At 62.9% G+C, this 57245-nt stretch carries 48 protein-coding genes and 5 pseudogenes (1 of these 53 running past the window's edge); 29 read left to right on the top strand and 24 right to left on the bottom strand.

All coding sequences use genetic code 11. The features are described from left to right. On the top strand, positions 1–983 hold the 3' portion of the coding sequence (locus tag AC1Q7Q_RS22300; protein WP_492371105.1) for a 2,5-dihydroxypyridine 5,6-dioxygenase NicX family protein. 61 nt of this gene lie to the left of the window's left edge; only the last 983 of its 1044 coding nucleotides appear in the window; its start codon lies off the left edge, out of view; the stop codon is at positions 981–983. A gap of 101 nt (positions 984–1084) precedes the next feature. Then, the gene (locus AC1Q7Q_RS22295; protein ID WP_492371104.1) at positions 1085–2083 is read left to right on the top strand and encodes a Bug family tripartite tricarboxylate transporter substrate binding protein; all 999 of its coding nucleotides are present in this window, start codon (positions 1085–1087) and stop codon (positions 2081–2083) included. Between the two features lie 126 nt (positions 2084–2209). On the opposite strand, the gene AC1Q7Q_RS22290 is transcribed toward AC1Q7Q_RS22295, so the two are convergent. Both AC1Q7Q_RS22290 and AC1Q7Q_RS22285 read right to left on the bottom strand, forming a co-directional pair. Then, a complete protein-coding gene (locus AC1Q7Q_RS22290) occupies positions 2210–3124 on the bottom strand; it encodes an alpha/beta hydrolase (RefSeq protein ID WP_492371103.1) in 915 nt (304 codons plus the stop codon). A 791-nt stretch (positions 3125–3915) separates the two neighbouring features. Next, positions 3916–4788 carry a LysR family transcriptional regulator gene (locus tag AC1Q7Q_RS22285; RefSeq protein WP_492371102.1) on the bottom strand — a complete coding sequence of 291 codons (873 nt, stop codon included), beginning with the start codon at positions 4786–4788 and terminating at the stop codon, positions 3916–3918. A 102-nt stretch (positions 4789–4890) separates the two neighbouring features. Here AC1Q7Q_RS22285 and AC1Q7Q_RS22280 point away from each other — a divergent pair. From AC1Q7Q_RS22280 to AC1Q7Q_RS22265, 4 genes and pseudogenes are all read left to right on the top strand, one after another. Next, positions 4891–5226: pseudogene (locus tag AC1Q7Q_RS22280) on the top strand (SDR family NAD(P)-dependent oxidoreductase); the annotation flags it as partial. A gap of 609 nt (positions 5227–5835) precedes the next feature. Then, the gene (locus AC1Q7Q_RS22275) at positions 5836–6909 is read left to right on the top strand and encodes an alkene reductase (RefSeq protein WP_492371134.1); all 1074 of its coding nucleotides are present in this window, start codon (positions 5836–5838) and stop codon (positions 6907–6909) included. A gap of 10 nt (positions 6910–6919) precedes the next feature. Further along, positions 6920–7657 carry a pirin family protein gene (locus AC1Q7Q_RS22270; RefSeq protein ID WP_492371101.1) on the top strand — a complete coding sequence of 246 codons (738 nt, stop codon included), beginning with the start codon at positions 6920–6922 and terminating at the stop codon, positions 7655–7657. Between the two features lie 18 nt (positions 7658–7675). Next, positions 7676–8263, top strand: a complete 588-nt coding sequence (locus AC1Q7Q_RS22265) for an isochorismatase family protein (protein WP_492371100.1) — start codon at positions 7676–7678, stop codon at positions 8261–8263. 1053 nt (positions 8264–9316) lie between these two features. Here the strand turns inward: AC1Q7Q_RS22265 and AC1Q7Q_RS22260 are convergent. After that, complete coding sequence (locus AC1Q7Q_RS22260; RefSeq protein WP_492371099.1) at positions 9317–9880, bottom strand: TetR/AcrR family transcriptional regulator; 564 nt, start codon at positions 9878–9880, stop codon at positions 9317–9319. Between the two features lie 220 nt (positions 9881–10100). On the opposite strand from AC1Q7Q_RS22260, the gene AC1Q7Q_RS22255 reads away from it, so the two are divergent. Further along, complete coding sequence (locus AC1Q7Q_RS22255; RefSeq protein WP_492371098.1) at positions 10101–10907, top strand: oxidoreductase; 807 nt, start codon at positions 10101–10103, stop codon at positions 10905–10907. 236 nt (positions 10908–11143) lie between these two features. Here AC1Q7Q_RS22255 and AC1Q7Q_RS22250 read toward each other — a convergent pair. Further along, positions 11144–12671: pseudogene (locus tag AC1Q7Q_RS22250) on the bottom strand (IS3 family transposase). A gap of 93 nt (positions 12672–12764) precedes the next feature. Between AC1Q7Q_RS22250 and AC1Q7Q_RS22245 the strand changes: the two are divergent. Further along, a pseudogene (locus AC1Q7Q_RS22245) lies at positions 12765–13101 on the top strand (transposase domain-containing protein); the annotation flags it as partial. 313 nt (positions 13102–13414) lie between these two features. On the opposite strand, the gene AC1Q7Q_RS22240 reads toward AC1Q7Q_RS22245, so the two are convergent. The 5 genes from AC1Q7Q_RS22240 to AC1Q7Q_RS22220 are packed head-to-tail and all read right to left on the bottom strand — an operon-like array spanning position 13415 to position 19850. Continuing rightward, complete coding sequence (locus AC1Q7Q_RS22240; protein ID WP_492371097.1) at positions 13415–13777, bottom strand: DUF1330 domain-containing protein; 363 nt, start codon at positions 13775–13777, stop codon at positions 13415–13417. Further along, entirely contained in the window at positions 13774–14754 is a 981-nt protein-coding gene (locus AC1Q7Q_RS22235; protein WP_492371096.1) for a quinone oxidoreductase family protein, read from the bottom strand. The genes AC1Q7Q_RS22240 and AC1Q7Q_RS22235 overlap by 4 nt, the downstream gene beginning before the upstream one ends. Further along, positions 14751–15053, bottom strand: coding sequence for a DUF1330 domain-containing protein (locus AC1Q7Q_RS22230; RefSeq protein ID WP_492371095.1), 303 nt, complete (start codon positions 15051–15053; stop codon positions 14751–14753). Before AC1Q7Q_RS22230 ends, AC1Q7Q_RS22235 begins: the two co-directional genes overlap by 4 nt. Positions 15054–15065: 12 nt before the next feature. Beyond that, entirely contained in the window at positions 15066–16277 is a 1212-nt protein-coding gene (locus AC1Q7Q_RS22225) for an aminotransferase-like domain-containing protein (RefSeq protein ID WP_492371094.1), read from the bottom strand. 48 nt (positions 16278–16325) lie between these two features. After that, the gene (locus AC1Q7Q_RS22220) at positions 16326–19850 is read right to left on the bottom strand and encodes an indolepyruvate ferredoxin oxidoreductase family protein (RefSeq protein WP_492371093.1); all 3525 of its coding nucleotides are present in this window, start codon (positions 19848–19850) and stop codon (positions 16326–16328) included. 140 nt (positions 19851–19990) lie between these two features. On the opposite strand from AC1Q7Q_RS22220, the gene AC1Q7Q_RS22215 reads away from it, so the two are divergent. Continuing rightward, positions 19991–20461 (top strand): Lrp/AsnC family transcriptional regulator, encoded by a 471-nt coding sequence (locus AC1Q7Q_RS22215; protein WP_492371092.1) that lies wholly within the window; start codon positions 19991–19993, stop codon positions 20459–20461. Between the two features lie 495 nt (positions 20462–20956). Here AC1Q7Q_RS22215 and AC1Q7Q_RS22210 read toward each other — a convergent pair. After that, a pseudogene (locus tag AC1Q7Q_RS22210) lies at positions 20957–21377 on the bottom strand (Lrp/AsnC family transcriptional regulator). Between the two features lie 201 nt (positions 21378–21578). On the opposite strand from AC1Q7Q_RS22210, the gene AC1Q7Q_RS22205 reads away from it, so the two are divergent. The 6 genes from AC1Q7Q_RS22205 to AC1Q7Q_RS22180 all read left to right on the top strand — a co-directional run bounded on the left by AC1Q7Q_RS22205 (position 21579) and on the right by AC1Q7Q_RS22180 (position 27113). Then, positions 21579–22601, top strand: a complete 1023-nt coding sequence (locus AC1Q7Q_RS22205; RefSeq protein WP_492371091.1) for an aldo/keto reductase — start codon at positions 21579–21581, stop codon at positions 22599–22601. A gap of 298 nt (positions 22602–22899) precedes the next feature. Continuing rightward, entirely contained in the window at positions 22900–24258 is a 1359-nt protein-coding gene (locus AC1Q7Q_RS22200; RefSeq protein WP_492371090.1) for an MFS transporter, read from the top strand. Next, on the top strand, positions 24255–24887 hold the full coding sequence (locus tag AC1Q7Q_RS22195) for a hypothetical protein (protein WP_492371089.1): 633 nt from the start codon (positions 24255–24257) through the stop codon (positions 24885–24887). The genes AC1Q7Q_RS22200 and AC1Q7Q_RS22195 overlap by 4 nt, the downstream gene beginning before the upstream one ends. Further along, a complete protein-coding gene (locus tag AC1Q7Q_RS22190; RefSeq protein ID WP_492371088.1) occupies positions 24887–25330 on the top strand; it encodes a type II 3-dehydroquinate dehydratase in 444 nt (147 codons plus the stop codon). Before AC1Q7Q_RS22195 ends, AC1Q7Q_RS22190 begins: the two co-directional genes overlap by 1 nt. Beyond that, on the top strand, positions 25323–26039 hold the full coding sequence (locus AC1Q7Q_RS22185) for an SDR family NAD(P)-dependent oxidoreductase (protein ID WP_492371087.1): 717 nt from the start codon (positions 25323–25325) through the stop codon (positions 26037–26039). The genes AC1Q7Q_RS22190 and AC1Q7Q_RS22185 overlap by 8 nt, the downstream gene beginning before the upstream one ends. Before the next feature lie 15 nt (positions 26040–26054). Further along, complete coding sequence (locus tag AC1Q7Q_RS22180; RefSeq protein ID WP_492371086.1) at positions 26055–27113, top strand: SDR family oxidoreductase; 1059 nt, start codon at positions 26055–26057, stop codon at positions 27111–27113. 38 nt (positions 27114–27151) lie between these two features. Here AC1Q7Q_RS22180 and AC1Q7Q_RS22175 read toward each other — a convergent pair whose 3' ends face one another. Beyond that, positions 27152–28834, bottom strand: coding sequence for a sigma-54 interaction domain-containing protein (locus tag AC1Q7Q_RS22175; RefSeq protein ID WP_492371085.1), 1683 nt, complete (start codon positions 28832–28834; stop codon positions 27152–27154). 267 nt (positions 28835–29101) lie between these two features. Here AC1Q7Q_RS22175 and AC1Q7Q_RS22170 point away from each other — a divergent pair, with 267 nt between their 5' ends. From AC1Q7Q_RS22170 to AC1Q7Q_RS22115, 12 genes are all read left to right on the top strand, one after another. Next, on the top strand, positions 29102–30331 hold the full coding sequence (locus AC1Q7Q_RS22170; protein ID WP_492371084.1) for a CaiB/BaiF CoA transferase family protein: 1230 nt from the start codon (positions 29102–29104) through the stop codon (positions 30329–30331). A 12-nt stretch (positions 30332–30343) separates the two neighbouring features. Next, the gene (locus AC1Q7Q_RS22165) at positions 30344–31123 is read left to right on the top strand and encodes an enoyl-CoA hydratase-related protein (RefSeq protein WP_116293561.1); all 780 of its coding nucleotides are present in this window, start codon (positions 30344–30346) and stop codon (positions 31121–31123) included. A gap of 16 nt (positions 31124–31139) precedes the next feature. After that, positions 31140–32822, top strand: a complete 1683-nt coding sequence (locus AC1Q7Q_RS22160; protein ID WP_492371083.1) for a class I adenylate-forming enzyme family protein — start codon at positions 31140–31142, stop codon at positions 32820–32822. Between the two features lie 2 nt (positions 32823–32824). Then, on the top strand, positions 32825–33595 hold the full coding sequence (locus tag AC1Q7Q_RS22155) for an enoyl-CoA hydratase/isomerase family protein (protein WP_492371082.1): 771 nt from the start codon (positions 32825–32827) through the stop codon (positions 33593–33595). After that, the gene (locus AC1Q7Q_RS22150; RefSeq protein WP_492371081.1) at positions 33588–34343 is read left to right on the top strand and encodes an SDR family NAD(P)-dependent oxidoreductase; all 756 of its coding nucleotides are present in this window, start codon (positions 33588–33590) and stop codon (positions 34341–34343) included. Before AC1Q7Q_RS22155 ends, AC1Q7Q_RS22150 begins: the two co-directional genes overlap by 8 nt. A 42-nt stretch (positions 34344–34385) precedes the next feature. After that, the gene (locus AC1Q7Q_RS22145) at positions 34386–35552 is read left to right on the top strand and encodes an acyl-CoA dehydrogenase family protein (protein WP_492371080.1); all 1167 of its coding nucleotides are present in this window, start codon (positions 34386–34388) and stop codon (positions 35550–35552) included. A gap of 9 nt (positions 35553–35561) precedes the next feature. Beyond that, positions 35562–36437, top strand: coding sequence for a 3-hydroxyacyl-CoA dehydrogenase family protein (locus tag AC1Q7Q_RS22140; protein ID WP_492371079.1), 876 nt, complete (start codon positions 35562–35564; stop codon positions 36435–36437). A 1-nt stretch (position 36438) separates the two neighbouring features. After that, positions 36439–37104, top strand: a complete 666-nt coding sequence (locus AC1Q7Q_RS22135; protein WP_492371078.1) for a 3-hydroxyacyl-CoA dehydrogenase family protein — start codon at positions 36439–36441, stop codon at positions 37102–37104. Continuing rightward, positions 37101–38213 (top strand): CaiB/BaiF CoA transferase family protein, encoded by a 1113-nt coding sequence (locus AC1Q7Q_RS22130; RefSeq protein ID WP_492371077.1) that lies wholly within the window; start codon positions 37101–37103, stop codon positions 38211–38213. The genes AC1Q7Q_RS22135 and AC1Q7Q_RS22130 overlap by 4 nt, the downstream gene beginning before the upstream one ends. Before the next feature lie 11 nt (positions 38214–38224). Then, positions 38225–39214, top strand: coding sequence for an NADPH:quinone oxidoreductase family protein (locus AC1Q7Q_RS22125; RefSeq protein WP_492371076.1), 990 nt, complete (start codon positions 38225–38227; stop codon positions 39212–39214). 110 nt (positions 39215–39324) lie between these two features. Continuing rightward, on the top strand, positions 39325–40863 hold the full coding sequence (locus AC1Q7Q_RS22120) for a 3-hydroxyacyl-CoA dehydrogenase (RefSeq protein WP_492371075.1): 1539 nt from the start codon (positions 39325–39327) through the stop codon (positions 40861–40863). Between the two features lie 27 nt (positions 40864–40890). Beyond that, entirely contained in the window at positions 40891–41520 is a 630-nt protein-coding gene (locus tag AC1Q7Q_RS22115) for a hypothetical protein (protein ID WP_492371074.1), read from the top strand. Positions 41521–41581: 61 nt separating this feature from the next. On the opposite strand, the gene AC1Q7Q_RS22110 is transcribed toward AC1Q7Q_RS22115, so the two are convergent. The 12 genes from AC1Q7Q_RS22110 to AC1Q7Q_RS22055 form a co-directional block, all read right to left on the bottom strand. Then, positions 41582–42616, bottom strand: a complete 1035-nt coding sequence (locus tag AC1Q7Q_RS22110) for a branched-chain amino acid ABC transporter permease (protein ID WP_492371073.1) — start codon at positions 42614–42616, stop codon at positions 41582–41584. Then, the gene (locus AC1Q7Q_RS22105) at positions 42616–43503 is read right to left on the bottom strand and encodes a branched-chain amino acid ABC transporter permease (protein ID WP_492371072.1); all 888 of its coding nucleotides are present in this window, start codon (positions 43501–43503) and stop codon (positions 42616–42618) included. The genes AC1Q7Q_RS22110 and AC1Q7Q_RS22105 overlap by 1 nt, the downstream gene beginning before the upstream one ends. 17 nt (positions 43504–43520) lie before the next feature. Next, positions 43521–44246, bottom strand: a complete 726-nt coding sequence (locus AC1Q7Q_RS22100; RefSeq protein ID WP_492371071.1) for an ABC transporter ATP-binding protein — start codon at positions 44244–44246, stop codon at positions 43521–43523. A gap of 13 nt (positions 44247–44259) precedes the next feature. Further along, positions 44260–45030: an ABC transporter ATP-binding protein gene (locus AC1Q7Q_RS22095; RefSeq protein WP_492371070.1), complete on the bottom strand. Its 771-nt coding sequence runs from the start codon at positions 45028–45030 to the stop codon at positions 44260–44262. 139 nt (positions 45031–45169) lie between these two features. Further along, positions 45170–46369, bottom strand: a complete 1200-nt coding sequence (locus tag AC1Q7Q_RS22090; protein WP_492371069.1) for an ABC transporter substrate-binding protein — start codon at positions 46367–46369, stop codon at positions 45170–45172. Between the two features lie 227 nt (positions 46370–46596). Then, positions 46597–48387, bottom strand: a complete 1791-nt coding sequence (locus AC1Q7Q_RS22085) for an acyl-CoA dehydrogenase (protein WP_492371068.1) — start codon at positions 48385–48387, stop codon at positions 46597–46599. Between the two features lie 139 nt (positions 48388–48526). Continuing rightward, positions 48527–49321 carry an enoyl-CoA hydratase-related protein gene (locus tag AC1Q7Q_RS22080; RefSeq protein WP_492371067.1) on the bottom strand — a complete coding sequence of 265 codons (795 nt, stop codon included), beginning with the start codon at positions 49319–49321 and terminating at the stop codon, positions 48527–48529. A gap of 113 nt (positions 49322–49434) precedes the next feature. Further along, positions 49435–50205 (bottom strand): enoyl-CoA hydratase/isomerase family protein, encoded by a 771-nt coding sequence (locus AC1Q7Q_RS22075; protein WP_492371066.1) that lies wholly within the window; start codon positions 50203–50205, stop codon positions 49435–49437. Continuing rightward, positions 50202–51020, bottom strand: coding sequence for a 2-ketocyclohexanecarboxyl-CoA hydrolase (gene badI, locus AC1Q7Q_RS22070; RefSeq protein WP_492371065.1), 819 nt, complete (start codon positions 51018–51020; stop codon positions 50202–50204). The genes AC1Q7Q_RS22075 and badI overlap by 4 nt, the downstream gene beginning before the upstream one ends. Positions 51021–51035: 15 nt before the next feature. Next, on the bottom strand, positions 51036–51803 hold the full coding sequence (locus AC1Q7Q_RS22065; RefSeq protein WP_492371064.1) for a glucose 1-dehydrogenase: 768 nt from the start codon (positions 51801–51803) through the stop codon (positions 51036–51038). 27 nt (positions 51804–51830) lie between these two features. Beyond that, the gene (locus tag AC1Q7Q_RS22060) at positions 51831–53474 is read right to left on the bottom strand and encodes an AMP-binding protein (RefSeq protein WP_492371063.1); all 1644 of its coding nucleotides are present in this window, start codon (positions 53472–53474) and stop codon (positions 51831–51833) included. Positions 53475–53516: 42 nt separating this feature from the next. Beyond that, on the bottom strand, positions 53517–55538 hold the full coding sequence (locus AC1Q7Q_RS22055; protein WP_492371062.1) for an oxidoreductase: 2022 nt from the start codon (positions 55536–55538) through the stop codon (positions 53517–53519). 243 nt (positions 55539–55781) lie between these two features. Between AC1Q7Q_RS22055 and AC1Q7Q_RS22050 the strand changes: the two genes are divergently transcribed. After that, positions 55782–56300 (top strand): MarR family winged helix-turn-helix transcriptional regulator, encoded by a 519-nt coding sequence (locus AC1Q7Q_RS22050; RefSeq protein ID WP_342913486.1) that lies wholly within the window; start codon positions 55782–55784, stop codon positions 56298–56300. Positions 56301–56366: 66 nt separating this feature from the next. Here AC1Q7Q_RS22050 and AC1Q7Q_RS22045 read toward each other — a convergent pair whose 3' ends face one another. Further along, entirely contained in the window at positions 56367–56570 is a 204-nt protein-coding gene (locus tag AC1Q7Q_RS22045; RefSeq protein WP_492371133.1) for a hypothetical protein, read from the bottom strand. A gap of 185 nt (positions 56571–56755) precedes the next feature. On the opposite strand from AC1Q7Q_RS22045, the pseudogene actP reads away from it, so the two are divergent. Continuing rightward, positions 56756–57017: pseudogene (gene actP, locus AC1Q7Q_RS22040) on the top strand (cation acetate symporter); the annotation flags it as partial. Positions 57018–57245: the final 228 nt, after the last annotated feature.

Raw genomic sequence — 57245 nt, 5'->3', positions numbered from 1 at the left:
TTCAATACTGCAAGCTGAAGCCCACGGAAACGGTGCTGTTCCTGACGGATGATTCCAGCCCGCGGGAAATCGTTGATGCTGGACTTGCAGCTTGCACCAGTCTTGGCAGCGCCAGTTACGAAGTCCACGTGCCCAGCGGCCCGGATGTGCGCTATGTGGGTGCCAATCCGTATGAGGCCCCTGGTCTTCTCGAGGCCTTTAAACGGGTTGATCTTGTAGTGTCGTTCGTTGTTGGATTTTTCTCGGGCTGGGAGCGTGCCGTCCGCGAATCCGGTGGGCGCATCCTGAACATCTTGGACGTGCCATGGATGTTACTGAAGCTCCAGGGCAACGAGGATTTCAAGCGCGTTGCGCTCGCCGCTCGAAAGCAGGTTGATGCCACCAAGACCATTCGTGTTACCAGTGTTGCTGGTACGGATTTCTCCTATGACGTTGACCATGGCGCTCCGAGTCTCTGTCACTACGGGGCGGCGGACGAGCCGGGCCACATGGATGAGTGGGGCCAGTGCATGATGGGTGCATTCCCGGTTGATGGATCGGCGAACGGAACTGTGGTCATCCAACCCGGCGACATCTGGGCGCTTCCCTACATGAGAATCGTGCAAAGCGAGATCAAGGTGGACATTCGTGAGGGCTTTGTACGGAATATAACCGGCGGTCTTGATGCACACCTTTTCCGAGCCTGGCTCGATGAGTGCAAGACCTCGAAAGAAGACCTTGATCCCTACGCTGTTTCGCACCTGGGTTGGGGCATGAATCCTAATTCTTCATACCACGACGTGGTGAACTTCGAGCACAAGATGGATCACTTGGTAGCCGCAGTTCGTGGCTTACCGGGCAGTTATCTGTTCTCGACAGGGCCGTCACACAAGCGCAAGACAAAGGGGCACATCGACATGCCGTTGCTGGGATGCACTGTCATGCTCGATGGCCGCACTGTGATTCAGGACGGAAAGATCATCGATCCAGAAATGAAAGTGTAACGCAATACTATGGGCAGCCATCGAGGCTGCCTTGTTTTCACTTCTACGCCACAGGGCTCGCTGAGATTGCGATCCGAATACCTCAAAACAACGAGATTCCCATGAAGACAGAATTTATTAAGAAAATGTGCAGGATTGCCGTGTTGTTGGCTGTGGCGACCGCCGGACACGCTGCCGCGCAAACACCTTTCCCGACGAAGCCCGTTCGAGTTGTATTGCCGTATTCTGTCGGAAGTGGAGTAGATTCCGTGCTACGCCAAGTTGGCGAAAAGCTATCGCGAGAATGGGGACAGCCGGTTCTCATCGACAACAAGCCCGGCGCAAACGGATGGCTTGCATTGAACGAAGTCAAGCGAGCCCCCCCTGATGGGCACACGTTGATCGCGGTCGATGCAACTCACATGACGCTTCAGCCAAATCTCTACACGAAGTTGCCTTTCGATCCGGTAAGAGATTTCGAGCCTGCGGCGCCGCTGTACAAGGTCAAGTTCTTCATTGTGGTGAGCGCCGATTCTCCGTGGCGGAATGTTAGCGATCTACTTGCGGCGGCCAAGGCGAAGAACGGAAGGATGACATATGGCACTTGGGGCATCGGCAGCGTTGGCCATGTTGGTACGGCGATGCTCGAATCCGCGACCGGGACAAAAATGACGCACGTACCGTTCAAGGAGCTTGGCCAGCTCTACACGGCAGTTTCCACAGGCGAAGTGGATTGGGCTTTCGGCGTCGCGGCAACTGTTGCGCCACTATACAAGGCCAAGAAGATCAAGCTTCTTGCATACGCTGGCCCGACAAGGCTTGCCGGCTATACCGATGTAGCGACGGTAGCCGAAGCGGGTGGCCCTGCAGGCTTCGAACTCAGCACTTGGGTTGCGCTCTACGCACCCAAGGGAACATCCAAAGCGGTTATCGATCGCATTCAGGCTGGTGTCGCAAAAACTATGGCAGACCCCCAAGTTCGGGAGCGTCTCGAGGGCAGTGGTTTTGGATTTGGCTTTGAGCCATGGATCGGCTCACCGACCGAAATCACCAAAGCTGTGGACGCAGACACACGACGCTATGCAGAAATTGTCAAGCGATCAGGAATTTCACTGGATTAAGTGTGGTCCTCACCAATCCGGTGGCCCTCACCCCATTTCGATAGTCGGATTTTTAGCTGAGTGCTCTTGCGGCCTTGCCGCGCATCGCAGTCACCGCCACTGCGATTCGCGGCAAGGCTTCCTTTTTCAATCTCGCGAGGAAGCAACGCGTCCGATGAATTCCAGAAAACGCGGCCCAACAGAATCTACCACACTGTTCAGGAGTAGCACCGGGCTGAAGTGGTTGCTGCCATCTACAACGAGGAATTGGGGCAGTGGCTTGTTGGCCCGGACACGTCCAGACAGGACGGCAACAGCGTCGCGTTGCAAGCTGGAGAAGTCGTTTTCTCCCACGATGAGGAACAGCGGCATATCCGAAGATGAAAGCCCTGTGAGACTGGACTGGCTTTCGAATTTCTCAGGGTCCACGCCAAAATATGCCGCGCTTGGGGTCTCAACCGTGTTGTCGTAGAATCCGGAGGCCAGAATGCATGCCGCGACCTCGGAAGGCGCCGGTTGAAGCGTAATCGCCGTTGCCACATGCACGGCGCCCGCAGAATGCCCCATCAGGAAGATGCGTGGTACGCGACCAATAACACGTTGCGCGTGAGCCGATAACGCTGCGGTTGCACTGAGAACGTCTTCGCCACCGGCAGGCCAAGGATGATCGGGCGCCAGCCGATAGTTCATCGTTGCCGCACACATTCCGTGCGCAGCCGCCCAAACACCAATGTTGTCGTAGAAGGGGCTGTTTGGCTCTCGTTTGCTTCCTCGTACAAAGCCGCCGCCATGGACAAAAAGCAGCACAGTATCCGCTGACGATTCAGCTAAGTCAGCCGGTTGAAACCAGTCAAACGTCTGGCGAGCATGAGAACCGTAGGCGATGTCACGTTCGATCACTGCCATGTGTCCATTAGAACACTGCAGGTCAGCGAGCGCGGCGACGGTCTCTTCGAAGTTCATTGGTTTGCCGATGGCCAGGGCCTCACGTACTTGCGCATTGGACTTTGCGAAGTCGCAACCGTCGGTAGAGCCAAATTTGGGATGGATGGTGGTATGCATCGGAGCGGCGGATAGTAGGACAGTATTGATGGCTATACAGGTGCCACGTCTTCGAGAATATGGTGATTTTACTATACAGTCAATATTTTAACGGGTACGTCATGCGGCTCGCGCTTGGCTGGTGATAACCCCACGATGACGCCCAAGGCGGACGTGTGTGGTACTGCGTTGCGGAGTTGCGCCGGCCCGTGTACCGACCTGCGCACGGATTTGACGGATCGACAAGCCCGCTCGGCTGGCTTCGCCGCGGCGCTGCTCGAACGGACGGCGGCGAGAGCCCGGACGCAAACTACCTGCAACTGGCCGCCTGAAGCGCTGTGGACGCCGAGATTCTTGCCCGAGATTTGTTTAGAAACGATAATTTGTTCACCAAGATGAGCCAACGTGGGACCGGGCATGGAAGTCGCGATAGAGATTGCTATCGCGATTTTTTGGCCAGCTTGGTTGTCGGACTAAATTGGAGCGAACGGCGCCTTTACCTCTGGAAGCAGTCCTCGCGGTCGCGCGAAGGCGGTCGGCTGTTCAGGGTCGCTATGCAGAAATTTGCATGGCGACTCCTATGCGTAGGTCGCAACTATGCGCAGATCGTGCACAGGCACGTGGTTGATTCAGTTGCGACTCAGCTCCCAGCGAGGTAGCGTGTCGCCCACGATGTCGTAGCAGCGGTTTACGCCCGCTTGTTCGAGAACTTCGACAACGATTTCCGCAACCTTCTCGCTCACGTTCGTCCTCGAAACGTGTTGTGATCGGGGGAGATAGCCCTAGGTATGGATACGCGCAGGACGCCCGAGCTACTGCCCTAACCGCTTCCGAAGGAACTCGATGAAGCGCTGCGTCTTCGCCGGCAGCAGACGGGTCTCGGTGATGGCATAGACGGGCATCGGCGCGCCGTGCCATGCCGGCATGATGCGGCGCAGCTTCCCGCTGGCCAGTTCATCAGCGACGATTTCCTCCGGCATCAGGACGATGCCCATGTCTAGCGTTGCCAGGCGGCGGCTCATGCCAACGCTGTTGAGCGTGAACCGCCCACCCAACGACACCGTGGCGGTCCGCTTCCCGTCCCGCAACGTCCACGAGCCCGCCTTCAGAATGCCCAGGCACTCGTGCTGCGCCAGGTCGGCGGGCTTGATTGGCTCGCCCGATCGTTCAAGGTAGCCCGGCGAGGCGTAGAGGTGAGGCGTCAGCGAGGCCAGCGTGCGTGCGATCAGTCGCGAGTCTTCTGACTCCCCCATGCGGATCGCCACGTCGAAGGGCTCGCTGACCAGGTCGACCCGTCGCGGCGTCAGGTCGAAATCAAAGGTGATGCCGGGATAGAGGCCGGCAAACTCGGCGATCAGGGGCGCCAGGTAGGTCACCGCGAAATCCACCGGCAACGAAGCGCGCAACACGCCGCTGGGCTGGGCGAGCATTTCGCCAAGCTGCTCATGTGCCAGCCGGGCTTCATCAACGATGCGCTTGCAGCGCTCGAAGTATATCTGGCCGGCTTCGGTCAGTTCGATCTTGCGTGTCGTGCGATGCAGCAGGCGCAGCCCGATCGCCCTCTCCAATCCGCTGATTCGCCGCGACAGCGTCGAGTTCGGCACTCCCATCGCCTCCGCAGCACTGCGAAAGCCCTTGGCTTTGACGACCTCCACGAACAAAGCCATGTCGTTCAGCAGCTCCATACTAATTGCTCCATTGGTGGATCAATGTTATCCAAAATACCATATTTATCCCGCAGGAGAAACGATGGATGATTCCTCCATCCGAAATCAGAGGAAGTCGTCATGAAGCGGGACAAGCGCGTGGCATGGCATCGCACCGATGCCTTCGCCCGGGATGTCGAAGGAAAGCAGATTGCCGTCATCGGCGGCACCGGCGGTATCGGCCGTGCCCTGAGCCGGCATCTGGCGTCGCTCGGTGCCAACGTTGTGGTCGTAGGGCAGACCTTCCGTGATGCCGGGGTACCCGGGATCAAGTTCATCCAGGCCGACCTGAGCCTGATGCGCGAGGCACAGCGTGTCACCGCGGAACTGCCGGCGCAGACGCTGGACATGGTGATCTTCACCACCGGCATCTTCGCGGCGCCGCAGCGCCAGGAAACGGTGGAAGGCATCGAGCGCGACCTGGCCGTCAGCTACTTGAACCGGATGGTCATCCTGCGCGCCATCGCGCCGAGGCTGGGCACGCAGCGTCCCAAGTCGTCTATGAAGCCGCGCGTGTTCCTCATGGGCTATCCCGGCGGCGGCCAGATCGGCACGCCGGACGACCTCAATGCCGAGAGGTCCTACAAGGCGATGCCGGTGCACATGAACACCGTCGCCGGCAACGAAATGCTCGTGCTCGATGCGGCCAAGCGTTATCCGCACGCCACGTCCTTCGGCCTGAACCCCGGCCTCATCAAGACCAACATCCGCGACAACTTCTTCGGCAAGGACTCGCTGAAGTCGCGGGTGATGGAGACGCTGATTGGGCTGCTGACACCCACCGCTGACACCTATGCCCGGCGCATTATGCCGCTGCTGCTCACACGCGACATCGAAGGCCACAGCGGCGCGATGTTCAACAACAAGGGCCAGGCCATCCTGCCGTCGGCAGGACTGACCGACGAGCACATCCGCGAGTTCATGGCCGCGTCAGAAACGTTAGTGGCCCGCACAGGTATCCAGGCTACGGCTTCGTGGAAAGCGAGTCGGCCTCTTTACCCATACACCACATTCAAGGATTCCATCATGAGCAAACTGTTCGATCCCGTCCGCGTCGGTCGCTACACTCTGCAAAACCGCCTGGTCATGGCACCGATGACCCGCAGCCGAGCCCAGTACGACGGCACGCCGGGCGAACTGGCCGCCGAGTATTACGCCCAGCGCGCCGGCGTCGGCCTGATCGTCACCGAAGGCACCCAGCCCTCGGACGACGGGCAGGGTTACCTGACCACGCCGGGCATCTACACCGACGCGCATGTCGCCGGCTGGAAGCAGACCACCGATGCGGTGCATGCCAGAGCTGGTCACCTCTTCATCCAGTTCATGCACGCCGGGCGCATGTCGCACCCCGACAACACGCCGCATCATCGCCAGGGCGTCGCGCCTTCGGCCATCGCCCCGGGCACGCCGATGTTTACGGCCAAGGGCATGCAGGACATTCCCGTGCCGCGTGCGCTCTCCACCGAGGACGTGCGCCAGACCGTCCAGGATTTCCGCTACGCGGCGCGCCGCGCGATTGAGGCCGGCGTCGATGGCGTCGAAATCCACGGCGCGAACGCCTACCTGATTCAGCAGTTCTTCGCCCCGAGTGCCAACACGCGCACCGACGAATACGGTGGCTCGATCGCGAACCGCGCCCGCTTTGCCATTGAGGTGGCCACCGCGATCGCCGAGGAAATCGGCGCGGACAGGACGGCCATCCGCCTGTCACCCGGCACAACGATGTGGGGCATCGACGAAGGCGCTGAAGGACCGGATCTCTACCGCTACCTGGTCGCTGAACTCGACAAGCTGGGGCTGGCCTACCTGCACATCATGCACCAGGGCAACGAACCGCTGCTGGCCGAGATCCGCAAGCTTTGGAAAGGCACGCTGATCCTGAACCGGCCGGGCCGCCCGCGTGAGCAGATCGGGGCCGACCTGGCGTCGGGGCTGGCCGACCTGGAAGCCTACGGCCAGATGGTTCTTGCGAACCCCGATTTCGTCGCCCGGTTGAAGGACAGCGCGCCGATGAACGAGGCGGACCGCAATGGTTTCTTCGGCGGTACGGCGCAGGGCTACACCGATTACCCGACCTTGAGCGAAGCCCAAGCCGCCTGAGGCCACCATCATGTCCGTCATTGCCCCGCTCCAGCGCGCCAACCACGGCAGCCACTTCCGGGCCTATGGCCTGCGCGGCGTGGCCGCGCTGATCGATCCCTTCATCGGGGTCGATCATGCTTGGATGAGCGCGCCGACCTTTCCGCCGCATCCCCATGCCGGCTTCTCGGCGGTGTCGTACCTGTTCCTCGATTCGGAAACGGGCATCGACAACCGTGACTCGCTCGGTACCCGCAACCTGATCCGGCCCGGTGGCCTGCACTGGACGACAGCCGGAAGCGGCATCGTCCACGAGGAAGTTCCGGCCGAGACCGGCAAGACCGTCCATTCGCTGCAAATCTTTGTCAACCTCGCGCCGAAGCAACAGGGCATTGCGCCTTTCGCCTTGACCCTGGAACCGCAGGACGTACCGGTTGTGCAGTTGCCGGGCGCCAAGGTGCGCGTGCCCGTGGGAAGCTTCCGGGACGCACGTTCCCCACTGAACCCGCCGACCGAAGTGACGATGCTCGACATTTCACTGGAGGAAGGTGCCGAACTGACCGTGCCCGTCGCAGCGGGCCATTGCGCCTTCGTCATGCCGATCTTCGGCACGGTGAGGGTGGCCGGTCAGGACTTCGGGCACAACGATCTCAAGCTCCCCGTCTCTCCGGCGCAGGACGCGCCCCACGCGATCACGCTTCAAGCGCTCCACTGCAGCACCAAGGTCATGCTCTTTGCCGGCCCGCCGCTGCACGCCACTGCAACCTGACCACAAAGGAGTCTCATCATGACTTTCGAACGATTCACTGGCGATAACGCCGCGCTTCTGTTGATCGACCACCAGGTCGGCACCATGGGCTGGGTAAATTCCATCCCCTTCGAGGAGATGAAGCGCAATGCGCTGATGCTGGCCAAGACCGCCCAAATCCTGAAGATGCCGGTCGTGCTGACCTCCAGCATGGAGGAATACGCACAGGGGCCGCTGCTGAACGAACTGGAAACCATCCTGCCGGCCGAGTTCGCTGCCCGCATCAAGCGCGTCGGTATCGTCAACGCGATGGACGATGAGAACTTCGCTGCGGCCGTCAAAGCGACCGGGCGCCAGAAGCTCATCATCGCTGGCGTCACCAACGACGTTTGCACGGTGTTTCCGGCACTGAGCCTGGTGCGCGACGGCTACGAAGTGCAAGTCATCGCCGATGCCGGCGGCTCGCCGAGCAAAATCAGCGATGACATGGCCTTGCGTCGCATGGAAAAGAACGGCGTCACGCTCTCCAGTACGAATCAGGTGGTTGCTGAGCTTGCGGGCAGTTGGAGCACGCCCGAAGGGATGCATATTATGCAGGAAGTGGTAATGCCCGCATTGCAGGGCTAAAAGAGTGAGCACCTCTTGCCAAGCCAGAGGTGCTACTCCGATGGGTTGGCGGTGCGGCCTATCCGCGAGCGACAACGTGAAGGCATCGCGCTCGCCGCACAGCGCGCAGAAGCCGGTGTTCCCGGCGTCGTGTGCTTTGGGAATCAAATGAAGTTCTAAACGTCCAGTCGACCTCTCTTAGCGATGCCTCCTGAAATGCAGCAATGACGAACATCAGAATCCGACTTGCATTCTGGGCGCTGGCATACCGCCGCACGAAGTGCTGTCCGACCAGGAACTTCACGTGCTGCAGTGCTGACGGCTGGCAAGAGCATCAATGACGATGAAAGCAAACCAGGAAGACAGGGGGACGGTCCCAGCGAACTGATCGATGCCAGGGCCGCCATGGCGATGCTTGGGATCAAGTCGCAGACGCTCTACTCGTACGTTAGCCGCGGATTCATCCGTGTGGTCAGTGCGCCACCGGGTAGCAAGGGAAGTCTGTACTATCGACAGGATGTCGAGGTATTGCAGATGCGTAGACGCAAGGACCGCCCTCGCGTGCAAATGGCTCAGCGAGCGCTGCGGATCGGTGGAGAGCCGGTGCTCAAGAGCGCCACTACCGCCATCACGAACGAAGGGCCCGTCTACCGGGGGTTACCTGCGATAGAACAGGCGCGCAGCGGCGTACCTTCGAGGACTGCACAGAACTGCTCTGGGGCGGCGTGCTGCCGGTGCAACCTTCTTAATTGGCAGCCGCAATCCCTGCCGCCGGCATTCGATGGCTTTCTTGAGTTCGTCGCGGCGCCGGTGGGGGGCCGTAATACGCGGCGGCTCTTCTCGGCGTTGGCGATATGTCGTAGCGGCAACGCCGAACTCAGCAGGCGCGTCCTTGGAACCTCGCGAGCTGTGCCAACCAAAGCTGGTTGGTCGAAAAAACCGAGGCACCGCCCATTCCGCCTTGATGTGCAGCCCAATCGCTCTGGTCGTATTACGGGTCTCGTGCTGTCGTGTGGCCGTTTGCCGAAACGGGCCAAAAGGCCTTCTACGGCCGCGCCGAAGGTTACATCGTTGTCAACGAGCCAACAGTTCGTTTTGTACTGACGCTAGTACGAATTCCGAGAGTTCCGGGTCATCGACTGCGCGCGCTATCATGACCGCTCCGACCATCGCAGCCGTGAAGCAAATCACTTGGCTCTCTTTCGGTCTACCACGCCTCCAGGGGAGGCTATCCCCCAAAGCCGAGATCATGGCCTTTAACCGACTGGTGAAGCTACTGCGCATCGCCGGTTCGCGTGCGACGTCGACCACGAATGCTGCCAACGCACATCCGGCTTCCGGATGATCGCGATGCGCCGCACTCAGATAGCTAGAGAGAAACTCCGCTTTACGATTCTCTCCGTAGTTCGCCACGCGACGCACCTCTTCAAGAGTTTGCTCCATTGCATGTTCAAGGCTTGCGCACGCCAACGCTTCCTTGGAGTTGAAATGTGCGTAAAAGCCACCGTGCGTCAGGCCGGATGCCTTCATGACATCCCCAATGCTGGCGCCGGCTACGCCCTTGGCCCTGAACAGCCGAGAGGCCTCCTCGATGATTTTTTGGTGCCGCTGGGCGGTCACATGGGCTGGGTAGCGCATAACTCTGTGCTTCTCCGTTGATGAAAGGTCATGCTTGACTCTAAAGATGATGCCTATCATACTTGCATCCAAGCATGATGATCATCATGTATAAATGCTTGACGCATGACGCTGTCGGTCCCCGCCAGGACCAGGTCGTGAGCCTGAGGGCCTCGGCTCTGCCCGGGCGCGCGAGACAGTCGCCTCATCAGCCAACGTCACGTCGATAGAGGAACTTCACATGTCCAAACAACAAGTCGCCATTGTTACCGGAGCATCATCCGGAATCGGAACCGCCGCCGCAAAAAAGCTCGCCGAAAGCGGATTCCGAGTATTCGGCACCGCGCGCAATCTCGCCAAGGCCCCTGCATTGGCTGGCGTAGAGTTTATCGAGATGGATGTCAGCGATGATGATTCCGTGCAACGCGGCGTCCAGCAAGCCCTTGAACGAGCAAGCCGTGTCGACGTGCTGGTCAACAACGCTGGAACATCACTGCTCGGCGCAATGGAGGAAGCATCGGTCGCCCAGGTCAAAGCGCTTTTTGAAACAAACGTGTTTGGCGCATTTCGCGTAACGCAGGCCGTGCTTCCGCACATGAGAGCCCAGCGCTCCGGTCGGATTGTGAACATCAGTTCAGTACTCGGCTTTGTTCCGGGTCCCTACTTGGGGCACTACACGTCATCCAAGCATGCCCTGGAAGGGTTTTCCGAGTCGCTGGATCACGAAGTACGCCGTTTCAATGTGCGCGTGTCCATCGTCGAACCGGCTTATACGCGCACAAATCTTGATGCCCAGTCCGCACGCCCAGTCGCGACAATCACCGACTACGACAAGGATCGAATTAGTTCTACCGAGGCATTTGCGAAGAAGCTGACCGGCGCGCCGGGACCTGACTACGTTGCGGGAGTGATTGTCGAGGCAGTTGCCGGTCCGTGGCGTATGCGTTGGGCTCCCAAGGGTGAAGCGGCACTGCTGAGCAAGCTGCGGCGTTTCGTGCCCACAAAAATGTTCGACTCGAGCGTGCGAAAAGCGTTTGGCCTCGTCTAATAGGTAAGCGTCCGCCCAGTACCGTCTAGACGGTGAAGCGTTGATAAGCACAATAGGTTTCCACCAAACGATAGGTGGGGACCTATGTCGGAGTCTGCTAAGGATCAGGATGGTTACCGTAGGGAGCCAAGGCGACGCTTCCCGGCCGAGTACAAGCGCGAGGTTGTGCAAGCACTGCTGTCGTCGAGGATGTCGCTAGCGCGCGGAACGTGTCAATGACTTTGCGTCACCTGGCTTCATGAATTTACTGTGCCGGGCTGTGGTGTGTTTGGGGTAATGGCCTCCGATGGCGGCGGGTTGATCCAGACTGCTGTGGGCAGCCGCGGTGGTTCAGGGCGACGCCCTTTAAACCTGTTTGGGGACGCCCGGAATGCTGTGTCGAGTGCTGCCTGACGGGTGAGGTGCAAGTCCTGGGCGAGCCCATAATGAACGCTGTGCGGCGTCATGAATCCGATGCTCGAGTGCCGATGCACGGTGTTGTACCAGGCGAAGAGCGTCTGACAGTGGGCGCGCGCATCCTCAATGCAGCCGAAGCGCGCGGGGAAGTCCGGGCGGTACTTCATCGTCTTGAACTGCGACTCCGAGAAGGGATTATCGTCAGATACGTGAGGCCGGCTGTGGCTTTTGGTGATGTCCAGGTCGACCAGCAACGCGGCCACCGGTTTAGAGCGCATGCTGGCACCGCGATCGGCATGAAGCGTGAGCACGCCGGGGGCGATATCGTGGCGTGCCACGCTGTCGGCGATGAGCTGTTCAGCGAGCTCCGCGCTCTCGCGCCCGCGATCAACCAGCCCACGACATGGCGGCTGAAGATGTCCAGGATGACGTAGAGGTGGAAGCACGTCCACCTGGCTGGCCCCTTGAGTTTGGTGATGTCCCACGACCACACCTGGTTAGGCGCGCGCGCCAGCAACTCAGGCCTGACGTAGGCCGGATGGACAAGCTGGTTGCGTCGCTCGCGCGAGCCGCCATTGGCCGCCAGCAACCGGTACATGGTGCGCACCGAGCCCAGGTAGCGGCCCTCGTCGAGCAACGTGGCGTGTAGCGCCGCCGGCGCGGTGTCGGCGAAGCGCTCGCTGTTAAGGGTGTCCAGCAGCACCTGGTTTTCCAGGGCGTCCAGAGCCAACGGTGGCCGGGGCCGGGCGGTGGACCGTGGCAGTGGACCGATGAAGGCCATGCGACGCAGGTGGGCCCGCTGCCGGGCAGGCGTGCCGCGCGGTACGCCCAGGGCATGGCAGGCCGCGCTCGCGCCCAGGGCCGGAGTGAGCTCTTGCACAGCCGCCATTACGGCTTGTCGGTGTCGTCGTCGATCGGATTGCCCAGCAAGGCTGCAAGTTTTTTTTGGACCTCGATCACCAGCAGGGCCTTGTCGAGTCGGCTCCTGAGGTGATCGCGCTCGCGTGTGAGCTGCGTGATGTGCCGCGCCTCGGCCCGATTCTCGTCGAATTTGGGTCCGCGCTTTTGTGGGGCAAGGGCAGCCAGTTCGGCAGCCTCGCGCTGGCGCCGCCACGTGCTCAAGGATGACGAGTACACGCCTTCACGGCGCATCAGCGCGCCGATCTCTCCGGGCTTGGTGCAGCGGTCAGCCGCCTCCAGTATGCGGCGCTTGTCGGCGTTGGAAAATTGCCTGCGTCGAGCGCGGGCAACGACCTCTGAATCGGTGCCGGACGCTGACGCCAGCGTCGCCGATCCGGGCGCCTCTTCAGTCGCCCTACGGGCTCCTTGCGTTGCGCCCGGATCGGACACATTCTTGACGGCAGTCATCGTTGCCTTGGATGAGTTGTTGACGGTCATACCTACCTCGTTGCTCACTAATTTATCAGGGATAGGTGACGCACGTCATATTGGCACGGGGGGGTGCTCTGGTGGAGTGGCGTCGAGCGCCAGCGTGTGACGGACCCGGTAGACCAGCTCAGTGAGCGCACCATCGAGATCGAGCACCTGAAGCTGCTCATCGCGAAACTGCGTCGCATGCAGTTCGGCCGCAAGTCGGAAAATCTGGACCACCAGATCGAGCAGCTCGAACTACGACTGGAAGAACGAGGCGGATGAGGGCGCAGCGCCGATCAGGATCGGCCGTGCTTCGCGCATACTGCCTGAGCCGGCACAGCGCAGGCCGCTGCCCTCGCATCTCCCACGCGACGTCCAGGTGCACCTGCCCGTGTCCGCGGAGCGTTGCGCGGACTGCGGGGGTCCCACCATTGCCGAGCGGATCTCAGGGAGTGCGAACGCTCTTACATTTCTCGGCACGACGCTTGCGGAACGGCGGGAAGAGAATCGAAGGATGGATTGCGCGCAACGTCCTGGTCTCACCCTCTGATTGCTCAACCCTTCGCCAGGGTCCGAGCCGACAGAAAAGCCAGGGGCAACGGGTCTTGCGTCAGCGCCGCGAAAGCGGGCTTGGCACCCGCACCGCTTCTGCATTGGAAGCAGCCCCCTGGCCGCCGCATCTCGCCCGGCGTAAGCGCGGGACGCGGGAGCAAAACAATGACAAGCCTTTGCCGGCATTACCGGCGTGTTTCCTCCGGTTGCACCCCGGCATAGCCTTCGACTACCACTACGTCTCCGATTGATCCCGCCTTACGCAAGGCCGCAGCAGTCTGGTACTCCGGCGATTGGTAGCAGGCAAGCGCCGTTTCGTAGTCGTCGAACTCGATCACCACAAGGCGCGAGCGGAAGCTGCCTTCCACCACCGCTGCCTCGCCGCCCCGGATCAGATAGCGCCCGCCATACTTGCGATAGGCGATCTGGTTGGCCTCGCTGTAGGCTGCGAACTTCTCCTGGTCGGTAATTTCTACCTCGCCAATCCAATATCCCTTGGGCATGTGTTGCTCCTGGCTGTTTTCGGTGAGATGTTGCTGGGTAATCATGGGATCAGGATGCTGGATCCGGTCGTCTTTCTGCCCTCTAGGGCGCGATGCGCCTGGACAGCGTCCGCTAATCCATAACGGCCGCCGATATTCGCCTTGACCGCGCCGCTTTGCATCATGGAGAACAGGTCGGCGGCCATGTCGTCGAGATCTGCGCGGCGGGCGGCATAGTGGAACAACTGCGGCCGCGTGAAGAAGAGCGACCCTCGCCTGGTAAATTCAAAGGCCTCGATCGGAGGCAGCGTGCCTGATGCATTGCCGAAGCTGACGAACGTGCCAAGCGGCGCCAGGCAGTCAAGCGAACCGACATAGGTGTCCTTGCCGACGGAGTCATACACTACCGGCACACCCGCCCCGCCGGTGATATCGCGCACTCGCTGGACGAAGTCCTCGCGGGAATAGACTATGGGAAAATCGCACCCGTTTACCCGGGCCAATTCCGCCTTTTCCTCGGAACTGACCGTGCCGATGACTTTCGCGCCAAGGGCCCTGGCCCATTGGCACGCCAGCAACCCCACCCCTCCTGCAGCAGCGTGGATCAGGATCGTGTCGCCAGCCTTCACGCGATAGGCTCGGCGCAGCAGGTATTGCGTCGTCAGACCCTGCAGGGTTACCGCGGCGGCCTCCTCGAAATCCACACCGGCCGGTATATGGATCAATTCCCCTTCCGGCACCGACCGTTCCAGGGCGTACGAGCCCGGCACGCTGCCGGCATACGCCACGCGGTCGCCTACCTGGAAGCCGGTGACGCCATCCCCGACGGCAGTGACCACGCCTGCTGCCTCCATGCCGATCCCACCAGGGAGCGGCATCGGATACAAACCCGTACGGAAGTAGACGTCGATGAAGTTGACCCCCACTGCATGATGCCTCACCTGAACCTCGCCGGCACGGGGTTCGGCCAGCGCCACGTCAACCCACTGCATGACTTCCGGTCCACCGGTCTCGTGGATCCTGATCGCCTGGGTTTTACTCATGCCGGCAGCTCCTCGTACCCTTCGATCACGACAATGTCTCCCTGCGAAAAGGGTTGGCGCAGGGACATCGCCGCCCGATACTCGGGCGACCGATAGCAAGCCAGGGCGGTCTGATAGTCCTTGAATTCGATCACCACCACGCGCGAACGCAGCGATCCCTCCACCACCTCCTTCTCCCCGTTGCGGATGATGAAGTGCCCGCCGAACTTGTCGAACACTGCCTTGTTGGCAACGATATAGCCTTTGTAGCCGTCGACATCGGTGACATCGACCAATGCGATCCAGTAGCCTTTACGCATGACTACTCCCCCTTATTGGCAAGCCTGCACCTGCACCGGCTCTGCCGGCTGGCCCGCGTGCACGAATTGCGTAACAAGCGCGCCCAGCCTTGCGATGCCCTCCTCGATCTTCTCCGGCGGCACTGTGACAAAGGCGAGCCGCAGCGTATTGCTGCGCGGCGTGATGGCATAGAACGGCGCGCCGGGAACGAATGCCACGTTCCTGGCGACCGCTGCCTCGAGCAAGGCCATGGCGTCGATGTCTTCCGGCAGTTCGACCCAGATGAACATCCCCCCCTCAGGCCGGCTCCACCGTACCCCTGCTGGCATGTGCCGCGTCAGCGCATCCAGCATAGCCGCGCAGTGCTTGCCGTAAAGATCGCAAATCGATGTGATATGGCTGTCGAGCATGCCGGTCCTGAGGACTTCATAGGCCACGCGCTGGGTGAAGCTGGGCGTGTGCAGGTCCGAAGCCTGCTTTGCCTGCACCAGCTTCGCGTGGATCACCGGCGGTGCCAGCATGTAGCCCAGTCGCAGGCCAGGCGCCAGGATCTTGGAGAACGACCCCATGTAGATCACGCCTTCCGGGTTCAACGAATGCAGAGACGGTAGTGGCGAACCGCTGTAGCGTAACTCGCCATAAGGATTGTCTTCGACCAGCAGAACGCCCAGCGCCTTGGCACGCGTCACCAACGCCTCGCGGCGATCCAGTGGCAGCCGGCGCCCCGTCGGATTCTGGAAGTTCGGGATCGTGTACAGGAACCTGGCGCCGCCCGCTAGACTTTCAGTCAGTGCCTCCGGCTGCAGGCCCTGCTCGTCAGTCGGGACCTCGGTATAGCTCGGCTCGGAAAGCGAGAACGCCTGCAATGCGCCGAGGTAGGTCGGCGCCTCCACCAGGACTTTGCTGCCGGGGTCGATGAAGACCTTGGCCAACAGGTCCAATGCCTGCTGTGAGCCCGTGGTGATCAGCACATTGGCCGAGTCCACGCCGTGCTTATTTGCGACCCACTGGCGCAGCGGCTGCAAACCCTCGGTTGGTGCGTACTGCAGCGACGCTGTGGGTGAGTCAGCGAACAAGCGCTCGCTGGCGGCCTGCAGCGCTGCCACGGGGAAAGTCTGGGCGGACGGAAGACCGCCTGCGAACGAGATGATTTCGGGCTTCTCCGTGAGTTTCAGGACTTCACGGATCACCGAACTGGTCAGTGCCTGCGCCCGGCGCGAGAATTGGATGTGGTTGCTTTGCATGTCGATGGTCTACTGTGGATGCTCTACCCTTTTGCGTGCCCGCCCTGCTCAGGCGGCGTTGACGTTGCTGCGCGGCGGCCTGCCGCTGTCGCTACCAGCGCCGCCTACCTGCCCTCCCAGCACCGCCAGCGCTGCGGCACGCCGTGCGGCATGGGCTGCCATGGCCTGCGCCTTCACCGGGCCGAAGCCGCGAATGTCCATCGGCAGCGCCGCAAACTCGACTGTCTGCTCGAGCGTCTCCGGCGTGAGCCGCCAGCAAACCTTGCGGATGTCGTGGAAATATTCCGCGACGAGGCCTCGCTCCGCACGCCGCTCGGCGGTGTAGCCGAAGACATCCAGCGGCGTTCCGCGCAAGCTCCGCATGGCGGATACCGCCTTGAGCACTGGGAAGACCCATGGGCCGAACTTGCGCTTGCGGGGCCGTCCGGTCTTCGGATCGGTACGGGACAGCAGCGGCGGCGCCAGCCAGATCGATACCTTGTCCGCCTGCGAAAACTGTTGGTGCAACGATTCCCGAAATGGCGGTGCTGTATACAGGCGGGCCACCTCGTATTCGTCCTTGTAGGCCATCAGCTTGTAGGCACTGCGAGCCACAGCCTCGGCCAGCACTTCGCTGCCTGGCTTGGCCTGATTCTCGGCCGCCCTTACTAGAGCAATCAGGTCAAGATACTTCTTTGCATAATCGCTTCCCTGGTATGCGACGAGTTGCCGTCGATGCAGATCGAGCAGCGCGTCCAGCGAGGCCGCCTCCGGCGACGCCCCCATCGAGGGCTGCGCGATGCCATCCAGCGCCTCTGGCCTCGCAGCGGCAATGCGCCCCCAGTTGAATGCCGACTTGTTCATCTCGACGGCCGCGCCATTGCGCTCGATCGCCTGTTCGATCGCTGTGTGGCTCAACGGGACCAGCCCCTTCTGCCACGCATAGCCAAGCATCAGCGTATGCGTGGGCAAGGTATCCCCAAAAATGCGCTGCGCCAGCTCGCCAGCATCGATGGCATGGAATGATTCGCTCTTGCACCGGCTGCGGACCCGGTCATGCATCAACCTGACCGGCAACGCGGCATCGCGGTCGCGGATCACGTCCGGCGTGGGCGTCTCCGCGAGGTTGAGGACGGCGGCAGTGCGTACCGGCGCCAGCCGAGTCAGCGAGTCGACTGCGGCAGACACCACCAGGTCGGCCCCCAGCAACAGGTCGGCCTTCCCTTCGCCGATGCGCGAGGCCGGAATCTGGAAGTCGGCCATGGCAATGCGCACCTGGCTGACTACGGCGCCGTTCTTCTGCGCCATGCCAGTGAAATCGAGCACCGTAGCCGCCAGGTCATCAACGCTGGCCGCCGCGCCCAGCAAGGCGCCCATCGTCAGCACACCGGTGCCGCCGATGCCGGTGATGTAGATGTTGAACGGCTCCTCCAGCGTCGGCAGTGCCGGCGTTGGCAGTGTTCCCACGAGCTCGGCCTCCTGGCTAGCCAGCTTGCGCTTGTCCGGCTTGCGCAGCGCCACGCCCTCGACTTCGACGAAGCTGGGGCAGAAGCCCTTGACGCAGGAGAAGTCCTTGTTGCAGGCGCTCTGGTTGATGGTGCGCTTGCGCCCGAGCGCAGTCTCGAGCGGCTCGATGGAGATGCAGTTCGACTGCACCGAGCAGTCGCCACACCCTTCGCAAACCTGCTGATGGATGAATAGGCGGCGATCCGGGTCCGGAATCTCCTTCCGCTTGCGGCGCCTGCGCTTCTCCGCTGCACAGGTCTGCTCGTAGACGATCGCCGTAACGCCCGTGATGCTCCTGAGTTCGCGCTGCACCGCGTCAAGCTGGTCGCGATGGAAGACCTCCACGCTCGGCGCCAGCGCCTTCTCGCCCTGCCATCGCGCGGGATCATCGGTCACCAGGGCGATTCGTCCCACGCCTTCCGCGTGCAGTTGCCGCGTGATGCGGGCGGGATCGTTCACGCCCTCGGCGGGCTGCCCGCCGGTCATCGCAACCGCGTCGTTGTAGAGGATCTTGTAGGTGATGTTGGTCTTCGCCGCCACGGCGGCACGGATGGCAAGCAGGCCAGAGTGCTGGTAGGTGCCGTCGCCGAGGTTCTGGAACACGTGCGCGGTCTTGGAGAACGGGGCCGCGCCGATCCACTGCGCGCCTTCACCGCCCATGTGGCTCATCACCTTGGTCTTCAGTTCCGGCTGGGAAATCGCCATAACGTGGCAACCGATCCCGCCGCTGCTGATCGAACCAACCGGCGTGCGCGTCGACGTGTTGTGCGGACAGCCGGAGCAAAAATAAGGCCGGCGAATGGGGATGACCGCAGCTGCGGGCTTCTTTGCGGCGGCGTCGAGCACGGCGAGGCGCTCCTGCAACCAGGGCGCGTCGATGCCGTTTGCCAGTATGCGTCGCACCAGCACACCAGCTACGCGGTGTGCACTCAGCTCCGATATCTCGGGCAGCAACGCACCACCATCGGCGTCAGTCTTGCCAGTCACGAGGGGGCGCCGCGAAGCAGGCTGGTGGAACAGCGCCTGCTTGAGCTGGACCTCGACGTTGGCGCGCTTCTCCTCCACCACGAGCACTTCCTGATGCCCCGCCGCGAAGGCACACGCGCCATCGGTTTCGAGCGGCCAGCTCATCGCCACCTTGTAGACCGAGATACCCATGGCGCGGAGGTCCGCATCGCTCAGGCCAAGATCGCGGCACGCCTGCATCAGATCCTGGTGCGCCTTGCCAACAGTGACGATCCCAAGCCGCCTGTCGGGTGCCTCGACCACCACGCGGTCAAGTCGGTTGGCCCTTGCCCACGCCCGTGCAGCGGGCAGACGTTCTTCGATGAGGCGCCGCTCTAGTTCTGCCCGCTGAGCCGGCCAGGCCACGCCCGGATCCCAGTTAAGCCCGTGGGCGGGCACGGCGAAGTCCGCCGGTTCGACGAAGGTCGGCCATCCGCCGAGATCAACAGTGGCGGCGGTCTCAACCACCTCTGCGATGGTCTTCAGAGACACCCATAGCCCGGTGTATCGCGACATCGCGATCCCGGCCAGGCCAAGCTCGATGACTTCACGCACATTGCCCGGCTGCAAGACGGGAATCGATGCCGAATGGAAGATGCCATCGGTCTGGTGGGGAAAGGTGGAAGACTGCGCTGCGTGATCGTCGCCGGAAACAGCAAGCACGCCGCCCAGTTTCGACGTACCGAGCATGTTGGCGCAACGGAACACGTCACCCGTCCGGTCTACGCCCGGCCCTTTGCCGTACCAGATGCCGAAGACGCCGTCAGCTGTGGTTTCGCCGAAGGCCTTGTGCATTTGCGCACCCCATAGCGCAGTGGCGGCGAGATCCTCGTTGAGGCCGGGCTGGAACACCACATCATGGGCAGCGAGTTGCTTTGACGCCTTCCAAAGTTGCTGATCGTATGCGCCTAATGGCGACCCGCGATAGCCGGACACCAGCCCGGCGGTATGCAGGCCACGCACACGGTCGAGCTCACGCTGTATCATCGGCAGACGAACCAGTGCTTGTATGCCGGTCAGGAATGTTCGCTGCTCGGCTGCAGCCGAACCCGATGCACTGAGCAACCTCGCTTGAGTAACCACGCGGACCTCCGGGGGAATTTCGTCTTGATAATGGATGAGTTAGTTTAGATTCCAGCACCGATCGATCTGCACTAAAGTGAATTACTTTTCGGCTATTTTGTAGTATGTTTGAACTATCGTAATGGTCACGAATAGATCAAATGAACTATGTTCACAATCTCGATAAAACCGACCTGCAAATCCTGCGAGAGCTAGCGCGCGACGGTCGGCTGAGCTGGCGTGAATTGTCGGAACGGATCGGACTGTCACTGACGCCGACCCTCAAGCGCGTCCATAGGCTTGAAGAGCAGGGATATATCCGCGGCTATGTGGCGCAGCTCGACGAAAGTAAGCTGGTCGGTGAACTCAACGTATTTGTGGCAGTGACGCTCGAGAACCAGTCAGAAACCGCGATCGCCCGCTTCGAGAAGGAGATTGTTGTCGCCCCAGAGGTCATGAGCTGTTTTACGATGACCGGCGACGCCGACTTCATTCTGCGAGTGGTGGTGCCCGATATGGGCACGTACCAGAATTTCCTGACCAAGACGCTGACACGCATCCGGGGCGTTGAGCACATTCGATCCAGCTTTGCGCTCAAGACCGTCCTGAACCGTACGTCTCCATTGCTGTAGCGCGGGCTGATAGCCAGCGTGATGCTGGCGCATTGGGGGATCAGCCGAAGCTGACCCAGGAGGCAATCGGCTTATCTTCAGCCAGCGCCACGCATCACGTCTCCGCAATCTGCTCTACCACTCGGTGGCGCTGTCCTTCTGAACGACACAGTGTCGTTTCTGACGACACACATGTCTTTCAGACGATTACCGGCTCTCCCTTTATCCGTAGCGGAACACAAGCGTTGGTGTCTGGCATGACGCTTGCTGAAGTCGCTCGCGCGGTCAAACTGGCTGCGCCATCTGACCTTTCAAGACCCGAGCTTTGTCAAACCCACCTCCAGGGATGAAATCCGCCTAGTGCGCGGTCATATCTTGGTGTGGGCGTGAATTCTTTTGAATGGAGGATTCTCCTTTGTCCCCAGCCCTTTTTACCTGGGGCGTAAAGACAGCGTGACTCCCCTCCCCCCCCCCGGAGAGGGGCCCTGAAGAGGGAAACGGTGTTCGCAAGGCGTGTCACAGGCGCTCGACAACTTCGCCCCCCGGCTTGTGGCAGCGGCATCCCGCCACGCTTAAAAGCAGGATTGTGGAAGTCTGCTTGATCCGCTGCATTGGAATTTCGCTCTTGACGTTCTGGACGGCTTTCAACCGGGCAAGATGGGGCATCTGAAACTGCCGGTACGCATCCAGATCCTGGCTCACGACGCGCAAGAGAAAGTCGCAGTCGCCCGCCATCAGGTGACACTCCGTCACCTCGGGCATGTCCTTGATGGCCGCCACCAACCTTCACCGGGTTCACTACCGCAACGTAGCGCTCGATGTCCCCTGCCTCCTCCAGCAGCCTGACGCGCCGCAAACAGGGCGACGGAGATAGTCCCACCCGCTTGGCCAGATCCACGTTCTGCAAACAGCGCCCCACTGTCTTCCGCGCGCACATGTGCGGACAGCCCTGCCTTCCATGCGTACATGCCGACACCACAGCGGCGGCTTCTGAACGTGCCTGATCGACCTGGGGAGGGCGCATCCCCGGCTGGCATGCATAGTGCTCAGCCAATCGCTCGACCCGACGGACGGTGCGGAAAGCGATGCCTTCGCTCCGATCCTCGGACCGTCATGCATACGACTTGGAGACATAGGCATGGAATACGTCCGCCTCGGCACGACCGGCTTGAAGGTTTCGCGCATCTGCCTCGGCATGTTGACATTCGGGACCCCTGAGTGGCGTCCCTGGGTCATGGATGAAGATGCATCCCGACCCCTGGTCAAACGCGCCGTTGACCTTGGCATCAATTTCTTCGACACCGGCGACACGTATTCGGCCGGCATGTCGGAAGTCCTGACTGGCAAATTCCTGCAGGAGATGTTTCCGGGCAGCCGGCGCGAAGAAGCCGTGGTCGCTACCAAGGTCTACGAGCCAGTGGATATTGCCTACGAGGGCGTCAGGCTGGCCTCGTTCGTGCGCAGGCCGAACATGGACGGCTTGAGCCGAAAGCGCATTTTCCATGCGGTCGATGCTTCGTTGCAGCGCCTGGGTACCGACTACATCGACCTGTACCAGATCCACCGTTACGACACGCAGACGCCGATTGAGGAGACGATGGAGGCCCTGCATGATGTGGTCAAGGCCGGCAAGGTCCGCTATCTCGGCGCCAGCAGCATGTGGGCGTGGCAGTTTGCGAAGGCCCAGCAGGTGGCGAAGGAAAATGGGTGGAGCCGGTTCGTCAGCATGCAGAACCACTACAACCTGCTGTACCGGGAGGAAGAGCGCGAGATGAATCCCTTGTGCAAGGACTCCGGGGTAGCGCTGCTGCCATGGAGCCCGCTCGCCCGCGGCTTCCTCGCGGGCAACCGCAAGCGTGAGGGGTTCGGCGACACCGAGCGTGCAAAGACCGATCATCTGGCCAAGAAATTCTACTTCCGGGAATCGGATTTCAATGTCGTCGACAACCTCACCCGCATGGCCTACCAGAAGAGCATCAGCAATGCGGAACTGGCCTACGCCTGGCTACTGCACAAGGGAGTGACGGCTCCGGTCATCGGCATCAGCAAGGCGGCCCAACTGGACCAGGCGGTGGCCGCGCTGGAAGCGAGGCTCACACCTGATGACGTCCGTCAGCTCGAGGAAGGGTATGAACCGCATCCGGTGCTGGGGCACGTTTAGGATCCCTCACTGACAGCTGACGTCACCGAGACCGGCCGGCTTTATGCCGGCCATTTTTTTATCCTTCATTTCGATAGCGCGGCCCGCGCGCCGGGCCCGGTGTCCTTGCGACAGGCATGCACGTGGACACAATTGCCATCCCGACAACACTCCGACACCTGAACGTACGCCCGTTTCCCCTCAGTTACGTCGTTCTCGGACATGGCATCGATGTTGCGAGGCATTACCCCGGCGAAAGGATATCCGGCGAGTTTCCTACGCCCTAACTACTCAACATCCATCCAACAATGGAGGAGACATGACGACGTCGCTTCAGTCCATTCCAGGGGCAATCAGTCCCGATGCGGTTGATGAAAGCATCGAAGAGCAGCAGCGCATCGTATCGAAGGTCATCCGCAAGATCATGCCGCTGGCATTGATCGGGATCTTCGTGTCCTATGTCGACCGGACCAACCTGTCCGTTGCCGGGCCCGACATGCAAGCCGCGCTTGGCCTGACGCCGGCAATGTTCGGCCTGGCATCGGGGCTATTCTTTATCGGTTACGTGCTGTTCGAGATCCCATCGAACATTGCGCTGCAGCGTTATGGCGCCAAGCTTTGGATCGCGCGGATCATGGTGACATGGGGCCTGATCTGCATGGGCACATCCCTGGTCACCGGCGCCACGTCGCTCTATATCTTCCGGCTATTGCTGGGCATCGGCGAAGCCGGCTTCTACCCCGGTATTCTCTTCTATCTCAGCCTGTTCGTACCGATCCGGTATCTGACCAGGGCGTTTGCGATCTTCCAGATCGGCATTCCCATTTCACTGGCGCTCGGCAGTGCCCTTACTGCCGCCCTGCTGACTATGGACGGGATCCTTGGCGTTGCCGGCTGGCAGTGGGTCCTGATCATCGAGGGTGGCATGGCCGTGGTAGTGGGCTTCATCACCTTTTTGGCCATGGCCAGTTCGCCCGAGAAAGCGCGCTGGCTGACCGCCCGCGAGAAGGACACGCTCATCGCGGCAATCCGCAGCGACCGGAAGAATGGGGCCGAGGACAGTCACGGCCTGAGTGCTATCGCCTCGGTCATGAAGACCCGCGCGGCGTGGTACTACTGCTTCCAGTACACGTCCATGCTGATCGGCTTCTACGCCGTCACCTACTGGCTGCCTCAAATCATCAAGCTCCGATTCTCGGTCACGGCGGTCCAGGCCGGTCTGCTCTCGGCGGTGCCATGGGTGTTCTGCGCCATCGCGCTCATCACGCTGTCGCTGGTTCCGCCGCGGGAGAAGAACCGGGCCAGCGTGCTAAGCGCCATCCTGATGATGGCGGCGATCGGGCTGACCATGTCGGCATTCGCCCAGAACGCCATCCTCGCCTTCGCCGGGCTATGTATGGCTGCCTGCATGCAGGCAGCGGTGCCCCTGTTCTACAGCTTCCCGTCACAGCACTTTGCCGGCGCACGGGGGGCCGTTGCCCTGGCGCTAGTGAACTCGGTCGGAAATATCGGCGGCTTCATTGGCCCCTACATCCTCGGCGTGTTCCGCCAGACCTTCCACACGGACACGGTTGGCCTGGTGTTCCTGGCAGGAACATTCGTGATCGCCGCGTGCATGGCATTGGGGCTGCCCCGGCAACTCAGGTCGGCACAGGCGCAAGCCGGAGCACGCGCATGAGCGGGATCCTGGCCATCTGGAATGACTGCATCCCGTCACGTTCGTCAGCCTACGAATCCTGGTATCAGGACGAACACCTGCCTGAACGGCTTGGCATCGCCGGATTCGTGAAGGGGCGCCGGTTCGAGGCCATCTGCGCTTCGCGGCAGTTCCTCACGACCTACGAGGTGGTCCATCCCGAAGTGCTGAAGTCGCTGGCATATCGCGAACGGCTCGCCCATCCCACCGCGCGCACCGTCGCCATGATGCGGGAGGGCTTTGCCAACATGTCCCGCACGGTCTGCGAACGGCGCGATCTCCGCGGAGCGAGCCGCGGCAGCGTTGCGCTGACCGTTGCGCTGGGTACAGCCGATGCCTACACGCGGCTGCGCGACACCGCGGGCATGCTGGAAGCGGACGCGGCGCACACGCACTCCGAGATATGGATCTCGGCCGAGCCCGACACAAGCGAGATTTCGGCTGAAGAAGCGCTGCGCGGCGGTGACGTGAAGATCAACGCCTGCCTGGTGCTGGAATACCTGCGGCCAGATGTGGCGAATCGCGTGGCGAATGCGCTGCGCCGGCAGCTCCCAGACGCCGACATTGGTACCTATCGCCTGCTGTGCTCACTTAACAAAGAGGACTTGTGATGCGGATTCTGCTGATCCAGGGCTCCAACATGGAGTATCTCGGCTTTCGCCAGCCGGAGATCTATGGCACCACCACTGCAGCCGAACTGGACGACCTCCTGCGCGCCGACGCCGCGGAGCTCGGCATGCAACTCGACATCCTCTACACCAATGTCGAAGGGGAAGCCATCAGTGCGATCTATCGCGCCGCACGCGAGCAGGTAGACGGTCTTGTCATGAATCCTGCGGGCTTTCTCTATGCGGGTCATGCCTTACGCGATTGCCTGAAGGCGGTGCCGCTACCGTGCATCGAAGTGCATATGAGCAATATCGACGCCCGGGGCATGCACTCTGTCACCGCTTCCGAGAGCGCCGGCATGGTGACGGGCCTTGGCGTCGACTCCTACCGGCTTGCGTTGGTTGCCATCCAGAAAGTCATCCACAAGAGGAACAAACATGCCTGAAGCAAAAGCAAGGACTGCGCTGGTTACCGGAGCGGCCGTTGGCATTGGCCGTGCCATTGCTGAACGCTTCGAGCGCGACGGCTGGATCGTTTACCGCTTTGACCGCATGCTGCAGGATGGCGCGCGGGCGGTGCGCGGCGATGTCCGCTCCGAAGCGGACTGGCAAAGCCTGGCGGAGCGTATCGATAGCGAAGCCGGGCAACTCGACGTGCTGGTGAACAACGCCGGCATCCTGCGCGAGGCGCCGTTGGAAGACACCAGCCTGGCGACCTGGGACGAAGTCATCGGCGTCAACCTGACCGGCACCTTCCTTGGTTGCCGGACCATGCTGGCGCTGCTGAAGCGCGGCGACTCGCCGTGCATCCTCAATGTGGCCTCCATTGACGCGCTGCGCGGCAGCCTGCGTCACAGTGCCTATGCCGCCAGCAAGGGCGGCGTGGATTCCCTGACCCGCGCCCTGGCACTGGAACTGGCCAAGGATGGCATTCGCGTCAACGCGATCTGCCCCGGCACCGTCGATACCCCGATGTTCCGCAGCATTCATGGCAACACCGCCGATCGGGCACAGGAGCGGCTGGCGTTGCATCCCCTGAACCGGATTTCGACCGCGGAAGACCAGGCCGCGGCGGCTGCCTTCCTGTGCAGCGCGGAAGCCGCCTTCATCACCGGCGCGTCCCTGAGCGTCGACGGTGGCCGGGCCATTCGATAACCAAAAAAGGACACCATGACACAACCAAGGAAGACAGCACTGATCGCCGGCGCCACCGGCGTGGTAGGACGAAACCTGCTGCGATTGCTTGCCGCCGACCCGGCATGGGACGTGATCGCCGTGTCGCGACGCGAGCCGGATATCGCCGGCGAATACCGCCATATCCCGGCTGATCTGCTCGACGCCGCCGATGCGAGGGACAAGCTCGGCGGCTTGACGGAGGTCACGCATATCTTCTTTTCGGCCTACCTCGAGAAGGCCGGCTGGGCCGAAATGGTGGCGCCGAACATGGCATTGCTCGCGAACCTGATGGATGCCATCGAGCCGGTTGCGGAGCAACTGCAGCACGTCAACCTAATGCACGGCACCAAATGGTACGGTAACCATCTCGGGCCGTTCAAGACGCCCGCGAAGGAAACAGACCCGGGTCACATGCCGCCTAATTTCTACTATGACCAACAGGCGTTCATCGCGCAGCGCCAGAAAGGCAAGGCTTGGACATGGTCTGCCGCACGCCCCCACGGCATCTGCGGCTTTGCCATCGGCAACCCGATGAATCTCGTGATGGTGCTGGCCGTGTACGCCACCATCTCCAAGGCACTGGGGCTGCCGTTGCGCCACCCGGGCTCGGAGGGCAACGCGCGCGCGCTGTACAACGTGACCGACAGTGGGTTGCTGGCACGCGCCTGCTTGTGGATGGCGACCGATCCGGCAGCCGCCAACGAGCCGTTCAACGTTACGAATGGCGACATCTTCCGCTGGCGCAACTTGTGGCCCGCCATCGCGCGGTACTTCGACATGGAGACTGCTCCGGCCCAGAAAATCGATCTGGTGCAGATGATGGCCGACAAGGGGCCGCTGTGGGAACAGCTGGTCAGGGAGCATAATCTCCGGCCGATCCCGTACGAGCAACTGGTGGGCTGGAAGTACGGAAACTTCGTCTTCACCCCCGAGTTCGACGTCATCTCGTCCACGACCAAGGCCCGCCAGCACGGCTTTAGCGAGGTCATAGACTCGGAGGGCATGTTCCTGCGCCAGTTCGACGAACTGCGCGCGAACCGGATCATTCCCTAGGACCAGCTGCGGGTTGCGCCGCCGGCTCGCGCCTCTGGTTAGCGCGGTGCCGGCTCCTCACCTCTGGCTTCCTCGAGCATGCTCAGGCGCTTGTAGAGATATGAGCGCGAGATCCCGAGTTCTTCGGCGACACGCTTCTTGTTACCGCCGGTACGCCGCATCGCTTCTACAATCAGTTCCGATTCCAGCCGTTCCTTCGCTTCACGGATGTCGGGCTGTCGAGGCTTCCCCGCGCCGGCTACCGGGGCGCCGCTCTGGCGCCACGCCAGCGCCTGCTCCGCGCCTTCCATGCTGCCGAAGTCGGCGACCGACAACACCGGGCCGTCGCAGAAGATTGCCGCGCGCTCGATTGCATGCTGCAATTGCCGAATATTGCCCGGCCAGGCGCGCGACTGGAGAAAGCGGATCGCGGATTCGGCAATCGACTTCTTCGGCGCGCCGTGCCGGAGCGCAAAGCCCTCCAGAAAGGTTTCGGCCAGTTCCGGGATGTCCTCAAGGCGGTCGCGCAATGCCGGCAGCCGCAGCGTCACCGCGCTGATGCGATAGAACAGGTCCAGCCGGAAGCTCGAGTTGGCGATCATCGCCTTGAAGTCCCGATTGCTCGCCGATATCAGGCGGAAATCCGAATGCCGGGCGCGATCGCCCCCGACACGCTCGAACTGCCCATCCTGCAGCACACGCAGCAGCTTGACCTGCATATCGATCGGCATGTCGCCGATTTCGTCGAGAAACAGCGTGCCGGTATCGGCTGCCTCGAACTTGCCCTTGCGGCCTTTGCGGTCCGCGCCGGTGAAGGCCCCCGGCTCATAGCCAAACAGTTCGCTCTCGACCAGGTTGGGCGGCATTGCCGCCGAGTTCACAAGCACCAATGGCTTGTCGCTGCGTGGGCTCAGCATATGGATCGCGTGCGCCACCATTTCCTTGCCGGTCCCGCTCTCGCCCGCCAGCAGCACCGGTACATCCAATGGCGCCACGCGCAGAATGTTCTCTTTCAGCCGCCGCACGGCATCGCTGCTACCCACGATCTGATCCAGGCCATAGCTTCGGTTGCGAATGCCGGACAATTCCCTGCGATAGAAATCGAGTTCCTGCTTGACCTTGGCAAGCTCCACGGTGAGTTCGCGAATCGCCTCCGGTCCCTTGAACATCACCTGCCCGATGGCCGCGACGACGCGCTTGTTCCGGTCGAAGATCGGCAGGCGCGACACCACGCGCGTCACGCCATGCATCTCCTGCAGTTGGGCCACCTGCCCCTTGCCGGTCGCCACCACCTCCTGCAGCTTCGTGTTCTCGATCACCGATGTCACGTGCCGACCGATCGCCTCGCCATGCTTGAGGCCGAAGAACTTCTCGTGCACCGGGCTCATGTACGTGATGCGTGCCGAGGTATCGACCACCACCATGGCCTTGTAGGGATCGGTAATGAAATGCCTGAGGATGTCCGGTGCTGCCTCCACGCTCGCCAGGAATTCGCTCAGTTCGTCGCCCTCCTGCACGGCGAAGATCAGGAAGCACACCGAGTCGCGCGTCGGGATGGCCGCGACCGTCAGCGGGCGCTCCAGGTCGGCCATGGCCGACATCCGTTTGAGCGGCACGCGGTCGCGGTTCTGCCAGAGCCGGCCCAGCGACCTAGCAACCAGCGAATCCCTGCCGAGTCCGCTGGCGAATGTTGTGTTGCCCTCGGCATCGATTACGAGGACTCCCTCTGATTCACGTTTCATGTCTCCACCACGCTTGGTCTGTTATATGGCACGTTGTGTCTTCGGCGACTACACAATTGCCTTCTCGATGATAGGCAAGAACACTGCGAAGACAGTTTCATTCTAAGCAGTTTATCCCGGGCTCGTCGGCCCTCCGATCCGCTGCAAGGCCGCGAAGGCAGGCAGCGCCTATGTCTCCAGACAATCACCCGTTCCACAGCAAATTTCGCGCCATGCGTTGGCACATCCTTTGCAGTATGTCGGTCACTTGCGTAGATCCGACCCGAAATGGACACCCTGAAGACACTTCCGTTCCAGACACCCGGCGCAGGCCTTTCCTGCCTGCGCGGTATTCGCGTGCTTGACTTCACCACCTCGGTGGCGGGCCCCTACGGCACGCTTTTGCTTGCCGATCTTGGCGCAGAGGTGCTCAAGGTGGAAAAACGCCATGGCGGCGACGACACGCGCAGCTGGGGGCCGCCGTTCCTGGACGGTGAGTCGCTATGGTTCCTGAGCATGAACCGCAACAAGCAGAGCATGACCATCGACCTCACACGCCCGGAGGGCCAGCGGGTGGCGCATGAACTGGTGCGCAACGCCGACGTCGTCGTCCTCAACACCGCGCAGCGTGTGCAGGAAAAGCTCGGCCTCGACTATGCGACGCTCAAGGCCATCAACGGCAGGCTGATCCATGTCTCCGTGACCGGGTTCGGGCTCGAGGGCGATCGCGCCGACCTGCCCTGCTACGACCTGATCGCCGAGGGCTATTCCGGGGTCATGCATCTGACCGGCGAGGCGGATGGCCCGCCTCAGAAGGTTGGCACCCCGGCCGCCGACCTGCTGTCCGGCCAGGATATCGCCATGGCCACCCTGGCCGCGCTGTTCGAACGGGTACGCACGGACGCCGGTAAACAGATCGATGTGTCGATGGTGGCGACCATGGCGCGGTTCATGGCGCCGCGGATCGTGCCCTATCTGGGCTCCGGCGAGGCGCCGAACCGATCGGGTGGGACCGATTCCGTGATCGCCATCTATCAGGTCTTCGATACCGCGGATTTCCCCATGACGCTGGGACTCGGCAACGACGCCATCTGGCAGCGCTTCTGGACGGCGGTCGGGCAGCCGGACTACGCGCGGCAAGCGGGATTCGAGACCAACGCCCGCCGGCGCGAAGCGCGCCAGGCGATCGTGCAGGCCATTGCCGAACTCCTTGCGACGCAACCACGCCAGCACTGGCTGGCGCTGTTTGCCAAGCACCGCATCCCGTCCGGACCCATCAACAGCATCGACCAACTGGCCGACGACATCCCGCTGCGCGAGAGCGGCATGTTCTTCGCTACCCAGGGCGCTGCCGGCCTGGTGCCGCAGGTTGGCCTGGGAATTCGCTTCGACGGTGCCAGTGCCGTGCTCCGCAACCCGCCGCCGGCGCTGGGCGAGGACACGGAGCGCATTCTCAGGGAAGAGCTTTCCATGTCCGCGACGTGCATCGCGGGCCTCATCGACTCAGAAATCGTCTAATCAGGAGACACGATGTCCTATACCGAAATTCTCTACAAGGAAGACGGCCCCATCGGCACGATCACGCTGAACCGTCCCGACGACGGCAACATGTTCACCGAGACCATGTGCCATGAGATCCGTGACTGCATCAACGCGATCCGCCGCGAAACCCGGACCCGCGTCATCGTGATCACCGGCGCGGGCGATAAGTTCTTCTGCACTGGCGGACGCAAGGACGGGATGCAGGACACCACGCTCTACGCCGGCGTGCTGCCGACGCTAGAGATGTACGAGAGCATCGACCGTCTGCAAAAGCCCGTCATCGCCTCGGTGAACGGATTTGCCGTCGGCGGCGGCAACGTGCTGCAGGTGGTGTGCGACCTCACCATTGCCAAGGAGTCGGCCATCTTCCGCCAGGTTGGTCCGATGGTTGGCAGCTTCGATGCCGGCTATGGCACCTGGTATCTGGAAGATCTGGTGGGGAAGAAGCGCGCCAAGGACATCTGGTACCGCAATCCCAAGATCACGGCACGCGAGGCGCTGGAGATCGGCCTGATCAATCGCGTGGTCCCGGATGAGCAGCTGGCCGAGGCCACGCGCGAGTACGCGCTGGAGGTGGCTGAGCGCGGCGCGTTTGCGCTCGCTTCCCTGAAGAGCGCCTTCAACGCGCGCCACGGCGGCGTCAGCGGCCTGTCCCGCATGGCGCATGACCTGCTGCTGCGCGGCTATCTCGATACCAGCGAACACGACGAGCTGGCTGCGGCGTTTGCCGAACGCCGCAAGCCCGATGCTTCCAAATTTGGCCATTGATGCCCGGGTGAAGATCATGCAAAACATCCTGACGCTGCACAATCCGCAGAACGCGCGGGACTACTACCTGTCGGGAATCTGGCAGCAGGAGACGCTCTACACGCTGGCCCGGCGCCATTCACGCGAACGGCCTACGTCGGCCGCTCTTCGCGACGCCGATGTCCGGCTGACCTGGCGCGAAGTGATCGACTGGGTCGACAGTGTAGCCGAGGCGCTGCACAGGCAGGGCCTGAAGCCGGGCGACCGCGTCGGCATATGGCTGCCCAACGTGATTCAGGCGACCATCGTGTTCCTCGCCTGCTCGCGCAATGGCTATGTCTGCTGCCCCTCGCTGCACCAGAACTACACCGTCGACGAGATCTGCACACTGCTGAACCGCATCCAGTGCCGCGCGCTGTTCGCGATGCCCGGCTACGGCGCCGATTCGGATCGCAACTCGATCTTCGGGCATGCCGCCGACATTCCGACGCTCGCCGCCATGTTTGCCATGCCCTGCCAGGCCAATGGCGACCTGACCCTGCCCGCCGACGCTCATCCGTTTCCCGATCGCCTGCCGCCGGCGGCATTGTCGACACCGGACCTGAACCCGGACAAGATCGTCTACCTGGCCTTTACGTCCGGCACCACCGGCCTGCCCAAGGGCGTGATGCACAGCGACAACACGCTGCTGGCCAACGGGCGCGCACTGGTCGACGACTGGGGACATTCGTCCGATACCACGGTCCTGACGCTGAGCCCGATGAGCCACCATATCGCCACCGTGGCCCTGGAACAGGTGCTGGTGGCGGGCGCGGAGCTGGTCATGACCAACCTGCGTGCCGGCAAGCAGGCCCTGGACTGGGTCCTGGAAACGGGTGCCACCTATGTGATGGGAGTCCCGACCCACGCCATGGACATCCTGCAGGCCGTGCGCGAACGCAACCTGACCTCGCTTGGCGAAGTCCGCACGTTCTACATGGCGGGCTCGGCCATCCCGCGTGATGTGGCGCAGAAGTTCCTGACGCTCGGCGTCACACCGCAGAACGTCTACGGCATGACCGAGAACGGTTCGCACAACTACACCATCCCGTCCGACACCGCGGACACCATTGTGTCTACCTGTGGGCGCGCGTGCCGCGGGTATGAAGTCCGCCTGTGGAAGCAGGACAACTGGGACGTCGAGGCTGAAGTGGGCGAGATCGGTGAGATCGGCGGGCGCGGTGGCTTGCTGATGCTGGGTTACTTCAGCAATCAGGTTGCCACGGAAACGTCGTTCAATATCCATGGCTGGTTCATGAGCGGCGACCTCGGGATCATCGACGAGAATGGCTGCATCGTGATCGTGGGGCGCAAGAAGGACCTGATCATCCGCGGCGGCCACAACATTCATCCGGCACATATCGAAGAACTGGCCATGCGCCACCCACTGGTCGAGCGTGCAGCCGCCTATCCCGTGCAGGACGAGCGACTCGGCGAGAAAGTCTGCCTGTCAGTCGTGGTCCGCGCGGGCCAGACGCTGGAGCCGGCCGACATGCTGGCGCACCTGGCCGGCTGCGGCCTCTCCAAATACGACATGCCGGAGTACTTCCTTGGGTTGGACCAGTTCCCGCTGACGCCAAGCGGCAAGATCCTGAAGCGCGACCTGGTCGAGATGACCATGCGCGGCGAACTGAAGCCGGTAGCGGTCCGCTACAAGGCCCGCGCCACGGCAGGAGCATGACCATGTCGATCGATATCAAATTTGACGGTCCGTACGCGATCCTCACGCTTAACCGGCCCGAAGCCCGCAACGCGCTGCAGTTCACTATGATCGAAGCGTTGTCCTACACGCTTGATCAGGTGGCAGCCTCCAACGCCCGCGCCCTGATCGTAACCGGGGCAGGCCCGAAGGCGTTCTGCGCCGGCGCCGACATCAAGGAACTGATGGACCGCAGCCTGATGCAGCAGCGCCAGGGCGCCCACCTAGGTCAACGTACTTTCGCCAAACTGGCCAAACTGGCAATTCCGTCGGTCGCCGTCTTGCACGGGTATGCTTTTGGCGGGGGGCTTGAGCTCGCCATGGCCTGTACTTTCCGTATTGCGACGGTCCAGGCCCGCATGGGCGTGCCGGAGATCAAGCTCGGCCTGATACCGGGCTACGGCGGCACTCAGCGCTTGCCGCGCCTGGTTGGCGAGGGCCGGGCACTGGAGATGGTGATGTCCGGGCGTACGGTCGACGCGATCGAAGCCGAGCGCGTTGGGCTGGTCAATCGCGTGGTTGCCCACGGGGAGCCCGTCGAACTGGGCAAGGCTTTCATGTCCGAGTTCATCGGCTATAGCCGTTGCGCCTCGCAGTTTGCGCGCGAGGCGGTGGTTCGCGGCATGGCAACCACACTTGAGGCCGGGCTCGAGATCGAAGCGGATCTGTCCACGCTGGCTTATCAGACCGATGACGCCGTCGAGGGTATGCGCGCCTTTATCGAGAAACGCACACCGGAGTTCAAGGATGCCTGATTTCACACAAGGCGCCGTCATCGTGACCGGTGGCAGCCGGGGTATTGGTGCCTCCATTTCCGTGGAACTGGCACGCATCGGCCTGCACGTGGCCTGCGTTTCGCGTTCGGGCGAACTGCCAGACTCCGGCTCGCTCGATGCCGATGCACAAACGCGGCTGGCGGCACTACGCTGCGATATCACCGATGCCGCTTCCGTCGCCACGGCGTTCGCCCAGGTGCCCGCACTGTTCGGCAAGCCGATCGTCGGCCTCGTCAACAACGCGGGCATCCACGTGCAGGGGCCGTCTGCATCGTTCCCGATCGCTGACTTCGAGCGCGTGATGCAGACCAACGCCTCCTCGGTCCTGCTGGCCAGCCAGATGGCCTACCCCTACCTGCGCGAGGCCGGCTCGGCGCTGATCGTCAACATCGGCTCGTTCTACGACAAGCTCGGCGTGCGCGGCAATGCCGCCTATTGCGCATCCAAGGCCGCCGTGGGGGCGATCTCGCGCTGCCTGGCCGTCGAATGGGCGCGCGACGGCATTCAGGTCGTCAATATCGCGCCGGGCTATATCGAGACCGACCTCAACCGTGGCGAACTGAACGAGGGCGCACTCCAGGCATTTCTCAAGAAGCGCATTCCGGTCGGAGGCCCCGGTCAGTCAGACGATATCGGACACCTTGCCGCCATGCTGTTCCGGCTGCCCGGGCGTTTCCTGACGGGTGAGACGCTTTATGTGGATGGCGGCCAGGGCATGGCGCTATAGCCACCGCCCAGCCGCTACACAGCCCCACCAACGGAGGAAGACATGAACATGCTGGACCGGATGGACGCTCGGCTGCCGCTGTCGTCCGAGGAACGCATGCTCCTCGACAGCGTCAAGGAGCTTTGCAACACCCAGATCGCGCCACGCGCGGCCGAGTACGACCGCAGCGGTGCGTTTCCGTGGGAGAACGTGAAAGCCATCAACGAGTTGGGCTTGAACGCGATGTTCATTCCCGACATCTATGGCGGCGCGCAGTTGTCCTTTATCAGCTACCTGGCTTGCGTGCGGGAGATTTCCAAGGCTTGCGCCTCTACCGGCATCGTCTGGGCGACGAACTTCCACGCCATCAAGCCTTTGATCGAGTACGGCAGCGAAGAACAGAAGAGCCGGCTGTTGCCACGCATCGCCGACGGTGGCCTCGCGTCGCTGGCCATCACCGAGCCCTCGGCGGGATCAGATGCGACCGGCATGCGCACCAGCTTTACCCCGGACGGCGACGACATCGTCATCAACGGCGGCAAGACCTTCATTACCAACGGCGACGTGGCCGACCTGTACCTGGTGTTCGGAAAATGGTCCGAGATCAGCGATCCTAAGGCAGCCATCTCCGTGCTCATCCTGGAAAAGGGAACTGAGGGCCTACGCGTCCTCGGCACCGAGCACAAGATGGGCACCCGCGCGTCCAGCACCGCCAGCCTGGCCTTCGATGGCTGCCGTGTGCCGCGTGCCAACCTGATTGGCGCACCCGGCGAGGGCCTGCAGATCCTGTTTGGCTCGCTGAACCGCTCACGCCCCAGCGTCGCGGCACATGCCCTGGGCATCGCGCGCGCGGCGTTCGAGGACGCGGTCGACTACATCAATGAGCGGCGCCAGTCCGGCAAGCGGATCCTCGAATTCCAGGGCATCCAGTTCATGCTGGCAGACCTGGCCACGGAGCTGGCCTTGTGCGAATCGTGGCTCTGGCGCGTGGGCGGGATGGTGGATGCCGGCGACCAGGATTTCGGCATCGAAGCCTCGATGCTCAAGCAGCGCGCCACCGATGCGGCCATGCGCATCACCACGGATGCCGTGCAACTGTTTGGCGGATATGGCTACTGCAACGACTACCGCGTCGAGCGGCTGATGCGCGACGCCAAGATTACCCAGATCTGGGAAGGAACCAACCAGGTACACCGCCAGCTAATCGGGCGCAGCTTCCTGAAGAAATAGGAGACGGACGTGACAACCATCAAAACCGTCGGCGTCGCGGGCGCCGGCACCATGGGCGCGGGCATCGCCATCGTTGCAGCCCGCGCGGGCTTCAAGACCATCGTATTCGATGCCCGGCAGGAGGCGCTGGACCGCGCCCGCGGCCAGACCGAAGCGTTCCTGAAGAAGTCCGAGGAGCGCGGCAAACTGCCCGCCGGCGCCGCTGCCGCGGCCATGTCTCGCTGGGAAGGCACCACCGCACTGAACGACCTGGCAAGCTGCGACATCATCATCGAAGCCATCTTCGAGGACCTGACGGTCAAGCACCAGCTGTTTGGCCAGCTCCATGAGGTCTGCCCGCCGGAAACGATCTTCGCGTCGAATACGTCCACGATCTCGATCACCGAGATCGCCGGTGGTTCCGGCCGGCCGGACCGCTTCGTTGGCATGCATTTCTGCCTGCCTGCGCAGCTGATGAAGCTGATCGAGATGTCGCCAGGCCTGGCCACCTCGGAGGAGACCTTCAAGACAGCGTGGGCCTTTGCCGTGGCGATGGGACAAAAGCCGGTGGCCACGCAGGATACGCCGGGATTCATCCTCAATTACTTCCTGATCCCGTTCAATAACGATGCGATCCGGCTGGTGGAACAGGGCGTCGCCGACCCGGCCGACATCGACACCGCCATCAAGACCGCGCTCGGCTATCCGATGGGCCCGCTCGAGCTGCTGGACCTGGTCGGCATGGATACCCAGAAGCTGCTGTGCGAAGCGATGCACGGCCTGACCCACGAGCCGCGCGCCGCCTGCCCGCCACTGGTGCGCCGCATGATCGCTGCGAAGCGCCTGGGCAAAAAGACCGGCAAGGGCTTCCACACCTACGGCGACACCAAGATGTTTGGAGCCTGATATGCGCTACGAAATCGTAAAAACCGGCGAGAGCCGTTCCTTTCCCGCTTTCCACCCGTTCCTCGAACAAGCCGCACCACATGGCGAAGGGCTGTTCTACCTGGGCTCGGGCGCCGGAAGCGCATTCGGCAATGGCGAAGGCCACGAATCGCGCACGTTCGTCGCCATTGAACTGGATACCGAATGCCTGGGTTCCCATACGGGCGAGCACCGCGGGGAAGAAGGCTCCAATGTGGTTGGATTCGCCCGCTTCCGGCTGGGCGACGCCGACCCGAGCCCACTGGTGGAGCTCGTCAGGCAACCGGGCACGCACCCTGCGGCGATCGAAGCCGCCAGGGCGGTGTTCCAGGCGGCAGGGCTGGTTGTCGCGGTATGCAACGACTTTCCCGGCCGCATCGTCGACAGGCTGATCCGCCCGTACTTCAACGCGGCGTTGCGCCGCCTGGATGAGAAGCTGGCCAGCGCCGATGACCTGGACAAGACCTTGTGTCTGGGCCTCGGCTACCCGGAGGGCCCGATCTCGCTGCTGGAACGCACCGGCCTGGCGCACCATTTCCGCGTCACCCGGGCGCTGCACGAAGCCCTCGGCCAGGAGCCTTACGCGCCGGCACGGCGCGCGCGCGTCGCCGCCGAGCGTGAAGAACGGGCAAAGCGAGGCTTGTCATGAGTCAACCGCTGACCGGTGTGAAGGTGCTGGACTTCAGCACCCTGCTGCCCGGACCGCTGTGCTCGCTACTGCTGGCGGAGGCGGGCGCCGAAGTCATCAAGTTCGAACGCCCCGGCCGGGGCGACGAAATGCGCTCGTACGAGCCGAAGGTCGATGACGACAGCGCGAACTTCGTGCTGCTCAACCGCGGCAAGATGTCCGTTGCCATCGACCTGAAGTCGCCGGAGGCGCTGAGCCAGCTGCTGCCGCTGATCCGCGAGGCCGATGTCCTGATCGAGCAGTTCCGTCCCGGCGTCATGGATCGCCTGGGCCTGGGCTATGCCGCGTTGGCTGAAGTCAACCCGCGGCTGGTCTACTGCTCGATCACCGGCTTCGGCCAGCACGGTCCGCGCGCGTCGGAAGCCGCACACGACCTGAACTACGTGGCGGCATCGGGCACGCTGTCGCTGACGGCGGGCAACGATGGCGCGCCGGTCCTGCCGCCTGCCCTCATCGCCGACATCGCTGGCGGCACCTATCCCGCGATGATCAATATCCTGCTCGCATTGCGTCAGCGCGACCAGACCGGCAGGGGCGTTCACCTGGACGTGGCCATGGCAGACAACCTCTTTACGTTCCAGTACTGGGGGCTTGGCAATGGCGCGCTGGGAGACTGGCCCGCACCGGCATCCGGGCTGGTCACGGGTGGCACGCCGCGCTACCAGGTCTACCGTACCGCGGATGGGGCCTTCCTGGCCGCGGCGCCGCTGGAAGACAAGTTCTGGGACAACTTCGTCGCGCTGGTCGGGCTGGATGCCAACGCGCTGGCGAAGATGTCACCACACCGGGCCATCGAGGCCGTCGCTGCCGCCATTGCCCTGCATCCGGTTGCCTATTGGGAAGACCGCTTCGCCGGACAGGATGTCTGCACAAGCCGTGTCGTCAGTCTGGAAGAAGCGCGGCACGACCCGCATTTCCAGGCGCGCGGCCTGTTCGACCGCTCCGTCACCACCGCTGCGGGCGGGACCCTGCCGGCCTTGCCGGTGCCCGTTGATGCCGCATTTCGCCGCCCGGATCGCTCGGCCGCCTCCCCGGCCCTGGGTGCGCACAACCAACTTCTGAATCGTTAAAGTCAGCCGAGATGAAAGCCATCGTTATTCAGGAATTCAATGCACCAGATGCCGTCACCGTCGGCGACCTTCCCGACCCGCAGGTTGGTGACTGCGACGTGCTGGTCGAAGTCCGCGCCGCCGCGGTCAATTACCCCGACGTGCTGGTGGTGCAGGGAAAGTATCAGATCCTGCCGCAACGCCCATTCGCACCGGGCAAGGATGCCGCCGGCGTGGTATGCGCGGTCGGCGCCAATGTCACCCACGTCCAGCCAGGCGACCGCGTGGTGGCGCAACTGGAATACGGCGCGTTCGCCGAGCTCGTCAGCGTGCCTGCCGATTCGTGCTTCCGTATCCCGGATGCCATGCCGTTCGAAGACGCGGCGGCCATGGGCCTGGTCTATCAGACCGCCTACTTTGCCCTGGTGGAGCGTGGCGGATTCCGTGCCGGCGAAACCGTGCTTGTCACCGGCGCTGCCGGCGGCGTCGGCTCGGCGACCATCCAGATCGTCAAGGGTCTGGGGGGCATCGCGCTGGCCGGCGTCAGCGGCGCCGAACATGCGCAGGCGGTGCGGCAACTGGGCGCCGACGCGGTGATCGATCTTTCCGACCCCGACCTGCGCGAATCGCTGCGCGACCAGGTGCGCAATGCCACCTCGGGCCACGGCGCCGATGTGGTGCTCGACACGCTCGGCGGCGATGTCTTCGATGCCGCGCTGCGCGCGATCGCCTGGTGCGGGCGCGCCGTGGTCATCGGCTTCGCGGCCGGCCGCATTCCCGAGATCAAGGCCAATTATCTGCTGGTCAAGAACATCGCCGTCAGCGGCCTGCAATGGAGCGACTATCGCGACCGCCAGCCGGAAAAGGTGCTGGCCGTGCAGCAGGAAATCTTCCGCCTGTATCAGCAAGGTGCGCTCAAGCCAAAGATCGCCGGCGTCCTGCCCCTCGCGCGTGCCGGTGAAGCGCTGGCGCGGCTGGCCTCGGGACAGGTATCCGGCAAGTATGTGCTGACACTGCACTGAGCTTGCCAGACCGACCCCGGGCGCATGCCATGCCCGCCTGCAGCCGTGGGACGTCCCACGGCTGTCGTGCTATTTGCGACGCCCCCCTCTTTCCCGCTCTCCGGAACATCATGAACACAACCTTTTCCTCAATTGCCAGCATCGACACGCTGGGTGTCGTCGGCACCGGCGCCATGGGCCGCGGCATCGCGCAGATCGCCGCCCAGGCTGGCCTGACCGTCAACCTGTACGACGCCAACCCGCAAGCTGTGGCTGCCGCCCGCCAGTACCTGCAGGACACGCTGGCCAAGCTCGCCGACAAGGGCAAGATCAGCGCCGCCGACGCCGAGGCCACGCTGGCCCGCGTCAAGCCCTGCGGCGCGCTGGAAGACCTGGCCGGCTGCGACATGGTGCTGGAGGCCATTGTCGAGAAGCTGGAAGTCAAGCGCGACCTGGTAGCCAGGCTGGAAGCGATCCTGCGCGAGGACGCCATCATCGCCTCGAACACCTCGTCGCTGTCGATCACCGCGATCGCCGTCGGGGCGAAGCACCCGGGCCGCATCGCCGGCTACCACTTCTTCAATCCCGTGCCGCTGATGAAGGTGGTCGAGGTCATCGACGGCCTGTCGGGCGATCCCGCCGTGGGCGATGCGCTGATGGCACTGTCCCGCCGCATGGGCCATACGCCGGTGCGCTGCAAGGACATGCCGGGCTTCATCGTCAACCATGCCGGCCGCGGCATGAATATCGAAGGCCTGAAGGTCGCGCAGGAAGGCGTGGCCGAGTTTGCCGACATTGACAACATCATGCGCGAGCAGGCGGGCTTTCGCATGGGCCCGTTCGAACTGATGGACCTGACCGGGCTGGACGTATCGCACCCGGTGATGGAGTCGATCTACAACCAGTTCTACCAGGAGCCGCGCTACCGTCCGTCGCCGATCACCGCGATCCGCGCGGTCGGAGGGCTGATCGGCCGCAAGGCCGGCGCCGGTTTCTACCGCTACGCCGATGGCCAGAAGCAGGTGCCGGCCGCCGCCGTGGTGCCGAGCGCGCGCCCGTCGAGCGTGTGGGTCAGCCATGACAGCGAGCGCGGCCATGCCATGGTGACCAAACTGCTGGGCGCGCTGGGTGTGAGCTCGGAAGGCGGCAACAAGCCATCGGCCGATGCGCTGATCATCGTCACGCCGCTGGGCCTGGATGCCACCACCAGCGCGCTGCAACAGGGCCTGGACCCGGCCCGCACCGTCGCCATCGACACGCTGCTGCCGTTCGAGGCCACCAGGCGCCGCACGCTGATGACCACGCCGGCCACCAGCACCGCCGCGCGTGACGCCGCGCACGGCCTGTTCGCCGCCGACGGCGTGCCGGTCACGCTGATCCGTGACTCGGCCGGCTTTGTCGCCCAGCGCGTGCTCTGCTGCATCATCAATATCGCCAGCGATATCGCGCAGCAGCGCATCGCCACGCCGGCGGACATCGACCTTGCCGTGAACCTCGGCCTCGGCTACCCGAAGGGACCGCTGGCGCTCGGCGACGCGGTCGGCCCGCAACTGGTGCTCGAGACACTGCGCAATATGGAAGCACTGACCGATAACATGCGCTATCGTCCGAGCCCGTGGCTGTGGCGCCGCGCCGGCCTCGGCCTGTCGCTGCTGGCGGGCGAAGCCTGATAGGCCATCCTGCCAGAGATGACCGGGATGGCCGAAGTCAATGCCGTGCCGCCGGAGGTCGCGCCCCTTTCGCTCATCCTGCAATCGCCGGCGTATGCGCGCGTCCAGCTGCGCGGCCTGCGCTTCCCGTTCCCCGTCGTTGCAGAGGTCATCAAGGGCGATTGTGAACTGATCGTGCCGGGTCAGATGCGGGCAAGCCACGACGGCGTGTGGCACACGATTCGGCCACTCGAGTCCCCGCGACTTGTGCTGGCGGAGCGGGCCCGCGTGGCGTTCCGCCAGCTGCCGCTGTCGGGCCCGCAGGCGGAGGCAGGAGAGCGGCGGCACAAGCCGATCGCGAGCACGCTGGCCCTGGCGGTATTCCGGTCACCGCAAAGACCGTGGCGGCTCGCATCGGCATCGCAGGAGCTCAGCATCGATTGCCCGGGACGACTGTCCCGATCATTGATGAGTGAAGGCGAGAGCTTTGTCGACCTGTTGGCAACGCAGCGCCTGATGCGCGCGCTGTTTGACCTGGCTGGCACTGGCGGGCAAGCCGCAAGGGCCGGATGCTATGGCTTCCCGGATCGCGCTCGTCTTGAAGATGCGATCTACGATCGCTTCGGGGTGAACGCCGCGCTGCTGCATCGTCTGCTGGACAGCCGCTGGCAAAATTGAATCCCCCTGCCAGCGGCGTCCGGTAGCAATGACCTGGCGGCCAACCGTCGTGCCGCACCGGTCAGCGCGCCGAAGGGATCCGGCCAATTGCCGCGCCCACCAGCCCCTTCCGGAACAGCAGAACGCACACGATAAAGATGACGCCCGTCACGAGCGTGACCGACTCGCCAAGCGACGCGAACCATTCGATCCCGGTGATACCGGCCAGCCCGGCACCAATCTCGCCGAGCTTGTTCTCCAGGATCACGATCACGAGCGCACCGACGACCGGCCCGCTCACGGTCCCCATGCCGCCCACCAGTGTCATCAGGATGACCGCCCCCGACATGGCCCAATGGACGTCGGCCAGCGTCGCGAAGCCGAGTACCAGCGCCTTCATCGCTCCCGCCAGCCCCGCCAGCGCGGCGGAAAGCACGAAAGCCATCAGCTTGAAGCGATCCGTACTGTAGCCCAGCGAGATGGCGCGACTCTCGTTCTCCTTGACCGCCTGGAGGAGCTGGCCAAAGGGGGAGCCGACAATGCGCGCAATCAGCCCCATCGCCGCGACAAAGACGGCAACCACGACATAGTAGAAAGTCACGTCAGAGGACAGGTCGATCACCCCGAACAGCGCGCCGCGCGGAACCCCCTGCAACCCGTCCTCGCCGCCGGTCTGCGGTGTCTGCAGGCAAATGAAGAAGAACATCTGGGCCAGCGCGAGCGTGATCATCGAAAAGTAGATGCCCTGGCGGCGGATCGCCAGCACACCCATCAGGAATCCGATCGCAACGGCAGTTGCCACGCCGATCAGCAGGCTGACCTCCGTCGTGACATGCCAGGTCTTGATGGCATACCCCGCCATGTAGCCGGCGCCACCGAACAAGGCGGCATGGCCGAACGACAGCAGGCCCGTGTAGCCGAGCAGCAGGTTGAAGGCCGCAGCAAACAGCGCGAAGCACAGGATCTTCATCACGAAGACCGGATAGACACCAAGTTGCGGCGCCAGCAGCAACAGCGCGACAAGCCCGATGGCCACGCAGGTCGATGCCCGGCTATGCCACGACGCGCGCGCACCACCCGCCGGCGTCACCGTTGAAGGGAGAGAGAATTCGGTCATCATTTTTCCTTGCCAAACAACCCTGCCGGACGAAGCAGCAGGACAATCACCATCACCACGAACACCACCGTCGATGACGCCTCCGGGTAGACCACCTTGGTCAGGCCCTCGATCACGCCCAGGCCCAGGCCGGTGACGATGGCGCCGAGGATCGAGCCCATGCCACCGATCACCACCACGGCAAAGACCACGATGATCAGGTTCTGGCCCATCAGCGGCGAGATCTGGATCACCGGCGCGGCCAGCACCCCGGCGAACGCGGCCAATGCCACGCCGAAGCCGTAGGTCAGGGTGACCATCAGCGGCACATTGACTCCGAACGCCTCGACCACCTTGGGGTTCTCGGTGCCCGCGCGCAGGTAGGCGCCGAGCTTGGTCTTCTCGATGATGAACCAGGTGCCCAGGCAAACCGTGATCGACGACATCACGACCCAGGCCCGATAGTTGGGCAGGTGCATGAAGCCTACGTCGGTGGCGCCCTGCAGCAGCTCCGGCGCGGAGTACGGCAGGCCCGAGACGCCGTAGATCGAACGGAACACGCCTTCGATCACCAGCGTGATCCCCAGCGTGAGCAGCAGCCCGTAGATATGGTCGAGCTTGTAGATCCAGCGCAGCATCGTCTTTTCGATCAGCACGCCCAACAGGCCGATGACCAGCGGTGACAATAGCAGCATCACCCAGTAGCTGAGCCCTGCGTACTCCATGCCGGCCCACGCCAGCAAGGCGCCCAGCATGAATAGCGCGCCATGTGCAAAGTTGATGACGTTGAGCAATCCAAAGATCACCGCCAGCCCCAGGCTCAGCATCGCGTAGAACGCACCATTCACGAGCCCGAGCAGTAACTGCGACAGCAGCGCGGGCAAGGGAATTCCAAGATCAAGATTCATTGCGGTCCCCCGTTCCGTTACACGCCGAGCAGCTCGTTGAGCACCGGCATCTTGGCCTGCAGTTCGCCGGCGGCAAAGCGCTCGACAATCGCACCGTGCTCCATCAGGTAGAAGCGGTCGGCCAGCGGCGCGGCGAAGCGGAAGTTCTGCTCCACCATCACCACCGTGTAGCCCTTCTTCTTGAGCATCAGGATCATGCGTGCCAGCGCCTGCACGATCACGGGTGCCAGCCCCTCGGAGATCTCGTCGAGCAGCAGCAGGTTCGCCCCCGTCCGCAGGATCCGGCCCACGGCCAGCATCTGCTGTTCACCGCCGGACAGGCGCGTGCCCTGGCTCTGGCGGCGCTCCTTCAGGTTCGGGAACATGTCGTAGATCTCGGCCTTGTTCATGCCGTTTTCCCCATTGGCGCCCTTTAGCAAAGGGGGTAGCAGCAGGTTCTCTTCGCAGGACAGACTGGAGAAGATCGCGCGCTCCTCCGGGCAGTAGCCAATGCCGCAGTGCGCAATCTTGTGCGTCGGCAAGCCAATGGTTTCATGACCGTTGACCTTGATCGAGCCCTTGCGCGCGCCCGTCAGGCCCATGATCGCGCGCATCGTGGTGGTGCGGCCGGAGCCGTTGCGGCCCAGCAGGGTCACCACTTCGCCGCGGTTCACCGTGAGGTCGACACCGTGCAGAATGTGCGATTCGCCGTACCAGGCATGCAGGTCCCGGATCTCCAGGGCGGGTGTTTTGTCGTTTGCCATTTCCGCTCCCCTCTCAGTGCGCACCCTGCAGCGCGGCGTCGGCCGTGCCCATATACGCTTCCATGACGCGTGGATCCTTCGAGACCTCGGCGTACGGGCCTTCGGCCAGGATCGCACCGCGTTGCAGCACTGTGATCTTGTCGGCGATCGACGACACGACATTCATGTTGTGCTCGACCATCAGGATCGTGCGGCCGGCAGAGACCTGCTTGATCAGCTGCGTCACGCGGTCCACGTCTTCGTGGCCCATGCCCTGGGTCGGCTCGTCGAGCAGCATCAGTTCAGGCTCCATCGCGAGGGTGGTGGCGATTTCCAGCGCGCGCTTGCGACCATAAGACAGGTTGACCGTGACGGTCTCGGCAAACTCAATCAGCCCGACCTGCTCGAGCAACTCCATCGCGCGGGCATTGAGCACGTCGAGCGAACGAGAACCGCGCCAGAACTGGAAGGCGGTGCCCAGTTGACGCTGCAGGCCAATGCGCACGTTCTCGCGCACGGTCAGGTGCGGGAACACGGCCGATATCTGGAACGAGCGGATCACGCCACGCCGCGCAATCTGCGCCGGCTTTTCGCGCGTGATGTCGATGCCGTTGAACAGGATGGTGCCGGCGGTCGGCTCCAGGAACTTGGTGAGCAGGTTAAAGCAGGTGGTCTTGCCCGCGCCGTTCGGCCCGATCAAGGCGTGGATCGAGCCGCGGCGTACATTCAGGTCGATTTCACTGACGGCAGTGAAGCCCCTGAATGACTTGGACAACCGCTGCGTCTGCAGAATGAAATCCGGCATAACAGGTGGAAAGCCAATCTAAAAAGGAGAGGAAGCGTCTTCCACACGGCCGGAGCAGCGCAGCGGCCGTGGAAAGACGCCCGGAGACAAGGACGTTGAAGCGTGGCCAGCTACCTGGCCACTTCAGTTCCCGTGTGCGTCAGCCCTTGAGCGGGCAGGCGCTCTTTTCCAGGGGCTCGAAGGCCTTGTCCCTGGGGATGACCTTGCGGATCTTCAGCAGGTCCCATTCGCCCTTCGATTCGGACGGCTTCTTGGCTTCAGCCAGGTACATGTCATGCGCCATCAGCCCGTTTGCCAGGATGCGGCCGTCCTTGGCAAAGAAGTCGTTGACCGGCGTCGCGCGCATCTTTGCCATGACCTTGTCGGGGTCCGCGCTGCCGGCCGCCTGCACCGCCTTCAGGTAATGCATCACCGCCGAATACATGCCCGCCTGCACCATCGTCGGCATCATCTTGGTCTGCGCGAAGAACTTCTTGCCGAAGGCGCGGGTCTCGTCGTTGTAGTCCCAATAGAATGCCGTGGTGAACTGCAGCCCCTGCGCCGCCTTCAGGCCCATGCCTTTCAGGTCGCTATCGAAAATCAGCAGCGGCGCCACCACCTGCTTGCCGCCGCCGAGTCCGAACTCCGAAGCCTGGCGCACCGCGTTCTGGGTATCGCGCCCCGCATTGGCCAGCGCAATCACCTGCGCCTTCGACGCCTGCGCCTGCAGCAGGAACGATGCGAAGTCCGATGCCGAGAGTGGATGGCGGACCTTGCCGACGACCTTGCCCCCCGACTGCTCCACCACGCCGACGGCATTCGACTCGAGCGAATGTCCAAACGCATAGTCGGCGGTGATGAAGAACCAGTCCTTCTTGCCTTCTTCCAAGATCGCGCGGGCCGTGCCGTTCGCCAGCGCGTACGTGTTGTAGACGTAGTGAATGCCATAAGGCGAGCATTGCTTGCCCGTCAGCTCCGTGGTGGCGGAACCCGCGAAGATGGTGACCTTCTTCTTGCTCTCGCCAAGCTTCTGCAGCGCGAGCGCCGAGGCCGAGTCCGTGGACTCGATGATCATCTCCACATTGTTCCGGTCATACCACTCCCGGGCACGGGTGGAAGCGATATCGACCTTGTTCTGATAGTCGGCACCCAACACTTCGATGGGCCGGTCCAGAACCTTGCCGCCGAAATCCTGAACTGCCAACTTGACGGCAGCAATACCGCCAGGACCGCCGATGCCGGAATAGACACCGGTCATGTCTACCAGTGCGCCAAGACGGAAGGGCTCGGCAGCGGAAGTCACCTGGCAGAACGCCGCCAGGGCGGCAAGAGCGCCGAAGCGCAGTGCGGGTGCTTTCATGGATGTCTCCAATCGTTCGTTATCGTGACGGACAGCGTTTTCCTCGACGACATTCACTGTCCATACCCGCATATCTGCAACTTCGGTGCCAGCTCCAAAAACGGCCATTTTGGGGATAATCCAGGCTTTGGAGGTGTCTTCGACCCAGTGCTAAGGACACTCGTGCCTGCGAACATGTCTGCGCCAAAGACAGTCGGGAAGGCTTCAAACTCCCGGGTGCAACACCGTCAAAACTGGTCGGCGGCCATGGCGAGGACACTGCCGGCGCCGGCCAGCACGCGGTCCCGGTAGACAGGTGCCTGTACTAGTACGTGCTCGGCAAAGAAATGTGCCGTGGCCACCTTCGCCGCCATGAACGCCGGGCGCTCCCCGGCCGCGGCCGCCCGTTCCGAAGCGAGCAGTGCTCGTCCCAACTGCCATCCGGCGACCAGTTCGCCCGCCAGCATCAGATAGGGAACGCTCCCTGCGTAAACCGACTCCGCTTCGTCGCGGCCGCGGCTCGCGACATGAGCCACCACCGCGAGAAAAGCCCGGCGGGCAGTCTCCAGCGCCCGCCGCACCGCACTGGCGGCTGAATTGCCGGATTGCGCAAGCTCCGCTTCTGTCCGCTCGATCCGCGCGGCGAGATCGCGCGCGACTGAACCGCCATCGCGCAGGGTCTTCCGCCCGACCAGGTCGTTGGCCTGGATCGCGGTCGTGCCTTCATAGATGGGCAGGATCCGTGCGTCACGGTAGTGCTGGGCAGCCCCGGTCTCCTCGATGAATCCCATGCCGCCATGCACCTGGATCCCGAGCGACGTCACGACGAGACTCATTTCCGTGCAGTAGCCCTTGATCAGCGGCAGCAGGAATTCGTAGAAATCGTGCTCGGACTGCCGCACTTCGGCGTCGGGGTGCCGTTCGGCAATATCGGCCGCCGCAGCACCGGCAAGAATCATCGCGCGACAGCCCTCGATCCTGCAGCGCATCTCCATCAACATGCGGCGTACGTCCGGATGCTGGATGATCGGCACGCTGCCGGCTGCCTCCGCACCAACGCTACGCCCCTGTACCCGCTCGCGCGCATACGCGACAGCCTGCTGGTAGGCACGGTCGGCAACGGCGACACCCTGCACACCAACGGCGAAGCGGGCAGAGTTCATCATCTGGAACATGTATTCCAGCCCACGATTCTCTTCACCGATCAGGTAGCCGGTTGCCCCACCGTGCTCGCCATATTGCATGACAGCGGTTGGGCTTGCCTTGATACCCAACTTGTGCTCGAGGCTCGCCGCATGCACGTCGTTGCGCGCTCCCAGCGAGCCGTCAGCGTTCACCAGCACCTTGGGCACCAGGAACATGCTGATGCCTTTCACGCCGGCTGGCGCGCCCGCGACGCGCGCCAGGATCAGATGAATGATGTTTTCGGTCAGGTCATGCTCGCCGTAGGTGATGAAGATCTTGGTGCCGAAGAGCTTGTAGGTGCCATCGGGCTGGCGTTCCGCCCGCGTGCGTACCAGCCCCAGGTCGCTGCCGGCCTGGGGCTCGGTCAGGTTCATGGTGCCAGTCCATTGGCCCGAGATAAGCTTTGGCAAATACGTGTCGCGCATCGCATCCGAGCCCACCGCTACCAGCGCCGCGATGGCACTGTTGCTGAGCAGGTCGCAAAGCGCAAAGCTCAGATTGGCGGCATTGACGATTTCGGAACACGCGGCGGCAATCACACGGGGTAGCGCCTGTCCACCGTACCGCGCGGGATGCTGGACGCCAAGCCATCCGCCCCCCGCATAGCGATGGAACGCCTCCTTGAAACCGGGTGTCGTCGTCACCTTGCCATTCATAAGGACAGCCGGCTCGCGGTCTCCCAGAGCATTGAGCGGCGCGATGGCCTCCTCGTTAAAGCGGGCGCACTCCGCCAGTACGGCTGCCGCCGTTGCCATGCCGGCGTCCTCGAAACCGTCGAGAGCGGTCATGGCATCGAGCTCAACCAGGTGCCGGAGATTGAACAGCATGTCGTCAAGCGGTGCAGCGTAAGTCATGAATATCTCAGGTTAGATGGGGAAGTGAATCGAAGCGCAGCCCGAGTGACTTGGAAACGAGCAGAAAGGAACAATCTTGATGTGATGCTAGCCGCGGATGGCCGTTAGCCGTTTGTCATGCCGTGTGGCCAGCACGGACTCAGGTGCCGGAAAACGTGGGCTGTCGCTTCTCGCTGAACGCATGAAGGCCTTCCTGGTAGTCCTGGCTCCAGCCAAGCTCCCGAATAAAGGTAGCCTCCATCGACAACTGCTGTTCAAGCGAATGCACCGCGGCGGCAAGCATCAACTGTCGCGTACGCACCATGGCTTTGGTCGGCATGGATGCCATCCTTTCAAGGAGCTCGTCAACGCCCGCGGCAAATGCGGCGTCCTCGAGTACGTCCCAGATCAGTCCCCATTCGGCGGCCTTCTCTGCCGATAACTTGTCCGCGAACAGTGCCAGGCCCATGGCCCGGGCGACTCCTACCCGGTGCGTCAGAAACCAGGTACTGCCGGTGTCTGGTGTGAGCCCGATCTTCGAGAACGCCTGCAGGAAATACGCGGACTTTGCCGCCACCACGACATCACAGGCGAGCGCGAGCGACGCCCCGCCGCCCGCAGCCAGACCGTTCACAGCAGCAACGCTCGGGACAGGCAGGCCTTGCAGCTTCATGACTAGAGGCTTGAAGTACCGCTCGACGTGGGTGCCGATGTCGGGCAGCTTCCCATCCACGATCTGCATCGCCGGATCGGCCAGATCCTGGCCAGCGCAGAAGGCGCGGCCCGCGCCAGTGATCGCCAGTACGCGTGATGTCTGGTCATTGGCGACCAGGTCGACGGCACGAAGCAATTCGATCATCGTTGCCTCATCGAGGCTGTTCAGCTTTTCTGGCCGGTCCAGGGTAATGCGCGCGACTGCCGCCCCTGTCGTGACCTTGATGTTCTCGAATGTCATCGATTGACCCTCCTACATGGAATGGTGCCGGTTGCGCTCTGGTCGCCACTAGCTGTAACCGGCATTGAGCGCCGTGTCGGCACCATCGGCGCCCCGCTCTTTTCCGCGATACGTTATTTGCCGGTGAACTGCGGCGCGCGTTTGGCAAGGAATGCTGCGATGCCTTCGCGCGCGTCGTCGGTTCGCGTGGCCCGGGAGAACAATGCGGCCTCTGCGCGCAGGCCGGCATCCAGATCCAGCCGCGTCGCAGACAACACCGCCTCGCGCGCCAGATGGACGGCGGAAGGCCCGCCTTCCGAGACGTCGGCCAAGTGCGCCTTGCCGACAGCGACCGGGGCGCCGCCCTCGACCAGCCGGTCGACCAGGCCGATCTCCAGTGCCTCGTCTGCGGCGATCATTCGGCCGGTGATAATCAGATCCAGCGCCCGGGTTGTGCCGACCAGCCGTGGCAGCCGTTGCGTCCCGCCGTAGCCCGGGATCAAGCCGAGCTTGATCTCCGGCAGCCCAAATTTCGCGCCGGCCAACGCCACCCGGTAGCTGCATGCCATGGCGAGTTCCAGACCGCCCCCTAGTGCCGCACCACGGATGACCGCAACACTGGGCATGCTCAACGCAGCCAGTTTCCCAAGCACTTGTTGCCCGAACACCGAACCATCCAGGTGCTGCTGCGGGGTGCGGTCCTGCAATTCCGCGATGTCCGCACCGGCGCAGAACGCGCGCTCGCCCCCGCCGACAATGACAACGCCGCGCACGCCGGACCGTTCGATATCGTCAACATGGCCGGACAGGGTCTCCAGCATGTCCAGGTTCAGGGCGTTGAGCGCAGCCGGCCGATCGATCGTCAGCACGGCCAGCTCGCCATCGTAGCGCAGGCCGATGGTCATACCTGGCCTCCATCCGGCTGCTTGCGCTTGCCTTCATAGACTTCGCGAAAACGCGGCTTGCGCTTTTCGAGGAACGCGCGTACGCCCTCCTGCGATTCGTCAGTCTCGTAGTACAGCGCGAGTGCCTGCATACCCAGCCCGCCAATGCCGCGGATCGAATCGGTGTCGGCATTGAACGAGCGTTTGGCGATGGCCAGTGCCGTGGGGCTCATGGCCAGGATTTCCTGGCACCATTTGTCGACTTCCGCGTCGAGCCGGTCGTGCGGCACCACGGCATTAACCAGACCCATGTTCAGGGCCTCGGCCGCGGTATAGCGCCGGCACAGGAACCAGATTTCGCGCGCCCGCTTCTCTCCCACGACACGCGACAGCAGCGCCGTGCCAAATCCTGGGTCGACCGAACCGACCTTCGGCCCCACCTGTCCCAGCTGCGCGGTATCGGAGGCAATTGCCAGATCACAGCACGTGACCAGCACATTTCCGCCGCCAATGGCATAACCGTTGACGCGTGCAATCACCGGTTTCGGGCATTCGCGGATCATGCCTTGCAATTCCTCGACAGGCAGGCCGATCACGCCGCGCCCGTCGTAGCCGCCGTCATGCGCCGACTGATCGCCACCGGTGCAGAACGCCTTGTCGCCGGCACCCGTCAGCACGACCACGCCAATGGACTTGTCCCACGAGGCGGCGTTCAGAGCGTCAATCAGCTCGTCGCAAGTCTTCCCGCGAAGCGCGTTGTACTTCTCCGGGCGGTTGATCGTGATGCGCGCCACGCCCGCACGCACTTCATAAAGGATATCGGTGTATTGGTTCATGGTGTGTGCTTGCTTTTAGCCGTGCATGGTCAGGCCACCGGACACGCTGATGACCTGGCCGGTGATGAAGTTCGCGTCGTCGCTCGCGAGGAAGCTGACAATGCCTGGAATGTCAGCGGGCTGCCCGAGCCGATTGAACGGGATGGCGCGCTTCAGGCCTTCATAGATCTTCTGACCGTATTCGCCTTCGCCGAGAAACGACTGCAGCAATGCTGTGTCGGTGGGACCGGGGCACACCACGTTGACGTTGATATTGTTGCGCGCACATTCGCGTGCAATGGTCTTGCTGAAGGCAATGACGCCGCCCTTGCATGCGGAGTAGACCGATTCGCCCGACGAGCCCACGCGGCCGGCATCGGACGAGATATTGACGATCTTGCCCTGCTTCGCCTTGACCATCCACGGCAATACGGCGTGGTGCAGGTTCAGCGGGCCCACGAGGTTGATGGCGATCACCTTGTTCCAGAACTCCGGTGTCGTCTCGAGAAACTTCGCCGCCACGTCCCAGCCGGCGTTGTTGACTAGAGCGTCAATGCCGCCGAGCTCTTGCGCAACGGTGTCGATCGCCGCCGTCACGGCGCCATGGTCGGTAATGTCGACCTTGACCGCCGTGACGCCCGAGCCGGTGTGCTTGAGCGACGTGCTGAGTTGCTCCAGCGCATCGGCATTGACATCAACGGCGACCACGCGCGCACCTTCCTCGCAAAACCGCTGGCACAGCGCCTTGCCAATCCCACCGGCTGCACCGGTGATGATGACCACCTTGTCGTTCAGACCTCGCATACTGCAATCTCCTGTGTGAATTCGTGACTAAGTCCGGCTGGCTACCGCCGCGGCGGCCAGCTTGCGCAGGACAAATTTCTGAAGCTTGCCGGTCGCCGTGCGCGGCAGCGTTTCGAAGACGATGTGGCGCGGCGTCTTGAAGCCAGGCAGCCGCTCGCGGCAATACCGGATCACTTCTCCCGAACTCACTGCCCCCGCGAACTGTGGCTTCAACTCCAGCAGCGCGCACGGGACTTCGCCCCATCTGGCGTCGGGCACCGCCACCACGGCTGCAGTCTGGACGGCCGGGTGCGTGTACAGCACCTCTTCGATCTCGAGCGAAGAGATGTTCTCGCCGCCGGAAATGATGATGTCCTTGGCTCGGTCCTTGATCTCGATATAGCCGTCGCCGTGCACCACGGCGAGGTCGCCGCTGTGGTACCAGCCACCGGCAAACGCTTCCGCCGTCGCCTCGGGGTTCTTCAGATAGCCTTTCATGGCCAGGTTGCCGCGGAACATCACCTCGCCCATGGTCTGGCCGTCACGAGGCACCGGTGCGAACGAGGGGTCGACCACTACCATGTCTTCCATCACCACGCTGCGTACGCCTTGCCGGGACAGATGCGCGAAGAAACCGTCCTCGCCTTCCTCGCGCCACTCCTGCTGCAACTGGCACAACGTGTTGACGCCGTGCATCTCGGTCATGCCGTATACGTGCAGCAAGGAAAAGCCGAGCGCCGACACCTTGCGCAGCACCGCCGTCGGCGGCGATGCCCCCGCGCACATGATCCGGATTGGCCGAGTAGGCTTGACCCAGTTGGCCGGTTTGCCATCCACGAGGAAATCGAGCACGGTCGGCGCGCAGCCGAAATGCGTCACGCCGTGCGCCTCGATGGCTGCGTAGATGTCGTCGGCCACCACCTTGCGCAGACAGATGCTGGTGCCCCCCATCGCCGCCATGGCCCACGCGAAGCACCACCCGTTGCAGTGGAACAGCGGCAGCGTCCACAGGTAGACGGGGTTGCTGCCAGGCATCTCGGCATTGATAGACTGGCCCAACGCGTTCAGGTAGGCACCGCGGTGGTGGTAGACCACGCCCTTGGGATTTCCGGTGGTGCCGGACGTATAGTTCAAGGCAATGGCGTCCCACTCGTCGGCCGGATAGCGCAGGGCAGTGTCAGGCGCTGCGGTCTCCAGGAAGGTGTCGTAGTCGATGGCGCCGAGGCGCTCGTCGCAGCCGGATGCTGGATCGATGATGTCGACGATCCGGATCTCGCGGCCGGACTGGCTGACGGCCTTGCGCGCGACGGCGGCAAACTGGCTGTCGACGAACAGCAGCCGGGTCTCGGAGTGCTGAAGAATAAAGGCAATGGCTGGCGCGTCAAGACGGATATTGATGCTGTTCAGCACGGCGCCGGACAGCGGCACGCCGAAGTGCGCCTCGAGCATTTCCGGGACGTTCGGCGCGAGGACCGATACCGTGTCGCCCCGCTCGATGCCGGCGGCGATCAGAGCCCTGGCCAGCGCCTCACAGCGCTGCGCATACTGCCGCCAGGTATAGCGTCGATCCTGATATATCACGGCGGCGCGCTCCGGGAACACGTCGGCGGCGCGTTTCAGGAAATGCAGCGGCGTCAGGGGTTGGAAATTGGCCTGGCACTTATCCAGGCCCTGGTCGTATTTGGTGGGCACGGGTGTCTCCTGCGGAAGGCTGGCGGAGTCAGTGAGTGAAATTCAGAGGGCGACAGCGAGCCGGGTGGCCTGGTCGATGGCGCGCAGCGCGTCAAGCTCGCTGGCGACATCGGCGCCCCCGATGAGGCGAGGCTTGAGACCACGCGCCACCAGCTGGTCGTGCAGCGTGCGGTTCGAGTTCTGGCCCGCGCACAGGACGACGTGATCGACGGGAAGTACATGCGGCTTGCCCTGGACCGTGTAGTGCAGGCCTTTGTCATCGATGGCATCATAGGTCGCGCCTGCCGTCATGGCGACATTGGCCTTGCGCAGCTTGGCTTTCAGGATCCAGCCGGTAGACTTGCCCAGCCGTTTGCCGAGGGATTCGTCCTTGCGCTGAAACATGAAGACGCTGCGGCGCGGCGTAGCGGCTTCAGCCGCTACGGTCAGGCCTCCCGGCGTGGTGCTGCGCGGATCGACGCCCCACGCGAGGAAGAAGGCTTGCGGATCGAGCGATTCCTCGGCATCGCCTAGCAGGAATTCGGCAACGTCGAAGCCGATCCCACCTGCGCCGATGATGGCCACGCGCTGGCCGGGCACGACCTTGCCGCTCAGCACATCGATATAGGACACGGCCTTGGGATGATCCACGCCGGCGAAGTCCGGCACGCGCGGCGACACGCCCGTGGCCAGCACGATCTCGTCGAACCAGCCCGTGCCAAGCGCCTCGGGCGTGGCGGCCTCGCCGAGCCGCAGCGTGACCTCCAGCTTGTCCAGCCTGACGCGGAAATAGCGCAGCATCTCGTGGAACTCGGCCTTGCCGGGCACCATCTTGGCCAGGTTGAGCTGCCCGCCAAGCTGGGCATCCGCTTCGAACAGCGTGACGCGGTGGCCGCGCTCCGTGGCGTTGATCGCAAACGCCATCCCGGCTGGCCCGCCCCCCACGACGGCGATCCGCTTCGGGGCGGACACGATCCCAATGGGAAATTCGATTTCCCTGCCGGCGCGCGGATTGACGAGGCACGTCGCGGTGCGCTCGGTGAAAATGCGGTCGAGGCAAGCCTGGTTGCAAGCAATACAGGTATTGATCTCTTCGGGGATGCCAAGCCGTGCTTTCCGGGCGAATTCTGGATCGGCCAGCAGCGGCCGCGCCATGGAAACCAGATCGGCAACGCCCGCAGCGATCACCTGTTCCGCGGCTCCGGGCGCGTTGATCCGGTTCGAAGCCATGACTGGAATGCTCACCGCCTGCTTGACGTTCTTCACCGCCTCGCTCCACGCCGCCCGCGGCACGGTGGCCGCAATGGTCGGCACGGCCGACTCATGCCAGCCCACTCCGGTGTTGATCAGGTCCGCGCCTGCTGCTTCGACCCGCCTGGCGAATTCGGCCACCTCTTCACCGGTCATGCCACCTTCGACCAGGTCGATCGCGGAAATCCGGTAGACCAGCATCGGATCGCGGCCGATCCGCTCGCGCACCGCGCGTACGACCTCGAGCGGGAAGCGGATGCGCGCTTCAAAGCTGCCGCCGAAGGCATCGTCACGCCGGTTGGTCGGCGCGGCGGTGAACTCGTTGATCAGGTATCCCTCCGACCCCATGATCTCGACGCCGTCATAGCCGGCTTCGACCGCCAGCGCCGCGGTATGGGCAAAGTCAGCGATCGTCCGCCAGACCTCATCCGTGGTGAGGGCGTGCGGCGAGAAGGTATTGATGCGCGCCTTGCCCGGCGAAGGGGCCACGCACTCCGGCACCTTGGCATAGCGGCCGGCATGCAGGATCTGCAGCACGATCTTGCCGCCCGCCTGATGCACGGCGCTGGTCACGGCGCGATGCTCGTCAACCTGATCGGCGCTGTTGAAAAGCGGCCCGCCCGCCTCCATGACCCCTTCCGGATTCGGCGAGAAGCCGCCGCTCAGGATCAGCCCGATCTCGCCCTCGGCGCGCGCCGCATAGAAGGCGGCAAGGCGCTCGCGCGGCCGGTCAAGCGTCTCCAGCCGCGTATGCATCGCGCCCATCACCATCCGGTTGGGAATGACGTGGTTACCTATCCTCAGCGGCGTCAGGATCTTGTCGAGTGTCTCCATGGGGTCCTCGTTTGTTCTGGTGGTTGCGTCAACACATACTAGGCATCCCTCGAATATACGTCAAGTACCTGATATATTTTTGCGATAAAACCGCGTTTCACAAGAACAATCATGCAATCTACATGTCATACATTGCTGAAGAATCACTTATCCGGCGCATCCAGTATTCCGGCGCGGGCGGCACCACAGCCGTAGAATGTCGCCATCGCGCCTGCCCCAGCCGCGCTACCCGCAATTTGAGCCATGACCGATTCCGCCCCCTCCTATGACCAGTCCGTCTCGTCCGTCCACAACCGCCTGTTCTTCCGGCTGTTTCAGGCGGGCAACACGCTGGACCGGCAGACCATCAAGTACCTGGGCATCACGACGGTGCAGTGGTCAGTGCTGGGCGCGCTGACGCGGCCGCAAGCCGCGCAAGGCATGTCGTTCTCGGAGCTGGCCGAATATCTGGTGGTCAGCCGGCAAAGCCTCGATGGCGTGCTCAAGCGCCTAGAGCGCGACGAACACGTGGTGCGGGTGGCTGACACCGTGGACCGGCGCGCCAAGAACGTGGTGCTGACCCCAAAGGGACGCGCGTTCTGGTCCAGCCTGCAGCCCCGGATCTATGAATTCTATCGCCAGGCCCTGGCGAGCTTCCGATTCGACGACAAGGTTTCGCTGGTGCACTTTCTGAACCAGCTCAATGGGGGCATGGCCGATGTGCACCTCGAAGGCGCCGGGGGCGAGGCCGACGCGGACACCGACGCTGCACAGGCAAAGTAGAAAAAAGACGCGATTGAAATCAAGCGAATGTCGGAGGAGAGCGCCCGTTGAATCGAATCCTGTCAGTCAAATTGGGCGCGCTTTGCATCCACAATGAGCGTTTACAGACTCAGTGCGTTTGCCCAACGGGTACTGGCTAAGGAAACTCACGCCGCGATGAGCGCAGCCACCGAACAAGCAGGTGTGAAATCGATCCGGAAACGCGGCCGTCGTCGCGCAAGGCCAGCATGCTCCCACTGGGCGCGGACTCGACCCCCATGTGTGCGTCACCGTGGCCAATGTGACCCAATGCCCGCATCCAGCCACTCCTTTGCGTCCCGCAGGACTTGCAGATCAATGCTGTCCATGACCTTCCCCTTGGTCAGCGTGTTGCCGACCCGAAATCAACGTAGCAACGAGAACGCAGCCACGGCGGCCGCGCTCAGCCCGATAAGCCAAGGAAGGATGCGACCATCGCCGTGCTGGGCGGCTCGATGGGTCTCGCCACCGCGGTGATCGTGACTGTCCTTAGCCCGACCGTCTGGGTTCAGGTGCTGGGGCATGCAACCGCCGTCTATCCATATGAATATCCGGCGCTGTTCTCGATGCTGGTAGCCTTTGCCGACATCTATGTCTTCTCGGTGACCGATCGTTCAGCGCGCGATATGGGAACGCAACGCTTATCAAAACCAGCGGGTCGCATGCGAGCTCGGCCTCTCCAATACGCGCGGCACCTGAAAGGTCAGTTGCAGAGGGTCTTCCAGCGGCGCGGCGGCAAGGAACGTCCCGTCGCCGGTCGGGGGCGCAGCGGTTTCCTCCCTCTCGAGGCGGTCCGAGCACTCATCCCAGTCCTAGGGAATGGCCTGGATGACTTCGAGCAGGTCGCGCCCCCTTCGCTTCCGCCGGCGTCCTTGCATCTGCCAGGTACATGTCGTCGGCCAGCAACCCATTGACCAGGATGCTGCC

The organism is Cupriavidus sp. GW823-FHT07A04 (genome assembly GCF_058794615.1).
The sequence above is the reverse complement of the archived record's forward strand: the minus strand, read 5'-3'. Positions and strand labels throughout refer to the sequence as shown.

Excerpts from the sequence above, each read along its gene's own strand:
- AC1Q7Q_RS22295 (WP_492371104.1), top strand. The coding sequence starts at position 1,085 with ATGAAGACAGAATTTATTAAGAAAATGTGCAGGATTGCCGTGTTGTTG.
- AC1Q7Q_RS22290 (WP_492371103.1), bottom strand. The coding sequence starts at position 3,124 with ATGCATACCACCATCCATCCCAAATTTGGCTCTACCGACGGTTGCGAC.
- AC1Q7Q_RS22285 (WP_492371102.1), bottom strand. The coding sequence starts at position 4,788 with ATGGAGCTGCTGAACGACATGGCTTTGTTCGTGGAGGTCGTCAAAGCC.
- AC1Q7Q_RS22275 (WP_492371134.1), top strand. The coding sequence starts at position 5,836 with ATGAGCAAACTGTTCGATCCCGTCCGCGTCGGTCGCTACACTCTGCAA.
- AC1Q7Q_RS22270 (WP_492371101.1), top strand. The coding sequence starts at position 6,920 with ATGTCCGTCATTGCCCCGCTCCAGCGCGCCAACCACGGCAGCCACTTC.
- AC1Q7Q_RS22265 (WP_492371100.1), top strand. The coding sequence starts at position 7,676 with ATGACTTTCGAACGATTCACTGGCGATAACGCCGCGCTTCTGTTGATC.
- AC1Q7Q_RS22260 (WP_492371099.1), bottom strand. The coding sequence starts at position 9,880 with ATGCGCTACCCAGCCCATGTGACCGCCCAGCGGCACCAAAAAATCATC.
- AC1Q7Q_RS22255 (WP_492371098.1), top strand. The coding sequence starts at position 10,101 with ATGTCCAAACAACAAGTCGCCATTGTTACCGGAGCATCATCCGGAATC.
- AC1Q7Q_RS22240 (WP_492371097.1), bottom strand. The coding sequence starts at position 13,777 with ATGATTACCCAGCAACATCTCACCGAAAACAGCCAGGAGCAACACATG.
- AC1Q7Q_RS22235 (WP_492371096.1), bottom strand. The coding sequence starts at position 14,754 with ATGAGTAAAACCCAGGCGATCAGGATCCACGAGACCGGTGGACCGGAA.
- AC1Q7Q_RS22230 (WP_492371095.1), bottom strand. The coding sequence starts at position 15,053 with ATGCGTAAAGGCTACTGGATCGCATTGGTCGATGTCACCGATGTCGAC.
- AC1Q7Q_RS22225 (WP_492371094.1), bottom strand. The coding sequence starts at position 16,277 with ATGCAAAGCAACCACATCCAATTCTCGCGCCGGGCGCAGGCACTGACC.
- AC1Q7Q_RS22215 (WP_492371092.1), top strand. The coding sequence starts at position 19,991 with ATGAACTATGTTCACAATCTCGATAAAACCGACCTGCAAATCCTGCGA.
- AC1Q7Q_RS22205 (WP_492371091.1), top strand. The coding sequence starts at position 21,579 with ATGGAATACGTCCGCCTCGGCACGACCGGCTTGAAGGTTTCGCGCATC.
- AC1Q7Q_RS22200 (WP_492371090.1), top strand. The coding sequence starts at position 22,900 with ATGACGACGTCGCTTCAGTCCATTCCAGGGGCAATCAGTCCCGATGCG.
- AC1Q7Q_RS22195 (WP_492371089.1), top strand. The coding sequence starts at position 24,255 with ATGAGCGGGATCCTGGCCATCTGGAATGACTGCATCCCGTCACGTTCG.
- AC1Q7Q_RS22190 (WP_492371088.1), top strand. The coding sequence starts at position 24,887 with ATGCGGATTCTGCTGATCCAGGGCTCCAACATGGAGTATCTCGGCTTT.
- AC1Q7Q_RS22185 (WP_492371087.1), top strand. The coding sequence starts at position 25,323 with ATGCCTGAAGCAAAAGCAAGGACTGCGCTGGTTACCGGAGCGGCCGTT.
- AC1Q7Q_RS22180 (WP_492371086.1), top strand. The coding sequence starts at position 26,055 with ATGACACAACCAAGGAAGACAGCACTGATCGCCGGCGCCACCGGCGTG.
- AC1Q7Q_RS22175 (WP_492371085.1), bottom strand. The coding sequence starts at position 28,834 with ATGAAACGTGAATCAGAGGGAGTCCTCGTAATCGATGCCGAGGGCAAC.
- AC1Q7Q_RS22170 (WP_492371084.1), top strand. The coding sequence starts at position 29,102 with ATGGACACCCTGAAGACACTTCCGTTCCAGACACCCGGCGCAGGCCTT.
- AC1Q7Q_RS22165 (WP_116293561.1), top strand. The coding sequence starts at position 30,344 with ATGTCCTATACCGAAATTCTCTACAAGGAAGACGGCCCCATCGGCACG.
- AC1Q7Q_RS22160 (WP_492371083.1), top strand. The coding sequence starts at position 31,140 with ATGCAAAACATCCTGACGCTGCACAATCCGCAGAACGCGCGGGACTAC.
- AC1Q7Q_RS22155 (WP_492371082.1), top strand. The coding sequence starts at position 32,825 with ATGTCGATCGATATCAAATTTGACGGTCCGTACGCGATCCTCACGCTT.
- AC1Q7Q_RS22150 (WP_492371081.1), top strand. The coding sequence starts at position 33,588 with ATGCCTGATTTCACACAAGGCGCCGTCATCGTGACCGGTGGCAGCCGG.
- AC1Q7Q_RS22145 (WP_492371080.1), top strand. The coding sequence starts at position 34,386 with ATGAACATGCTGGACCGGATGGACGCTCGGCTGCCGCTGTCGTCCGAG.
- AC1Q7Q_RS22135 (WP_492371078.1), top strand. The coding sequence starts at position 36,439 with ATGCGCTACGAAATCGTAAAAACCGGCGAGAGCCGTTCCTTTCCCGCT.
- AC1Q7Q_RS22130 (WP_492371077.1), top strand. The coding sequence starts at position 37,101 with ATGAGTCAACCGCTGACCGGTGTGAAGGTGCTGGACTTCAGCACCCTG.
- AC1Q7Q_RS22125 (WP_492371076.1), top strand. The coding sequence starts at position 38,225 with ATGAAAGCCATCGTTATTCAGGAATTCAATGCACCAGATGCCGTCACC.
- AC1Q7Q_RS22120 (WP_492371075.1), top strand. The coding sequence starts at position 39,325 with ATGAACACAACCTTTTCCTCAATTGCCAGCATCGACACGCTGGGTGTC.
- AC1Q7Q_RS22115 (WP_492371074.1), top strand. The coding sequence starts at position 40,891 with ATGGCCGAAGTCAATGCCGTGCCGCCGGAGGTCGCGCCCCTTTCGCTC.
- AC1Q7Q_RS22110 (WP_492371073.1), bottom strand. The coding sequence starts at position 42,616 with ATGACCGAATTCTCTCTCCCTTCAACGGTGACGCCGGCGGGTGGTGCG.
- AC1Q7Q_RS22105 (WP_492371072.1), bottom strand. The coding sequence starts at position 43,503 with ATGAATCTTGATCTTGGAATTCCCTTGCCCGCGCTGCTGTCGCAGTTA.
- AC1Q7Q_RS22100 (WP_492371071.1), bottom strand. The coding sequence starts at position 44,246 with ATGGCAAACGACAAAACACCCGCCCTGGAGATCCGGGACCTGCATGCC.
- AC1Q7Q_RS22095 (WP_492371070.1), bottom strand. The coding sequence starts at position 45,030 with ATGCCGGATTTCATTCTGCAGACGCAGCGGTTGTCCAAGTCATTCAGG.
- AC1Q7Q_RS22090 (WP_492371069.1), bottom strand. The coding sequence starts at position 46,369 with ATGAAAGCACCCGCACTGCGCTTCGGCGCTCTTGCCGCCCTGGCGGCG.
- AC1Q7Q_RS22085 (WP_492371068.1), bottom strand. The coding sequence starts at position 48,387 with ATGACTTACGCTGCACCGCTTGACGACATGCTGTTCAATCTCCGGCAC.
- AC1Q7Q_RS22080 (WP_492371067.1), bottom strand. The coding sequence starts at position 49,321 with ATGACATTCGAGAACATCAAGGTCACGACAGGGGCGGCAGTCGCGCGC.
- AC1Q7Q_RS22075 (WP_492371066.1), bottom strand. The coding sequence starts at position 50,205 with ATGACCATCGGCCTGCGCTACGATGGCGAGCTGGCCGTGCTGACGATC.
- badI (WP_492371065.1), bottom strand. The coding sequence starts at position 51,020 with ATGAACCAATACACCGATATCCTTTATGAAGTGCGTGCGGGCGTGGCG.
- AC1Q7Q_RS22065 (WP_492371064.1), bottom strand. The coding sequence starts at position 51,803 with ATGCGAGGTCTGAACGACAAGGTGGTCATCATCACCGGTGCAGCCGGT.
- AC1Q7Q_RS22055 (WP_492371062.1), bottom strand. The coding sequence starts at position 55,538 with ATGGAGACACTCGACAAGATCCTGACGCCGCTGAGGATAGGTAACCAC.
- AC1Q7Q_RS22050 (WP_342913486.1), top strand. The coding sequence starts at position 55,782 with ATGACCGATTCCGCCCCCTCCTATGACCAGTCCGTCTCGTCCGTCCAC.